This window comes from Pseudomonas chaetocerotis (assembly GCF_015712105.2).
Classification (GTDB): domain Bacteria; phylum Pseudomonadota; class Gammaproteobacteria; order Pseudomonadales; family Pseudomonadaceae; genus Aquipseudomonas; species Aquipseudomonas chaetocerotis.
Window position 1 is genome coordinate 1 of the sequence record NZ_JACFYX020000013.1, and the last position, 57,671, is coordinate 57,671.

The 57,671-nt window shown below is 63.2% G+C and carries 47 protein-coding genes and 2 pseudogenes (1 of these 49 running past the window's edge); 9 read left to right on the forward strand and 40 right to left on the reverse strand.

All coding sequences use genetic code 11. The annotated features are described in order from the left end of the window. From H3221_RS20580 to tam, 10 genes and pseudogenes are all read right to left on the reverse strand, one after another. A pseudogene (locus H3221_RS20580) lies at positions 1–956 on the reverse strand (ImcF-related family protein); the annotation flags it as partial. A gap of 139 nt (positions 957–1,095) precedes the next feature. Continuing rightward, the gene (locus tag H3221_RS20585) at positions 1,096–2,238 is read right to left on the reverse strand and encodes a hypothetical protein (protein WP_224490711.1); all 1,143 of its coding nucleotides are present in this window, start codon (positions 2,236–2,238) and stop codon (positions 1,096–1,098) included. Next, entirely contained in the window at positions 2,235–2,498 is a 264-nt protein-coding gene (locus H3221_RS20590; protein WP_192985342.1) for a PAAR domain-containing protein, read from the reverse strand. Before H3221_RS20590 ends, H3221_RS20585 begins: the two co-directional genes overlap by 4 nt. Then, positions 2,495–4,873, reverse strand: coding sequence for a T6SS phospholipase effector Tle1-like catalytic domain-containing protein (locus H3221_RS20595; RefSeq protein WP_196477204.1), 2,379 nt, complete (start codon positions 4,871–4,873; stop codon positions 2,495–2,497). The genes H3221_RS20590 and H3221_RS20595 overlap by 4 nt, the downstream gene beginning before the upstream one ends. Continuing rightward, on the reverse strand, positions 4,861–5,358 hold the full coding sequence (locus H3221_RS20600) for a DUF3304 domain-containing protein (protein WP_196477203.1): 498 nt from the start codon (positions 5,356–5,358) through the stop codon (positions 4,861–4,863). Before H3221_RS20600 ends, H3221_RS20595 begins: the two co-directional genes overlap by 13 nt. An 82-nt stretch (positions 5,359–5,440) precedes the next feature. After that, complete coding sequence (locus H3221_RS20605) at positions 5,441–5,752, reverse strand: hypothetical protein (RefSeq protein ID WP_196477202.1); 312 nt, start codon at positions 5,750–5,752, stop codon at positions 5,441–5,443. Beyond that, positions 5,740–6,264, reverse strand: a complete 525-nt coding sequence (locus tag H3221_RS20610) for a DUF3304 domain-containing protein (RefSeq protein WP_196477201.1) — start codon at positions 6,262–6,264, stop codon at positions 5,740–5,742. The genes H3221_RS20605 and H3221_RS20610 overlap by 13 nt, the downstream gene beginning before the upstream one ends. Beyond that, a complete protein-coding gene (locus H3221_RS20615; protein WP_196477200.1) occupies positions 6,245–7,093 on the reverse strand; it encodes a DUF4123 domain-containing protein in 849 nt (282 codons plus the stop codon). Before H3221_RS20615 ends, H3221_RS20610 begins: the two co-directional genes overlap by 20 nt. Then, positions 7,083–9,473, reverse strand: coding sequence for a type VI secretion system Vgr family protein (locus H3221_RS20620; protein ID WP_224490713.1), 2,391 nt, complete (start codon positions 9,471–9,473; stop codon positions 7,083–7,085). Before H3221_RS20620 ends, H3221_RS20615 begins: the two co-directional genes overlap by 11 nt. A 539-nt stretch (positions 9,474–10,012) precedes the next feature. After that, positions 10,013–10,774, reverse strand: a complete 762-nt coding sequence (gene tam / locus H3221_RS20625; protein WP_196475997.1) for a trans-aconitate 2-methyltransferase — start codon at positions 10,772–10,774, stop codon at positions 10,013–10,015. A gap of 323 nt (positions 10,775–11,097) precedes the next feature. On the opposite strand from tam, the gene H3221_RS20630 reads away from it, so the two are divergent. Continuing rightward, entirely contained in the window at positions 11,098–12,105 is a 1,008-nt protein-coding gene (locus tag H3221_RS20630; protein ID WP_196475998.1) for a TRAP transporter substrate-binding protein, read from the forward strand. A gap of 52 nt (positions 12,106–12,157) precedes the next feature. Here H3221_RS20630 and H3221_RS20635 read toward each other — a convergent pair whose 3' ends face one another. The 8 genes from H3221_RS20635 to H3221_RS20670 form a co-directional block, all read right to left on the reverse strand. Beyond that, on the reverse strand, positions 12,158–13,627 hold the full coding sequence (locus tag H3221_RS20635) for an efflux transporter outer membrane subunit (RefSeq protein ID WP_196475999.1): 1,470 nt from the start codon (positions 13,625–13,627) through the stop codon (positions 12,158–12,160). Then, positions 13,624–16,728, reverse strand: a complete 3,105-nt coding sequence (locus tag H3221_RS20640) for an efflux RND transporter permease subunit (RefSeq protein WP_196476000.1) — start codon at positions 16,726–16,728, stop codon at positions 13,624–13,626. The genes H3221_RS20635 and H3221_RS20640 overlap by 4 nt, the downstream gene beginning before the upstream one ends. A gap of 145 nt (positions 16,729–16,873) precedes the next feature. Next, on the reverse strand, positions 16,874–19,966 hold the full coding sequence (locus H3221_RS20645; RefSeq protein ID WP_196476001.1) for an MdtB/MuxB family multidrug efflux RND transporter permease subunit: 3,093 nt from the start codon (positions 19,964–19,966) through the stop codon (positions 16,874–16,876). Beyond that, positions 19,963–21,192: an MdtA/MuxA family multidrug efflux RND transporter periplasmic adaptor subunit gene (locus tag H3221_RS20650; RefSeq protein ID WP_196476002.1), complete on the reverse strand. Its 1,230-nt coding sequence runs from the start codon at positions 21,190–21,192 to the stop codon at positions 19,963–19,965. The genes H3221_RS20645 and H3221_RS20650 overlap by 4 nt, the downstream gene beginning before the upstream one ends. 223 nt (positions 21,193–21,415) lie before the next feature. Then, entirely contained in the window at positions 21,416–21,916 is a 501-nt protein-coding gene (tpx, locus tag H3221_RS20655) for a thiol peroxidase (RefSeq protein ID WP_196476003.1), read from the reverse strand. Positions 21,917–22,090: 174 nt separating this feature from the next. Continuing rightward, positions 22,091–25,774 (reverse strand): translocation/assembly module TamB domain-containing protein, encoded by a 3,684-nt coding sequence (locus H3221_RS20660; protein ID WP_196476004.1) that lies wholly within the window; start codon positions 25,772–25,774, stop codon positions 22,091–22,093. Further along, complete coding sequence (locus H3221_RS20665; RefSeq protein WP_196476005.1) at positions 25,771–27,498, reverse strand: autotransporter assembly complex protein TamA; 1,728 nt, start codon at positions 27,496–27,498, stop codon at positions 25,771–25,773. Before H3221_RS20665 ends, H3221_RS20660 begins: the two co-directional genes overlap by 4 nt. A gap of 67 nt (positions 27,499–27,565) precedes the next feature. After that, positions 27,566–28,210 carry a GNAT family N-acetyltransferase gene (locus tag H3221_RS20670; RefSeq protein ID WP_196476006.1) on the reverse strand — a complete coding sequence of 215 codons (645 nt, stop codon included), beginning with the start codon at positions 28,208–28,210 and terminating at the stop codon, positions 27,566–27,568. A gap of 272 nt (positions 28,211–28,482) precedes the next feature. On the opposite strand from H3221_RS20670, the gene xthA reads away from it, so the two are divergent. The 3 genes from xthA to H3221_RS20685 all read left to right on the forward strand — a co-directional run bounded on the left by xthA (position 28,483) and on the right by H3221_RS20685 (position 31,981). Beyond that, on the forward strand, positions 28,483–29,295 hold the full coding sequence (gene xthA / locus H3221_RS20675) for an exodeoxyribonuclease III (protein WP_196476007.1): 813 nt from the start codon (positions 28,483–28,485) through the stop codon (positions 29,293–29,295). 82 nt (positions 29,296–29,377) lie between these two features. Beyond that, positions 29,378–30,760 (forward strand): substrate-binding domain-containing protein, encoded by a 1,383-nt coding sequence (locus H3221_RS20680; protein ID WP_196476008.1) that lies wholly within the window; start codon positions 29,378–29,380, stop codon positions 30,758–30,760. 228 nt (positions 30,761–30,988) lie between these two features. Then, entirely contained in the window at positions 30,989–31,981 is a 993-nt protein-coding gene (locus tag H3221_RS20685) for a TerC family protein (RefSeq protein ID WP_196476009.1), read from the forward strand. A 103-nt stretch (positions 31,982–32,084) separates the two neighbouring features. Here H3221_RS20685 and H3221_RS20690 read toward each other — a convergent pair whose 3' ends face one another. Then, the gene (locus H3221_RS20690; protein WP_196476010.1) at positions 32,085–33,296 is read right to left on the reverse strand and encodes an acyl-CoA dehydrogenase; all 1,212 of its coding nucleotides are present in this window, start codon (positions 33,294–33,296) and stop codon (positions 32,085–32,087) included. Between the two features lie 150 nt (positions 33,297–33,446). On the opposite strand from H3221_RS20690, the gene H3221_RS20695 reads away from it, so the two are divergent. After that, a complete protein-coding gene (locus H3221_RS20695; protein WP_192985184.1) occupies positions 33,447–34,382 on the forward strand; it encodes a LysR family transcriptional regulator in 936 nt (311 codons plus the stop codon). Positions 34,383–34,445: 63 nt separating this feature from the next. Here the strand turns inward: H3221_RS20695 and H3221_RS20700 are convergent, their stop codons facing one another. Beyond that, complete coding sequence (locus H3221_RS20700) at positions 34,446–34,880, reverse strand: DoxX family protein (RefSeq protein ID WP_196476011.1); 435 nt, start codon at positions 34,878–34,880, stop codon at positions 34,446–34,448. A gap of 105 nt (positions 34,881–34,985) precedes the next feature. Further along, on the reverse strand, positions 34,986–36,401 hold the full coding sequence (locus H3221_RS20705) for an MltF family protein (RefSeq protein ID WP_196476012.1): 1,416 nt from the start codon (positions 36,399–36,401) through the stop codon (positions 34,986–34,988). Positions 36,402–36,675: 274 nt separating this feature from the next. Between H3221_RS20705 and H3221_RS20710 the strand changes: the two genes are divergently transcribed. The 3 genes from H3221_RS20710 to H3221_RS20720 all read left to right on the forward strand — a co-directional run bounded on the left by H3221_RS20710 (position 36,676) and on the right by H3221_RS20720 (position 39,517). Further along, positions 36,676–37,503: a TatD family hydrolase gene (locus tag H3221_RS20710; RefSeq protein ID WP_196476013.1), complete on the forward strand. Its 828-nt coding sequence runs from the start codon at positions 36,676–36,678 to the stop codon at positions 37,501–37,503. A gap of 441 nt (positions 37,504–37,944) precedes the next feature. Further along, a complete protein-coding gene (locus H3221_RS20715) occupies positions 37,945–39,051 on the forward strand; it encodes a methyl-accepting chemotaxis protein (protein ID WP_450091414.1) in 1,107 nt (368 codons plus the stop codon). 103 nt (positions 39,052–39,154) lie between these two features. Then, on the forward strand, positions 39,155–39,517 hold the full coding sequence (locus H3221_RS20720) for an Mpo1-like protein (protein ID WP_196476015.1): 363 nt from the start codon (positions 39,155–39,157) through the stop codon (positions 39,515–39,517). A 1-nt stretch (position 39,518) separates the two neighbouring features. Here H3221_RS20720 and H3221_RS20725 read toward each other — a convergent pair whose 3' ends face one another. From H3221_RS20725 to selD, 11 genes and pseudogenes are all read right to left on the reverse strand, one after another. Then, positions 39,519–40,316: an acyl-CoA thioesterase gene (locus H3221_RS20725; RefSeq protein ID WP_196476016.1), complete on the reverse strand. Its 798-nt coding sequence runs from the start codon at positions 40,314–40,316 to the stop codon at positions 39,519–39,521. 106 nt (positions 40,317–40,422) lie between these two features. Continuing rightward, on the reverse strand, positions 40,423–41,193 hold the full coding sequence (locus H3221_RS20730) for a CHAD domain-containing protein (protein ID WP_196476017.1): 771 nt from the start codon (positions 41,191–41,193) through the stop codon (positions 40,423–40,425). Between the two features lie 100 nt (positions 41,194–41,293). Further along, positions 41,294–43,279, reverse strand: coding sequence for a transglutaminase TgpA family protein (locus tag H3221_RS20735; RefSeq protein ID WP_196476018.1), 1,986 nt, complete (start codon positions 43,277–43,279; stop codon positions 41,294–41,296). Further along, a complete protein-coding gene (locus tag H3221_RS20740; protein WP_196476019.1) occupies positions 43,276–44,229 on the reverse strand; it encodes a DUF58 domain-containing protein in 954 nt (317 codons plus the stop codon). Before H3221_RS20740 ends, H3221_RS20735 begins: the two co-directional genes overlap by 4 nt. Next, entirely contained in the window at positions 44,229–45,146 is a 918-nt protein-coding gene (locus H3221_RS20745) for an AAA family ATPase (RefSeq protein WP_160018171.1), read from the reverse strand. The genes H3221_RS20740 and H3221_RS20745 overlap by 1 nt, the downstream gene beginning before the upstream one ends. Positions 45,147–45,241: 95 nt before the next feature. Further along, positions 45,242–46,117, reverse strand: a complete 876-nt coding sequence (locus tag H3221_RS25935) for a methyl-accepting chemotaxis protein (RefSeq protein WP_397428108.1) — start codon at positions 46,115–46,117, stop codon at positions 45,242–45,244. Further along, a pseudogene (locus H3221_RS25940) lies at positions 46,100–47,458 on the reverse strand (HAMP domain-containing protein); the annotation flags it as partial. The pseudogene H3221_RS25940 and the gene H3221_RS25935, both read right to left, overlap by 18 nt. Before the next feature lie 82 nt (positions 47,459–47,540). Next, on the reverse strand, positions 47,541–48,146 hold the full coding sequence (locus H3221_RS20755) for a flavin reductase family protein (protein ID WP_196476021.1): 606 nt from the start codon (positions 48,144–48,146) through the stop codon (positions 47,541–47,543). Continuing rightward, positions 48,146–48,424: a hypothetical protein gene (locus H3221_RS20760; protein ID WP_037052024.1), complete on the reverse strand. Its 279-nt coding sequence runs from the start codon at positions 48,422–48,424 to the stop codon at positions 48,146–48,148. Before H3221_RS20760 ends, H3221_RS20755 begins: the two co-directional genes overlap by 1 nt. Before the next feature lie 76 nt (positions 48,425–48,500). Further along, the gene (gene mnmH / locus H3221_RS20765; protein ID WP_196476022.1) at positions 48,501–49,601 is read right to left on the reverse strand and encodes a tRNA 2-selenouridine(34) synthase MnmH; all 1,101 of its coding nucleotides are present in this window, start codon (positions 49,599–49,601) and stop codon (positions 48,501–48,503) included. After that, positions 49,601–50,635 (reverse strand): selenide, water dikinase SelD, encoded by a 1,035-nt coding sequence (selD, locus tag H3221_RS20770; protein WP_196476023.1) that lies wholly within the window; start codon positions 50,633–50,635, stop codon positions 49,601–49,603. Before selD ends, mnmH begins: the two co-directional genes overlap by 1 nt. Before the next feature lie 104 nt (positions 50,636–50,739). On the opposite strand from selD, the gene H3221_RS20775 reads away from it, so the two are divergent. Beyond that, on the forward strand, positions 50,740–51,750 hold the full coding sequence (locus H3221_RS20775) for a patatin-like phospholipase family protein (RefSeq protein ID WP_196476024.1): 1,011 nt from the start codon (positions 50,740–50,742) through the stop codon (positions 51,748–51,750). Here the strand turns inward: H3221_RS20775 and H3221_RS20780 are convergent, their stop codons facing one another. The 8 genes from H3221_RS20780 to H3221_RS20815 all read right to left on the reverse strand — a co-directional run. Beyond that, positions 51,751–52,836, reverse strand: a complete 1,086-nt coding sequence (locus tag H3221_RS20780) for an AI-2E family transporter (RefSeq protein WP_196476025.1) — start codon at positions 52,834–52,836, stop codon at positions 51,751–51,753. Between the two features lie 75 nt (positions 52,837–52,911). Then, positions 52,912–53,727 (reverse strand): DUF4892 domain-containing protein, encoded by an 816-nt coding sequence (locus H3221_RS20785; protein WP_196476026.1) that lies wholly within the window; start codon positions 53,725–53,727, stop codon positions 52,912–52,914. Between the two features lie 127 nt (positions 53,728–53,854). Beyond that, positions 53,855–54,718: an alpha/beta hydrolase gene (locus H3221_RS20790; protein ID WP_196476027.1), complete on the reverse strand. Its 864-nt coding sequence runs from the start codon at positions 54,716–54,718 to the stop codon at positions 53,855–53,857. Then, positions 54,715–55,518, reverse strand: coding sequence for an alpha/beta fold hydrolase (locus H3221_RS20795; protein WP_196476028.1), 804 nt, complete (start codon positions 55,516–55,518; stop codon positions 54,715–54,717). Before H3221_RS20795 ends, H3221_RS20790 begins: the two co-directional genes overlap by 4 nt. 99 nt (positions 55,519–55,617) lie before the next feature. Then, positions 55,618–56,250 carry a LysE family translocator gene (locus H3221_RS20800; protein WP_196476029.1) on the reverse strand — a complete coding sequence of 211 codons (633 nt, stop codon included), beginning with the start codon at positions 56,248–56,250 and terminating at the stop codon, positions 55,618–55,620. Positions 56,251–56,292: 42 nt separating this feature from the next. Then, entirely contained in the window at positions 56,293–57,096 is an 804-nt protein-coding gene (locus H3221_RS20805) for an AraC family transcriptional regulator (RefSeq protein WP_196476030.1), read from the reverse strand. 58 nt (positions 57,097–57,154) lie between these two features. Continuing rightward, entirely contained in the window at positions 57,155–57,598 is a 444-nt protein-coding gene (locus tag H3221_RS20810; protein WP_196476031.1) for a hotdog fold thioesterase, read from the reverse strand. 54 nt (positions 57,599–57,652) lie between these two features. Then, positions 57,653–57,671: the 3' portion of an AMP-binding protein gene (locus H3221_RS20815; RefSeq protein WP_196476032.1), read on the reverse strand. It continues 1,649 nt past the right edge of the window; 19 of the gene's 1,668 nt are visible here — the last part of the coding sequence; the start codon falls outside the window, past its right edge — the gene reads right to left on this strand; it ends in the stop codon at positions 57,653–57,655.

The window sequence follows — 57,671 nt, forward strand, 5'->3', positions numbered from 1 at the left end:
GCGAGACAGAGCGCGCCGACATAGGCGCCATGCGTCCAGGACCAGGCGAAGCGCCGGCCACGGGTCTGTCGGTCATTCAGGACTGCACCCCAGCTCGCCTCCGGCCACCAAGCATTCGGTGTACCGGTGGCGATGCCGGAAAGTGTCGGGCTAAACAGCAGGCCGCGCAGCGGCAACGACCGCTTGAACTGAGCCAGAAAAGGGGCTAGCGCCTGACGCCACTGGCTAATGCCGCTGTGCTCAAGATCACGAGACAGGCGCAGCAGGAAGTCATGGTGAGCGTGCTCGGTGAGTTGGCCTATCCCGCGTCCGCGCAGCGGCACCACCAGTTCGCGCAACGACGCCTCGATCTGCTCGGCGGTAACTTTCGTCGGCAACAGGCAACCCACCGGCTGCGCCTCACGACTGGCTTGATCCCATTGGCTGGAGCAGACCTGCCACAGGTACAACGGCGCCTGCCAGCGCAGCGCCTGGCCCAAGTCGCGCAACTGACGCACGCCAGTACTGAGGACGGCCACGTCATTGCGCTGCGACTCGCTCAGTGCCCAGACGATGCCATCCAGCGGCCGCGAGCGGCGCAGCGTCTTCAGCAATTCAGCCACATCGCTTTGCCACTGCCCGCTCAACGAGCCGCCGCACAGCAGCACGGTGTCCTGTCCTTCCAGCCACTGCTGCCTGGACAGCCCCGGCGCTACCGCCTCGATCTGCTCGGGTTCGCCGACGACCAGCAGCAGGCGGACCTTGCGCTTCCAGAAGTAACCATACTGGTTCGGCAAATGGTCAAGCAGTTGCGCGGCGATATTCACTTTGTGCCGTGGGGGAGTGTCCTGCTCCCCGGCATCCGCATCCGCAGCCCCCGTCACACTCAATGCCTTGTCTACCGAGAGGCGGTTCCATGCCCAGAGGAAGAACGGGCAAAACATCAGCAGGCCCGCCCAGCTCACCAAGCCTCGCATAGCCAAATCCGACGGCGGCAATACAGGCCAACCCTGGTGTTCAGCGAGTAATCCGTACAGCAGGCAACCTACGGCCACCAGCAAGAAGGTAAACGCGGCGTAGCCCACTACCCTGGGTAAATGCGACGCCTTCTGTGGGTTATTTTCCTTTGCCATGCGGCACGGCCACTCCCATCGCCAAGCGATTCTCACCATCACGGCTCAGCCAGCCGCAGGCCTGCCCGGCGCCCGCGCTATGCAGCAGTGCCACGGACATACCAATAAAAGGCGCCACGTTATCCAGCACACCCCAATATGCAGCGAGCAGGTGCTCATTGGCCCGCCAGCCGCCTTCGCCGAATGCCCCCAGGCTCTCTGCATCCATCGCCAGGCAAGCCGCCGGCGCGGCATCCAGATTGGCGTAGCGCTGCATCTGCGCGCAAAGCTCGGCGGCGCGTTCTCCCTGGTCGGCCTGTAGATACTCACCCCGCTTCAGCTGGCTCACAGGGGCATGGCTGACCAGCCAGGCAAACCCGGCCTCACCCGCCAGGCGCTTAGCCGCAGCCTGTTCCACGCTGGCAACCCCGGCGCACAGTAACCAGTGCTCCTCCTCGGGACACAATCGAGGGAAGCCATCGATCAACCGGTCCAGAGTCGGTAGATCGACCAGCGGTAACGCCTGCTCTGGCAGGCTCACCCCGGCAGCGCGGAGTACCGAGGCAAAGACCTGGTAACTCTCCGCCGTGCCATGCCAGGCCAGGCCGCGCAGATGCGGCCAACGCGCCCTCATGCCGCTCTGCGCCAGCAGCATATGCGCCAAGTGTTGAGCGATCAGGGGAGCACGCTGGCTCGTCAGGTTTGTCGATAGCGGGCAACGCAACACCGTCGGCGCCCCGGGGCTGGGCACCTGCGGCGACGGCAGGGGCGCCGTCCCTGTCATCAAGCGGGTGTAATACGACTGCTGCTCGCCCTCCGGGCCGAACAGCAGCACCTGCTCGACCGGCAACCCACGGCTGCGCGCGCGCCACCAGCGTTGCAACGCGGTGTCGATGACGCCACGGTAAGCCTCGCGATTTCCCAGACCGATCTGCCAAACCAGATAGCGCAAGGCCAACGCCAGGGCCCACAGCAGTGGCAGGACCGCGCTCCACAGCCACAGCTCTAACCTTGGCCGGTGCTCTGGCCACAGCGCCATCAGCAGCGCCGACTGCCCGCCCCACAACAGCAGCAAGGCCAACCACCAGCGGCGCCAGTGCGGCTTGCCCGGTTCCACGTAGTCCGGATACTGCGGCGGATAAATCACGGCGCCACCACCATATCCGTGCCGGCCAGCGTGCTGACGACCGTGCAACCGCACTCGCAACGATAGCCATCCAACGCCACTGGCCGGCCGTCCATCGTGGTCTCGGGTACGCCCTGGGCAATACGTGTCAGCCCGTGCTTGTTGCAGCGCGCCGCATCGCCCATACAGGCCACCGGCTTGCCGAAAGCCAGGTAATGCCCCTCCAGCACCTCGCCGCCGAACGGCCGTAGCGGATCGCCTGCACGCACCAAGGGGATCATGCGACCACCGCCTTGACCTGTTCGATCAGGCTGCCACTCTGACGCAGGAAGTCGATGCTCCGCTGCATGCGCTCGGCATAGTCCTCCAGCGCCATCTCACGCTTCTGCTGCGCCACCACGGTGCCGATGTCGTAGGTCGGCTTGAGCAACTCGTCCGCGCCGGGCAGGAAGGGCACCACCGCGCCGGTGGCCAGGTCGATCACCTCATAGGCCACGCCAGCCGCCGCCAGGCCGCCCAGCACCCCACCGATCGCCCCCAACGCACCCAGCCCCGCGCCCAGTGCCCCACGGTGCTTGCCGCGCAGCAGGCGCACGCCATACACGGTCGTGCCCGCCACGATGGCCACGCCAATCAGCTTGCCGGCAATCATCATCGGCGTCAGGCGGCGGCTGCTCTCATTGCCGAAGTAGATCATCCGGTAGAAGAAGTACCCGGCCCACAGCTCTCGGCTACCGAGAGCGTCATGCATGAACCAGGCGCGCGAGTCGTGTATCTGGTCATCGAACAGCGCCACCAGCAAAGCCATCTGCGGATCGTCGCTGGGCGTGCCGACGGCGTCGCGGAACAACAGCTCGCTGTATGCCACGCCCTGCTGCCGAATCTCGCCGTAGTCCCGGCGCTCGTCGTCATCGTTCATCAGGTAGGCGCCGCCACGCAGCACCACGTCCACCACCACACCGAGATAGCTGGTTTGCTCGCGGACGATATCCAGGTAGTCGGTGCGGAACTCGGTTGCGGCCTGCTCGATCTGGGTCTTGTCGATCCACGGCTCATAAATCGGCGGCCCGGGAAAATTCTCGGCACTCTCGGGGTTGTCTTCGCGACCCTTCCTGGCTCTCGCCTTCTCCGCAGCGTTCTTGCCCCGCGCGATCTCTTCTATTTGGCCCTTGTGCTCGGTGGCTTCCTTGTAGAAAGGTTGATTCGCGTAACTGCCATTGGCATAGCGGCCGATGCGCCAGCCGGTGATCCAGTACAATTGGTCGGCCAGTACCTCCTCCAGCGTCTTGTTCACCTCGACCGCCTTGTACAGCCAGGGTGATTCGGTGTTGGGTTCGTTGGGCAGGCCGAGAGTCTTCAGGCGCCAGGCGTTGAAGCGTTCGATGGTTTGGGGGCTGGTGTCGAACTCGCGCTTCGTCTTCAGCTCCATCACTCGCCAAGCTGCCTCATCCTTCAGCAAATCGGGCAGCACCTCTTCCGGCACCTGCAAGGGCGCGCCAGCGGCAAAGGCCTCGGCGTACAGGTCATGCAGGGTGATCTGCGACAGCAGCTCATGGGTGCCATTGCGCGCCTTGCCCTGATCGTTCTGCTGGTAGCCGCCGCCCACGTCCGAATGCACGCCGGGGTACACCACCTCCTGGGCGATGGTCGGGTAAAGCCCCTCCTCGTTGCGGATCGAATCCAGCGGGAAGCACGAACGCTGCTCGTGGGCCGCCACGAAGTGTCGGCAGCACTTGACCAGATCGGGGTACTTTTCCGCGCTGGGCAGCAATTGGCTATCGTCCGCCCAGTCCATATGGCCAGCGAAGAATGGCGCAGCATGGGCAATGCCCACCGAAGCCACGGTATCCAGCAGGCCGAGAAACTCCACGCTGACCTCCAGCCCGGCCAGTTGCGGCAGTGGCTTGTCCGCGCCCTCGGGCGTCTCGAACAGCTCCGCCAGCCAGTTGACGAAGGTGCGCGCCTCCGCCGCCCCGCGAGAAAAGCCGTATACGTACAGCTTGACCTTGAGTGGCCTCGGCGTGGGCGGTGCCGTCTTCATCTTGAGTTCCAGCGGCTTCAGCAAGCGGCCCATCACCCGCCGGCGCTTGCCGGCACCCAGGCCGATCATCAGGGGGAGCCGCCAGGTGCCCATCTCCTCGACATAGCCCTTGGAAGCGCGGATATCGATACTTTCCTTGGCCACGGCAAAACTCAGCGCACTGGCCACCTGCACCAGCGCCCAATTGATACGGTCTTCTCCCCCCGAAGCATAACGCAGACCCTGCCCGCTATAGTCCATCTCGCCCACTTCCGGGAAAGGCGTGCCGACCCCGGGCATGTAATAGGAAAAATAACCAAAGTCTCTCGCCGTATCCCCCTGAATCGAAGCATGGAATAAGCGCGCAATATTACTGGGGTGAAGTTTTATTGTATCGTTGTGTTCGTTATTGTTGGTGCCATCAAAAAACAGGCTGATATGTATCGCCTGGCAGCATTTGCCATGCTGGCTCCGGCCATTTTTGTCCTTTGCCCGCTTGTACCTGTTGGACTCGCGTGTCTGCAAAGCATAGTTCTCTCCCACCGCACGAAGTGTACCCGGCAGGCGACCCTCTTTTGGAAACGCTGGTGGCGCCAGTACCTTGGCCTTGCTTTCCTTATCGGCTACTTCGTACATACGGCCGGCTCCTTCATATGGCGCGGGTCCTTGATCGGATACTGCGGAGAAGAGGTTCCATAACAAGAAGTTGAAATTTTTACCTGCTGGCAGGCCAGAAAATGTACGGTCAAACCACAGACCTTTTCCTGATATTCCGGAATCTCTACCTGAGTGCTGTAGCGTCGATAATTTAGCTCATGCTTATCCATAAACGTCCGAAATTCATCCGTCCCTAAAGGAGGAGACTTCGCAAATGGATCAGGATCAACTTCCCATTCAATATTCACGACCAAGCCTGGGCGCCACTTGAACGGCAGACCGATACAGCATTGATCCCCGCCGCCCCCATGCGCACGATAACCGTTCACCTTGAACCAGTTAATGGCTGTGCCATCCACATGGTTAACCGCACGAACACTGCCCGCTGCCATTTCGTTGTCCGCCGTGGAGCAACCCGCCAGTAGCAAACCCAACAACCCGAAGCACCAATGCCAAACGAACATCCGCCTTATTCCTGCACTCATCTTCATATCCCTCTTGTGATTACTTACAAGTGACTGATGAAAACCAACCGACTTTCATCAGTCACCTGACTCGAAACGAGGCGTGATACAGCCGAGCGATATTGGTGGGGTGGGGATTGTCCGGCTTCGTATCATTGGGCTCGTTATTGTTGGTGCCATCGAAGAACAGGCTGATATGCACCGCCTGGCAACACTTGCCATGCTGGCTCAGGCCATTTTTGTCCTTTGCCCGCTTGTACCTGTCGGACTCGCGTGTCTGTAAGCTGTAGTTTTCCCCCACTACCCGAGGTGTCCCCGGTAACCGTCCTTCCTTCGGAAACGCTGGTGGAACCAGTACCTTGGCCTTGTTTTCCTTATCGGCTACTTCGTACATACGGCCGGCTCCTTCATATGGCGCGAGTCCTTAATCGGATACTCCGGGGCATTACCCATCCAGCAAGAAGTCGTCACTTTTACCTGCTGGCAGGTCAGAAAATGCACGGTCAAACCACAGACCTTTTCCTGATATTCCGGAATTTCTACCGTAGTTTTATAGTGCTGATAGTTGGCTTTATGCTTGACCTGTGCTGCCCTATACCCATCAGTCCCCAATGGCGGCCACTTAGAATAAGCATATGGATCAGGATCAACTTCCCATTCAATATTCGCGATCAAGCCTGGACGCCACTTGACCGGCATAACGATGCAACAGGCACGACCACCGCCACCGGCCGTTCGATAGCCATTGACCGACAACCAATTGATGGCCGTTCCGTCTACATGATTGACGGAAGTCAAATTGCCTGCCGCCATTTCGTTGTCCGCCGTGGAACAGCCCGCCAAGGCCACACAAAGGATTCCAAATAACCAGTGCGCTGCGATGAGCTTACTGATATGTCGCTTCATCAAGTCGCCCTCTCACAGCTGTCGTGTTGTTATTGGGCCCACCTGAGTTTTGGATAATGTTTTGTGTCACGTACGGAATAAGTTCTCCGCAATAGCCTTCCGCGCTCGCCTGACAGGCATAGGCGTACAACTGGTTGAATTGCTGTTCGTTGCTCAGGCCGTGGGCAAGTAGGCCCGGCTGTGCCAGCAACTTTTGCGCATTGCTGATGCAGCCAAAGAGCTCGTACTGCGCATCGGTCAGCGCCAGCGGTGCCGGCACGTTGGGCGGCGGCGCATCGGCGATGCAGGTGCCCGGCAGCCATTGCGGCTGCGCGTCGCGGTCCAGCCAGCTCCAGAAGCTGGTCACTTGCAGGAAGGCGTCACGCTGCTGATCGTCGAGGATGTCGCGAAGCATCAAGGGAAATATGCGAGGGTCGAAATAGCGCAGTAATCCAGGCTGCCCGCCTACCTGCATCCGCGACAGGCCTTGCAGGGCGAGGCTCAGGTCTTCAAAGGGCTGCGGGGAGACCAGCAGCAGTAGACGCGAATCCTTGCCCGTATTCTTGATCAGGTCTTCCAGCCAGGCCTTGTGCTGCCACTGCTGCAAGTCCAGGCGCATCAGCAGCGGCCCCTGTTCCATCAACGGTTCTTCCGGAGTGCCGCTGAACAGGCAGAACCAGGGCATCGCGGGATGGATACGCTGCAGCGTGGGGATGGCCGACGCAGGCCAGCCGGTCTGGTCCAGCAGCAGGTCCACATGGTGCAAGCCGACTTCAGAGGTGGTGTGTTCGATCTGCTCCAGCCATGACGTAGGCTGCGTTGGGGCAACGTGTGGGTTCTCACTGTCCACTGAGTACGACTCCTTCCGCTTCTTTGCGCGCCGCTTGCAGGCATTCCTTGCAGACGGACTGAGGCAACTCGGGCAGCGGGAATTGCTGGCTGGCGGGTTTCTCCCAGACGTGCTGGCCTTTCAGGTTGAGCCTGCCGGGCGTGTGTATGTCGATGGCGCCGCTGGGGGTGATGCGGATGTAGCCGCCGCCACAGGCCAGGGTGATGCCGTTCTTGGCAGTCAATTGCAGGTGGCCCTGCACGGACTGCACGGTAATGTCCTGCTGGGCGATGACATTGAGGATGTCGCCGTGGGACTCGATCTCCAGCGGCCCCTTGCCGGACACCAGGCGCATGCCTTCGCGCTGGGCGAGCAAGGACATGGCCTGGTTGGACTGCAGGGCCAGGCGCTGGGCGGCGGTGAGGTTGAGTTCGTCCTGGCTGTGCAGGTACATGGATTGGTTGCTGCCCAGCAACAGGCTGGCCGGGGTGACGGCAGCGACACCCTTGGGGGCGCTGAGCACTACGGCAGGGCCTTGCAGGTTCTTGCTCTGCTGTAGCAGGTCGTGCAGCCCTTCGCTGTTGGACTCCCGGCTATGGTGGGCCTGGGCAATGTCTTGCCACTGTTTGAGCTGGTCGGCAGCGTTTTCCATCAGTGTGACGGCGGGCTTCATGTCCAGCACCTGGCCCTGGGCCTTGGCTTGCTGGTCGGCACTGATGAACACCCCTTTGCCAGCACGCAATGAACCCCAATCATCGGTGCGCAGCTCGAAGCCTTCGCCGCGCTTGTGCTTCTTGGCATCCACCAGATGCCCCAGGTTGAGCTGGCTCTTGCCGGAATACTCGGTGCTGACCTTGATGTGTTCCTGGCCGCGAGTGTCGTCCAGGCGAATTTTGTTGTTGGTGGGCGTTCTCAGTACGTTGCGCTTGTGGTTGTGGATGGTGACGTGGTCAGGTTCGAGGTTGGTGTGCAGGGCGTGGGCGATGAACGGGCGGTCGGGGTCGCCCTGCTCGAAGGCCACCGCCACTTCGGTGCCGGCCAGCAAGGGCATGTGCAAGCCGTAGGTGTCGCCGGCATAGGGCCGCGCCAGGCGCAACCACATGCTTTCGCGGCCGGCTGGCCAGGTATCCCGGTCGAACAGGAAGTTGACGCGGTAGCGCCCTTCGCCATCGATATGGCTGTAGGGGTCGTTGCGCTGCGGGCTGGTGATGCGCGCGGGCACGGTGCCGGCGATGCGAGGCTTGCTCGGCACTGGCGGGCGGAAGGCGATGTTGCCGTCGGGGATGGCTTCGAAGCGGACGTCGAAGCTGCGATCGCGGGCAGCCGTGCAGTGGGTGCGGACGATCAGCGCGCCTTGCCTGAACGCTGCCGGTGCGCCGCCTGTCACCTTGAGCACCCAGCCGGGGGCCAGGGCGGCGTCGCTGCTGGCGCCGCTCAGGCGGAGCTGGTCATTCAGGTAGCGTTCGTGGGCCAGTTGCGCGTAGAAGACGCCGCTTTCGGCGTGGTCTTCTTCATCGCCACGGGCATGGGGATCGCCGAGGCGCTGGTAGTGCTCGTCGGCGTAATGGTAGGCCTCGCCGTAGGTGGTGGCGGCGCCACGCGTCAGGTCGGCCTGGCCGTCAAGGTTGGCGCCGGCATCGCGCGAGTAGTAGGCGCGGGTGCTGACCACTTGCTGGATGACCTGGTGACTGGCTTGCAGGTCCCAGACGGCATCCTGGCCGGTAGCCTCCAGCCCGCTCAGGGGCCGCAGCGGCAGGCTGATATCGCGTTGGTAGTGCATGGGCGAGTCCTTGAACTCGACCACGTCGATTTTCAAGCGCGCGTCCATGCTGAAGCTGAACCAGATGCCGCGCTCCGCACAGAGCCTCTTGATGTAGGCCAGGTCCGACTCGCCGTACTGCAGCAGTTGGTCATGCTGTTTGTAGGTTCTGCCGAGGTCGATGAGAAAATCCTGCCCGCGCCAGCCATGTCGCCGCAGGATGGTTTCCACCACCTCGGGCACGCTCTGGTTCTGGTAGATGCGGTACTGGCAGGTCTTGTCCAGCAGCGACAGGCGCGGCTCCAGCCTGAGCTCGTAACGGGCTTCATCCCTGGAGGCTGAGAGACGCCGGAATCCTGTGATGACCCCGTGCAAGGTGCGCAGCGGCGCGAGCGGTGGCGGTGTGTAGCCGCGAATGGTCAGCGCTGGCGGCGCTGCGTGCAAACTGAAGCTGGCATCCTTGCCGAGCAGGGTGTCGGCGGCGATGTCGAGACTCGGGCTGGTCACCTCGATGGCATAGCAGAAGGTCTCGCTGAGCGCCTCGGTGCCGGAAAACGCGAGCACGTCCAACGGGGCATTCTGGTCAGCCACCGTGAGCCTATGCCGGCTGTGGTCGAAGAAGGGGCGTATCTCGCTGAGCATGGGTCAGACCTCCGCGCGTTCGAGAGCCAGGGGCTCTTCGCTGAATGCCAGGGCGATGCCGTCGTCCGCGCTGCGATGGGTGATAGTCGATGCGCGCAATGACCTGAACGCCGGCCCAGCGACGCTTTTTAGGTGATAAAAACCCGGCGATCTATAAGACTTTTCTTAAAGCTCGATCTTGCCGCGGTATCGCCAGAAGCGACTCGGAACCAGGCATGGCCTGACAGACCGGGTGAGCGGTGTGCGGCGTGACGGGTATCGCCGGCAGGTGGCACGCCCCCGCTTGAATAGCCCGTGTATTTCATCGCTACACCGGCACGCCAGAGGACGTCCTCAGAGGCAAGCTCCGCGCAGCGCGTGGCTTTGCCAAATGTCAGGACGGAAATAAACAGAGAAATACAGGCCGCGCATGTCAACGAAAAGCCCCGCTGACTGCGGGGCTTGTGTTCTCAAGGGTCGCGGCCAACGCCCTCCCATGCGTGATCATGAATGCCGTGGGAGGCTTCGGCCGCGACAGAGCCGCCCTTATGGCATCCGGGCTAGCGCCGGGCCACCAGAAACAGACGCGGAAACGGCAACAACACCCGGCCATCGGCCTGCGCCGGATAGGCGTCGCTGATCGCTGCCTGATAGCGCTCGAGGAAAGCGGCCTGCTGCTCGGCATCCAGCGGCTGCAGGAACGGCAGCAACGCCGTTGACTTGAACCACTCCACCACTGCCGCCGCATTGTCCAGCACATGGAAGTAGGTGGTGCGCCAGATATCCAGTTCGCTGGCCTGAGCACCAAGGATGTCGTAATAGGCCTGCGCGCTGTGCCGCTCGGCATGGCGCACCTGGCCGATTTGCGCAGCCCAGTGCCCATCGGCGGCCACCTCGCGGGCCAGGCGGTGTGCCGGTTCCTGCAGGTTGTCTGGCGTCTGGATCGCCAGCCAGCCACCGGGGGCGAGCTGCGCCAGCAACCTCGGATAGAGTTGCGCGTGATCAGGTAACCATTGCAGCGAGGCATTGGCCAGGATCAGCTGCGGTGCGCTGTCGGCCCGCCAGTGCCGGATATCCGCCAACTGGAAGGTCAGCTGCGGCAGCCGCTCACGCGCTGCGCGCAGCATGTCTTCACTGCTGTCGATACCGATCACCCGCGCTTGTGGCGCATGAGCCTGCAACACGGCAGTTGAATTACCGGGGCCGCAGCCCAGGTCGATGGCCAGCTCGACGCCATCACGCGGCACCGCCGCCAGCAGATCATGCACAGGGCGGGTACGCTGGCGTTCGAACAGGGAATACTGCTGGGCGGACCAACTCATCGCATCGCTCCTCGATATCAATCGCAGCGGCCAGGATAACAAGCAGGCCGAATCAATGAGGACTTCGCTCAAACCGGCAAGTTTCCGCTTTTCCCAGACCCGCACATGGCGGATATCCGCCACCCAATGTGCGACACGTCACAGCCTTTTTCACACGCCAGGCAGGTTGGCGGAATTTCGCCACACTGGCATAAGCCTTGCCATGCTAAGCCGCCAACTTCGCTCGAGCCACGATAGCTAGCAGCGCCTGAGCGACCGCCAAAGTGACCAACACGACGTGGCCGAAAAGGCTTCGCAATTCGATAAGAAGAAAAGGAAGCAGTATGTTCAATACCGTTCGTGCCGTGGCCGTCTGCGCCATGGCGTTCGCCTCTCTCAGCTGTACTGCCGCGCTGGCCGATGAACCTATCCTGATCAAGTTCTCCCACGTCGTGGCCGATGCCACTCCCAAGGGCCAGGGCGCACTGCTGTTCAAGCAACTGGTCGAGGAACGCCTGGCCGGCAAGGTGAGGGTCGAGGTCTACCCGAACTCCAGCCTCTACGGCGACGCCAATGAGCTGGAAGCGCTGCGCAACAACGATGTTCAGTTGCTGGCACCATCTCTGGCGAAGTTCGAGCAGTACACCAAGCAACTGCAGGTGTTCGACCTGCCGTTCCTGTTCGATGACCTGGATGCAGTCAACCGCTTCCAGAAACGCGCCAAGGGCCGCCAGTTGCTGCGCTCGATGGAAAACCACAACATCGTTGGCCTGGCCTACTGGCACAACGGCATGAAGCAGCTTTCCGCCACTCGCGCGCTGAACATGCCCGGAGATGCCAATGGTCTGAGCTTCCGCATTCAGCCGTCGGCGGTCCTGGAGGCACAATTCGCCCAGGTCGGCGCAAAAAGTCAGAAACTGCCCTTCTCTGAAGTGTTCAAAGCACTGCAGAGCGGCCAGGTGCAGGGCGCGGAAAACCCCTGGTCGAACATCTACAGCCAGAAGCTGCATGAAGTGCAGCCCTTCATCAGCGAAACCAACCATGGCGTGCTGGACTACATGCTGGTGAGCAACTCGCGCTTCTGGTACGGCATCCCGCATCAGATCCGGATGGAACTGGAAGCCATCATCGATGATGTCACCTACGCGGTGAACAAACAGGCCGAAGCCGCCAACCAGGCCGATCGCCAGCGCATCGTGGATTCTGGCCGCAGCGAGGTCATCAACCTGACGGCTGAGCAGCGCCAGGCCTGGCGCGATGCGATGCGTCCGGTATGGCAACAGTTCGAAGGGCAGATTGGCAGTGACGTGATCAAGGCCGCGCAGACGGTCAATCGCAAGCATCGCGAATGACCCTCAGCCGGCATGGCGGAGAACCGCCATGCCGGCTGATTGCTTGCGTTACTTACTGTTCAGCCTGCTGGTGTAGCCGTTCCACCTGCCAGCCGCCCCCCAGAGCAGCGATCAACTGCACACTGGCCGTCAGTCGACTACCCAATAGCGTGAGATTGGTACGTTCGTTGTTCAGCGCGGTGGCCTGTACGGTAACCACGCTGTTGTAGTCGACGGTACCGGCACGGTACTGGTTCTCGATCAGTCGCAGCGACTCGCGCGCCGCATCCAGCGCCTCCTGCTGCACCCCGCTCTCCTGCTCCAGCACGCGCAACTGCACCAGGTAATCCTCCACTTCACGGAAGCTGTCCAGCACGGCCTGGCGGTATTGCGCCACGGTCTGGTCATAGACGGCTTCGCTGCGCTCGAGCTCCGCTCGCCGCGCGCCGCCGTCGAACAGCGTCAGTGCCAGTTGCGGGCCGAGCGACCAGAAGCGGTTTGGCACCTCGATCCAGTCGGCAAAACTGCTGCCACGATAGCCACCGCTGGCCGAGATGCTCAGGTCCGGGAACCAGGCCGCCTCCGCCACGCCGATCTGCGCGTTGGCCGCCATCACCCGGCGTTCGGCGGCGGCAACGTCAGGGCGGCGCTCGAGCAACTGCGACGGCAGCGCCACGGGCACCTCGGGCAGTGCAGGCAGGCTTTGGCGCGGTGCGATGGACAGCTCGGCCGGGCTCACGCCGACCAGCACGGCAATGGCATGTTCGAGCTGCGCGCGCTGCCAATCGAGATCGATGGCTTGGGCCTGTGTGCTCTTGAGCTGGGTGGTGGCCTGAGTCACGTCGGACTTGGGCACGATACCGGCCCGATACTGGTTCTCGGTCAGGCGCAGCGAGCGCGCGTAGGCGGCCACTGTCGCATCGAGCAAACGCTTCTGCTCATCGAGAATGCGCAGTTGCAGGTAGTTCTGCACCAACTCGCTCTGCAAACTCAGCCGCGCAGCGGCAAGGTCGGCGGCGCTGGCCTCGAATTCGGCGCGGCTGGCCTCCAGGCCGCGTCGCAGCTTGCCCCAGATATCCAGCTCCCAGGCTGCATTGAGGCCGAGGTCATAGCTCTTGGAAATGCTCGATGCTCCAGAACCGCTGACGGTGACGCCATCGGCGGTACGGAGGGTGCTGTCACCGCCGCCCTGCCCGGCTCGGGTCACCCCGGCGCTACCGGACAGCGTTGGGTAGAAGCTGGCCCGCGCACCGCGCACCAGTGCGCGCGCCTGGCGATACTGGGCCTCGGCTGCCGCCAGGTTCTGGTTGGACAGTTGCAGGCGCTCGACGAGCGCATCGAGCTCGGCATCGCCATACAGAGCCCACCAGTTGCCACGTTCCAGGGCGTCTGCCGGGGCCGCCGCCTTCCAGCCTTCTACCTGCTTGAACTGCGCAGGCGCCGCCAGTTCGGGGCGCTGGTAATCAGGGCCCAGGGCGCAGCCACCCAGCACGCCGGCCAGCAGCAAGGAGACGAGGGTTCGGGCGAAAGGAACTCGGTTCATAGCGGATTTTCCAACGAAGCATCGGTGCGCACGCCGCGCCAGCGGTTGACGCGATGGCGCAGGCGGTCGAAGTAGAGGTAGACCACCGGAGTGGTATAGAGGGTCAGCATCTGGCTCAACACCAGGCCACCGACGATGGTGATACCCAGCGGCTGGCGCATTTCAGAACCCTCGGCACTGCCCAGCACCAGCGGCAAGGCGCCAAGAATCGCAGCCAGGGTGGTCATCATGATCGGCCGGAAACGCAGCAGACAGGCCTGACGAATGGACGCCTGCGGACTGAGGCGTTCGCCCCGCTCCAGTTGCAGGGCCAGATCGACCATCAGAATGGCGTTCTTCTTGACGATACCGATCAGCAGGAACAGCCCCAGCAGCGAAATCAGACTGAACTCCATGCCGACCAGTTGCAGCGCGAGCAAGGCGCCAACCCCGGCAGATGGCAGGGTCGAGAGGATGGTCAGCGGATGCACGTAACTCTCGTAGAGCACGCCCAGCACGATGTACACCACCACCAGCGCCAGCAGGATCATCAACGGTTGATTGCCCTGAGTCTGCTGGAACGCCGCGCCAGTGCCCCCCAGCATGCCCTGCACTTCGGTGGGCAGGCCGACCCGCGCCACGGCGGCTTCGATGGCGCGGCTGGCCTGATCGAGGCTAACGCCCTCGGCCAGGGAGAAGCCGATGTTCTCGGCGGCGAACTGGCCCTGGTGGTTGACTCGGTCCTCTTCGAGGCTGCGCTCCCAGCGGGCGAAGGTGGACAGTGGCACCCGTGCGCCATCAGCGGTGATCAGCTGAATCTGGTCCAGCGCCTCGGGATGCTGGGCGTAGCGCGGGTTGATCTCCATCACCACGCTGTACTGGTTCAGCGCCTGGTAGATGGTGGAAACCTGGCGCTGACTGAAGGCGTTGTTGAGCACGGCGGTGATCATGCTCATATCCACGCCCAGACGCTGCGCGGCCTCGCGGTCGACGACCAGACGAATCTGCTGGGCGCCCTCGTTCTCGTTGGCGTCGATATCGGTCAGCTCGGGCAACGCGCGCAGCGCATCACGCACCTTCGGCAGCCACGTCCGCAGGAGGTCGAGATCACCTGACAGCAGCATGTATTCGTTCTCCGAGCTGCGCCCCTCGCGCCCACCGATCTGCAGATCCTGATCCGGCATCAGGAACATGCGCCCACCGGGCACCTTCGGCACAGTGGCGCGCAGGCGATTGATGACCTGCTGCGATGACACGCCACGCGCCTCCACCGGCTTTAACCGCACGATCATGAAGGCGTTGTTGATCCCCCCCGAGCCACCGATAAAGCCCGCGACGCTTTCCACCGCCGGGTCGGCCAGAACGGCATTGCGGAAGATCTCCATCTTCGGCTGCATCACCTGGAACGACAGACCGTCATCGCCACGGATAAAACCGATCAGTTGGCCGGTGTCCTGCTGCGGCATGAAGGTCTTGGGGATGCTGACGAACAGGTAGACGTTCAGGGCGATGGTGGCCAGCAGGCTGATCACCATCAGCAACGAATGGCGCAGCGCCCAGTCCAGCGAACGCCCGTAGACGGCCAGAACCCGTGCCTGCAGGCGGTCGCCCCATTGCTGCAGACGTCCGCGTGGCTGTTCATCCTCGGCCCTGAGCCAGCGCGCGCACAGCATCGGCGTCAGGGTCAACGACACCAGCAGGGAAATCACCACCGCCACTGCCAGGGTGATGGAGAACTCGCGAAACAGCCGTTCGACGATACCGCCCATGAACAGGATGGAAATGAACACCGCCACCAGCGACAGGTTCATCGACAGCAGGGTGAACCCCACCTCGCGCGTGCCTTTGAAGGCCGCTGCCATCGGCTTCTCGCCGTTGTGGATGTGCCGGGCGATGTTCTCCAGCACGACGATGGCATCGTCCACCACCAGCCCGGTGGCGATGATGAGCGCCATCAGCGACAGGTTGTTCAGCGAGAAACCCAGCAGGTACATGGCGGCGAAACTGCCGATCAGCGAAACCGGCACTGCCAGCGCCGGAATCAGCGCTGCGCGCCAGCGCCCGAGAAACGCCAACACCACCAGGATCACCAGGCCCACGGCGATCAGCAGGGTCTGTTCGGCCTCGTGCAGGGTGGCGCGGATCACCGGCGAGCGATCCATCGCCACCTCCAGCTCGACGCTGGCGGGAATCACCTCGCGCAGCGCCGGCAGCTCGGCACGGATATCGCTGATGGTCTGCAGGATATTCGCCCCGCTCTGCCGGTTGATCACCAGCAGCACCGCTTCCTTGTCATTGTAGAAGCCGCTGTTATAGCGGTCCTCGACGCCATCGGTCACCGTGGCCACGTCGCCCAGGCGTACAGCGGCGCCGTCCTGGTAGCGGATGATCATCGGCAGGTAATCGGCGGCCCTGGCCAACTGATCGTTGGCCTGCACCTGCCAGCGGCGCTGTGCATCCTCGACCGCGCCCTTGGGGCGCAGGACGTTGCTGGTCGCGATGGTCTGGCGCACTTCGTCCAGCGCGATGCCATAGTGATCGAGCAGACGCGGCTCCAGGGAAACCCGGACCGCCGGCAGCGAACTGCCACCGACCTGCACCTCGCCCACACCGCCAACCTGGGACAGTTTCTGCGCCAGGATGGTCGAGGCCACGTCGTACAGTTGGCCCTTGTTCAGCGTGGCACTGGTCAACGCCAGCACCATGATCGGTGCCTGCGACGGATTGATCTTGCGGTAGCTGGGCATGGTGCGCATGCCACTGGGCAGCAGTTCGCGCGCCGCATTGATCGCCGCCTGGACCTCGCGTGCGGCGGTGTTGATGTCCTTGTCCAGATCGAACTGGATCATGATCCGCGTATTGCCCTGGCTGCTGCGGCTGTTCATCTGGCTGACCCCGGCAATCGAGCCGAGCGAGCGCTCCAGCGGCGTGGCCACGGTCGAGGCCATGATCTGCGGACTGGCTCCCGGCAGGCTGGCCTGTACGGTGATGGTTGGGAAATCCATCTGTGGCAGCGGCGCCACCGGCAGCAGGCCGAAGCTGACGCCGCCGAGCAGCATGATCGCCAGGCTCAGCAGCAGGGTCGCCACCGGGCGACGAATAAAGGGGGCGGAGAGGTTCACCGTCCTTCTCCCTCAGGGAGAAGGTGGCGCGCAGCGCCGGATGAGGGCCGCGACGGCGCCCCGATTGAAGTCAGGGCGACCTTGATACCCTCACCCCCAGCCCCTCTCCCGCATGCGGGAGAGGGGCGGAAAAGCCAAGCACCAGTCATACCGCCACCCCCGCCGCGCTGCGCCCCGTGGCCCGCCGCGACAGGCGATCGAAGTACAGGTAGATCACCGGCGTGGTGAACAGCGTCAGCACCTGGCTGACCAGCAGACCGCCGACCATCACCAGGCCCAGCGGCTGGCGCAGCTCGGCGCCGGAGCCCGAGGCGAGCATCAGCGGAATGGCGCCGAACAGCGCCGCCAGGGTGGTCATCAGAATCGGTCGGAAACGCAGCAGCGCCGCCTGGTAGATCGCCGCCTCCGGTGCCATGCCCTGGTTGCGCTCGGCCTCGAGGGCGAAGTCGATCATCATGATCGCGTTCTTCTTGACGATACCGATCAACAGGATGATGCCGATGATGGCGATCAATCCCAGGTCGTTACCCGTCAGCAGCAGCGCCAGCAATGCCCCGACACCCGCCGAAGGCAAGGTGGACAGGATGGTGATCGGGTGGATGTAGCTCTCGTAAAGCACGCCGAGCACGATGTACATGGTGACGATGGCCGCCAGGATCAGCAGCAAGGTCGACGACAGCGATGCGCGGAACGCTTCGGCAGCCCCCTGGAACTGGGTGTCGATGCCACCGGGCAGGCCGATTTCCTGCTCGACCCGCTCGATCACCGCCACTGCCTCGCCCAGCGAGACGCCCGGCGCCAGGTTGAACGACAGGGTCACTGCCGGGAACTGCCCGATATGGTTGATCAGCAGACTGGCCGGGCGCTCCTCGATGTGCGCCAGGGACGACAACGGCACCTGCTGGCCGTCACCGGTGGCCACATGGATCTGGCGCAGCGCGGCCAGGCCAATGCGCCCGCCATCGCGACTTTCCAGCACCACGCGGTACTGGCTGGCCTGGGTATAGATGGTGCTGATCTGGCGCTGGCCAAATGCGTCGTACAGGGCATTGTCGATGGTGCCAACGTTGATGCCCAGGCGCGCGGCGGCGTCGCGGTCGATGTCCAGGTACACCTGCAAGCCACGGTTCTGCAGGTCGCTGGCCACGTCGGTCAGCTCCGGCTGCTCGCGCAGCGCTTCGACCAGACGCGGCGTCCAGGTTTCCAGCAGCGAGTTGTCAGGCGATTCCAGGGTGAACTGGAACTGGGTACGGCTGATGCGATCTTCGATGGTCAGGTCCTGCACCGGCTGCATGTACAGCTCGATCCCGGGAATCTTCGCCAACTCCGGACGCAGACGCTCGATCACCTCACTGGCGGTGACATCGCGCTCGGCGTGACTCTTCAGGTTGATCAGCAGGCGGCCGCTGTTGAGCGTCGGGTTGTCGCCGTCCACGCCAATCGACGAGGACAGGCTGGCCACTGCCGGGTCACGCAGGATCACATCCGCCAGGCGCTGCTGGCGCTCGCTCATGGCAGCAAAGGAGATCGACTGTGGCGCCTCGGAAATGCCCTGAATCACGCCAGTGTCCTGCACCGGGAAGAAGCCCTTGGGCACCGCCACATATAGCAGCACGGTCAGTCCCAGGGTCGCCACGGCCACCAGCAGGGTCAGCGGCTGATGCTTGAGCACCCACTGCAACCACACGCCATAGCGCTCGATCATCGCATCGATGGCGCCACCGGCTGCGCGATAGAAGCGCCCTTCCTGCTCGGGTTTCTCGGCCTTGAGCAGGCGCGCGCACATCATCGGCGTGAGCGTCAGCGACACCACCAGGGAAATCATGATGGCCACCGCCAGGGTGATGGCGAACTCACGGAACAGGCGGCCTACTACATCGGCCATGAACAGCAACGGAATCAGTACGGCAATCAGCGACAGGGTCAGCGAGACCAGGGTGAAGCCGATCTGTCGGGCGCCCTTGAGCGCGGCGTTCAGCGGCGTCTCACCCTCCTCCAGATGACGGGCGATGTTCTCCAGCATGACGATGGCATCGTCGACCACGAAACCGGTGGCGATGGTCAGTGCCATCAGCGTCAGGTTGTTGATGGTGAAGCCTGCCAGGTACATCACGCCAAAGGTGCCGATCAGCGACAGCGGCACGACGATGGACGGGATGATGGTCGCCGACAGCTTGCGCAGGAACAGGAAGGTCACCATCACCACCAGGGCGATGGCCAGCAGCAACTCGTGCTGCACATCACGCACGGCTGCACGGATGGTCTGCGTGCGGTCGGTCAGCACCTTGACCTCGACGCTGGCCGGCAAGCCTTCGGTCAGATGCGGCAACAGGGTCTGGATACGGTCGACCACGTCGATCACGTTGGCGCCAGGCTGGCGCTGTACGTTGACCAGTACTGCCTGGTTGCGGTTGGCCCAGGCGGCCAGACGCTCGTTCTCGGCGCCATCGATGATCTCGGCGACATCCTTCAGACGCAGCGCCGAGCCGTTCTCATAGTGGAGGATCAGCTCGCGATATTCGTCGACGGATTTCAGCTGGTCGTTGGCATCGAGCTGGGAAACCCGCGTCGGCCCATCGAAATTGCCCTTGGGCTGATTGACGTTGCTGGCGGTGATCAGGCTGCGCACGTCGGCCAGACTCAGGCCGTAAGACGCCAGTGCCTCGGGATTGACGCGAATGCGCACCGCCGGACGCTGCCCGCCGGCCAGGGTCACCAGGCCGACACCGCTGGTCTGCGCCAGTTTCTGCGCCAGGCGGGTATCGACCAGGTCGTTGACCTGCGGCAGCGGCATCGTCGCCGAACTGACCGCCAGGGTCAGCACCGGCGTGTCGGCCGGGTTGACCTTGTTGTACACCGGCGGTGCCGGCAGATCGCCGGGCAGCAGGTTGCTCGCCGCATTGATCGCCGCCTGCACTTCCTGCTCGGCCACCGCCAGGGTGACGTCCAGGTTGAAGCGCAGGGTGATCACCGACGCGCCGCCCGAGCTGGTCGAGGACATCTGCTTGAGCCCGGCCATCTGCCCGAACTGGCGCTCCAGCGGCGCCGTCACGGCGCTGGTCATCACATCCGGGCTGGCGCCTGGATACAGGGTCAGCACGCGGATGGTCGGATAATCCACCTCCGGCAGCGCCGACACTGGCAGCAGGCGATAGGCAATCAGGCCGCTGAGGAAGATCGCCACCATCAACAGCGTGGTGGCGACCGGCCGCAGGATGAAGGGGCGGGAGATGTTCATGCGTCGTTCCGCGCGGCGGCCTGGTCAGGCTCACCCTGCCCGTCGCTCCCGGGTTCTTTCGAGGCAGTCGGGTCGACCACCTCCACCTCACTGCCATCACGCAGGCGGTCGGTGCCCTCGATGACCACCCGCTCGCCCTGCTGCACGCCCTCGTTGACCATGCTGCGTTCAGCATCGCTGGCCACGATGGTGACCGGACGGATGCTCACCTTGTTGTCGTCACCCACGACATAGACGAAGGTGCCCTGGGTGCCGAACTGCACCGCAGCGGACGGAATGATGGTAGCGGCCTCGCGGGTTTCAACACGCAGACGCACGTTGACAAATTGATTGGGGAAGAGCATCTGCTCGGCGTTGTCGAAACGCGCCTTGAGCTTGACCGTACCGGTGGTGGTGTCGATCTGGTTATCCAGGCTTTCCAGCACGCCTTCGGCCAGTTTCATGCGCTCACCACGGTCCCAGGCCTCGACGGCCAGGGTCGCGCCGTCGCGGCGGCGTTGCAGTACCGCCGGCAGGTCACCCTCGGGAATGGTGAATATCACCGAGATAGGATCAGCCTGGGTAATCACCACCAACGGCGTGGTATCACCACTGCTGACCAGATTGCCAACATCCAGCTGCCGCAGCCCCAGACGACCGTCGATGGGCGCGCGAATCTGGGTGAAGTCGAGGTTGAGTCTGGCCGTGGCGACGTCGGCCTGGTTGCGTTGCAGGCTGCCACGGTACTGATTGACCAACGCCTGCTGCGTATCCAGGGTCTGCCTGGCGATGCTGTCTTCTTCGTACAGGCCCTTGTAGCGCTGCAGATCCAGCTCGGCGTTCTTCAATTGCGCCTGGTTTTCCTGCAACGCCCCCTGCGCCTGCTGCAAGGCCACCTTGTAGGGACGTGGGTCGATGACCGCCAGCAGGTCGCCGGCCTTGACCTGCTGGCCCTCGTCGAACAGCACCTTGACCAGTTCCCCGTCGACCCGCGAGCGCACATTGACCGTGTTGTAGGACGTCACCGTACCAAGCGCCTTGAGTTCGATGGCGAATTCATCCTGCCTGACTTCAGCCAGGCGTACCGGCACCGGGCCCATGTCGCCGAAGCGACCACGGCCCATCTGCTGGCTTTCTGGCGTGCTCGGCCAGAACCACCACAGCAGCAGAAGCAATACGGCGAGCAGCGTCAGGCCGACCAGCCATTGACGGGAGGTATTCGAGGGGGACGGGGAAGCATTCGACATGGCAGGCGCAATATCACTTTTGATGGGAGTCGGCACGATAAGCACTGGCCCGCGTCAAGCAAAGCCCATTTACCCGCTTTTTACCCTCCCCTTACGTTACTAACTGTTTGTGTCCGCAATAAATTCTTGGGCTGGCAAGAGACTGTCGAGGTGCCCGGGCGTTCGTTTGGGCACACAAATAAAAACGGCCTGCGAGGCAGGCCGTCTGTTTTTTGCGTGCCGCTTACTTGAGCGCGGCCAGGGCAGCTGCATAGTCCGGCTCGTCGGCGATTTCGCCGACCAGCTCGCTGTGCAGTACTTTGTCGTTTTCATCCAGCACGACTACCGCACGAGCAGCCAGACCGGTCAGCGGACCGCTGGCAATGGCCACGCCGTAGTTCTTGAGGAAGTCGGCGCCACGCAGACTGGACAGGTTGACCACGCTGTCCAGACCTTCTGCACCGCAGAAGCGCGCCTGGGCGAATGGCAGGTCAGCGGAAATGCACAGCACCACGGTGTTGTTCAGTTGGCCGGCTTCGGCGTTGAACTTGCGCACGGAGGTGGCGCAGGTTGGGGTGTCGACGCTGGGGAAGATGTTCAGCACCTTGCGCTTGCCGGCCAGGCTGGCCAGGGTGACGTCGCTCAGATCACCAGCGACCAGGCTGAAGGCCGGCGCCTGTTGGCCGGCCTGCGGCAGTTGACCATCGACCTGCACCGGGTTGCCTTTGAGAGTGACTTGCGCCATGGGAGTTTCCTTATCGTTCAGGGAGTTGAAGGGCAAATGTGTGACATGGGATTCGCCGAGGCGAAGGGTCCATCGAATGGCAGGTCACGGCCCGACCATGCGTCCAGACTAGCGCAGAAGCACCGGCGATACACCCGCGGCCAAGTAGGGATTTAGCAAAAGGTCGCGCGATCATCAGAAATCCCGTCGATAGAACAGGTCGAGCGAACTGGCCAGGCCGCTGGCCGCTTCCAGATAAATACGTCGGCTCAACTCGTAACGCAAGGCGATGGTGTTGGCCGGCTCGAACACACCTACGCCGTAACGAAGACTGAGACGCTCGGTGATATTGCCGCTGGCCACCACGCTGGTAGTCAGGCCACTGCCCTCGGTGTCGAGCTGGAAATCCTTGATACCCAGGCTGCTTGCCAGGCGGGTGGTAAGTGAACTGCTACCCGCCAGGCCGAGCGCCAGCGCAGCCTGAGCGAGCATGCTGTTGTCACCCGCGCCTTGCCCCAAAGGCCGGCCCAGCACCAGATAGGACAACGCCTGCTCCTGGCTCATGGCCGGTTCGGCGAAGACCGTGGTGCTGGGCTGCTCGGCACTGCCGGACAGGCGAATACCCGCGACGACCGTGTCGACCCGACGAATCGCTTCCACATCGAGGAACGGCTGATCGATAGGCCCGGTGAACAACAGTCGCGCGCGCCGAATGGTCAGGCGCTGGCCGTAGGCGCGATAGCGCCCCTTGACCAGGTCCAGCTCACCGCGAGTATCGAGGTTATCGCCGATGTGCACACGCCCGCGCAGGTCGGCAGTCAGGCCGAAACCGCTGAACGCCAGCTTGTCCTGCCCCACTTCGACATCGACATCCATGGCGATCCCCAGGCCCTGCTCGGGCTCGGACACTTCACTCCCGACCACGCGCGCATCGCCGGAGACCTTCACGGTAGAAGGCGGCAGTTCGCGTATGCTGATCAGCCCACGCGGCACGCCCACCTTGCCGCTGACGGCCAGGCGCTGAGCGCGCAACTGCAACCGCAGATCAGGCTCGACTTCCAACTCGGCATAGGGCTCGACCTTCACCGGCAAGCGCTGCCCCTGCAGCGCCAGATCGCCGCTCAGCCCCTCACGCCAGGTCAATTCGCCCCGCAGGTTGCCACGTCCCTGCTCACCGCTAAGCCAGTCACCGGAGAGCTGCACCTGCTCGCCCGCGATCATCGCCTGCAATTGCAGGTTTTCCAGACTGATCGGTAGCTCGCTCCCGGACAGCTCGCCGCCGTCCAGACGCAGTTGGCCATTGATCTGGGGTGCCAACAGATGGCCGTCAATGTTGCCGTTGCCCTGCAGTTTGCCTTCAAGCTTTTCCGCCATCGGCACGAAAGGACGCAGTACGGCGAGATCGAAACCGTCAAGACGAAACTCACCGCTGACCGGTTTGCTCGCCGGGCGCGGATCGATCTGCGCTTGCAACACCAACTCACCCAGCCGGGCACTGACGAAACGCAGTTGGCTTTCTACCCGCTGCGGGCGCAGCGTGCTGTCCAGACGCAGGCTGTCGTAAGGAAAGTCCAGCCACTGTTCCTCATCCGCCTGACGAACACGCAACGTGCCAGCGCCGGCATCGAGCACGACCTGACCATTGGGACCGCTTGCGGGTAGATCGACCTTGAATTGACCGTTTAGCTGCCCTTGCCAGGCGAAATCCTCGGGTAGCCAGGGCTGCAGGCTGGCCAGGGGGAAATTCTGCAGGCGCCAGTCCAGGCTGGGCTGCGGCATCAGCCTTTGCTGCCCGCCGCACAGGCTGGCATCGCCGGCTTGCCAGCAATGTGCGCCGAGCGTCAGGCGTCCGCTGGCCAGGCGCTCCAGTGTCGCAGCCTGCTGCAGTTGCCAGTCCTGGCCACCACTCTGCACACGACCACTGGCGATGCGCCCGCGCCAATCGCCCTGCTCGCTGAGGTTGCCATTCAGGGCCAGCGTCAGTTGCAGCAGTGGGCCTTGCAACTCCACCTCCAGCGCCTGGCGACGCTGATCGCCACGGCCATCGGCCTGCAAGCGCCCAAGGTAGGTGTCGCCGATGCGGATACCGCGCAGATTCAAGCCGATGCGCGCCTGCTGGCGGGCGTCCAGCGTCGCGTCCAGTTGCAGGCGCCGCAGGCTGGGGTCACCCAAGACCAGGCGCTCACCACTCAAGGCCAACTGACCCTGCGGTGCCTGCAAGGTGCCCGCCACGGACAGCTGGCCTTGCATCTGCCCTTGCAGACCAGGCCAGAGCTGCCCCAGACGTGGCAGGGCCAGTTCCAACTGACCCCGCAAGCGTTGATCCAGCGCACCCTGGCCGCTGATCCGGTTGTCGCCCATGCGCGCCAGCAGCCGCTCGAGCTGCCACTGCTCGCCAGCGCCGGCACCCTTTACCTGCAATTGCGCCGGCTGGCCACGCAGACGGCCATTGAGGTCGATATCAGCCGTGGCCTGCAGCGCACCGGCATTGAAACGGCCCGAGGTGTTCAGCGGCCCGGCCAGGTTACCCGGCATCTGCGCCAGCCAGTAACCCGGGTCGAGAGCGCGAAGCTGCAGCATGGCCTGCCAGTCGAAACCTTCGGCAAAACCCACCCTGACCACACCCTCGGCGCGGCCCTGACCGGCCACCAACTGCACTTGCGGCAGACTGACCTGGTCAAGATCGCCACTGACCGGACTGCTCAGGCTGAAGTCCCCCGCCGGCCCCTGCAATTGCGCGGCGAAATTCCCCAGGTAATTGCCTTCGCTGTAGCTGACTTCGGCCTGAAGCTGCTGCAATGCCACGGGTGGTGGCTGGTCCAGCGGGTACAGGCGCTGCCAGGGAAAATTCAACCAATCGAGTGTGGCGTCGGTCTGAAACGCCTCGCTCCAGGCCAGCACTCCGGTGAGCTGCAGGTGCTGCTGATCCTCGGCCTCGATGCGCAGCAATTCGATGTCCGCGCCCTTGGCATCGACCCGTCCGCGCAATGTCAGCGGCATCGGCGCCTCCTCGGCGGGCAGATTGGCGCTACCGTCGATTCGGTAGCCGCCGCTCAGGTCACCTTTTGCCGACAACGTCAGCGCCTGCAGGTGCAGCGTCTGCGGCAAAGCACTGCTGGCCTGGAAACTCCGACTGGTCAGGCGCAGTTCGGCAGGCAGGTGTTCGGCCAGCGCCTGCACCTGCCCTTCGAGGCGGGCGTCGAGATAGCCGCTGCTATCGGCCTCGACCTTCAGGCTGCGTTGCAACTCGCCGCCCACCTGCAGCGCTACCTGCCAGGCCTTGCCATCGACTTCCGGTAACTGCAGACGGCCACTCAGGGCCATCGGCCAATTGCCCTGCGGTGTCAGTTGACCGCTGACGTCCAGGCTCAGGTCATCGCGCTGCACGGCCAGGCGCTGCAGCTCCATGCCTTGCTCGTTCCAACTGGCGATCAGTTGGAGATCGCTCAGTTGCGCCTGGCCGTCCAGGCGCAGTTCGCCCAGCTGAACATCGCCCATCTGCAAGCGCAGTGGCAGTTTGAGGTTCGGCAGGCTCAACGGTTCGCTGCTCGGTTCACCGTTTGGCGGCAGGTTTAGCGCCGCCTGCTGCAGATGCAGACGCTCGACGCATAGCGTCAGACGCAACAGACAGGACGGCGACCAGGCCATATCCAGTTGCTGCAACTCCACACGCATCTCGCCCTGCTGCCAGATCAGCGCATCCGCCTGCCAGGCACCGCCCAGGCGCCCGATGAAGCTGTCGACCTGCAGACCCGGCACCTGCGCCAGCAACCAGCGACTGCCTGCCTGGGTGCCGAGCAGGGCCCAGAACACGGCGACCACCACCAGCACCAGACAAAGCAGGCCGGCAACCAGGCCTTTCAGCAGGCGCCGGGTCATAGCTCAGGCCCCATGGAGAAATGCAGGCGCACACCGCCGTCGTCATCCAGCGCATGGGCGAGGTCCAGGCGCAGCGGGCCAACCGGAGAAACCCAACGTACACCGAAGCCGACCCCGGTCTTCAAGGTGGGAAAGTCCAGCGAGTTGAAGGAATTGCCCTGGTCGATGAAGGTCGCCAGGCGCCACTTGTCGGTGAGGCTGTACTGGTACTCGGCACTGGCGGCGAACAGGTAGCGGCCACCGATCTTGTCGCCCTGGTTATTCTCCGGCGACAGGCTCTGGTAGTCGTAGCCGCGCACACTCTGATCGCCACCGGCGAAAAAACGCAGCGACGGCGGTACGGCGGAGAACCCATTGGTTTCGGTACCGCCGAACTGCACCCGACCCAACAGGCGATGATTGTCGAATACGGTGGTCAGGCCCTTGAGCATGACATTGCCGTGCAGCACATTGGCATCGGACAGTACGCCATCGACAGCGCCGCTCAGGTCGAACTGCACACGATAGCCCTGCTTAGGATCGAGGCGGTTGTCGGTGCGCAATAGCGAATAGCTGACGCCTGGCATGAGCAAGGTGCTGAGCCCGGAATCGTCGCCCAGGCGATACTCCTCACGCTGCCATTTCACCGACAGCACGCGTTGCCAACCACCGGGACGCTGGCTGTGCCACTCCGGACCAAGGGTAAGCAGGCGGCTCAAGCTGTCCTTGCTGGCCAATTCTTCGTATTGATAGCCGCCGGCCAGGCGCAGCTTGTCGGTCAGCGGCGGATCACCGGGAATGTCGTACCACAGACCGACGTTCTGCCGCGGTGCGGACAATTCGGTTTCCACCCCGTAGCTGTGTCCCTGCCGATTGCGCCAGTGGCGCGTCCAGTTGCCGCGCAGGCGTGGCCCGACGTCAGTGGAAAAACCCAGCCCCAGCCCCATGCTGCGAGGCTTGCGCACTTGCAGTGCCACCGCCACGGGAATGCGCAACTGGTCGGCCTGGGTCGGGATGGCATCGACCCGTATCGATTCGAAATAGCCACTGGACTGCAGCGCCTGATACGACTCGGCGATCAACTCGGAGTCGTAAGGTGTGTCTGGATCGAACGGCACCATGCGCCGCAGCAACTCTTCATCGAACGGGAAGTCACCACTGAAGGCGATATCGCCCAGGCTATAGCGCGGCCCGCTGACGAATACCAGCTCGATATCGGCAACCCCGGCTGCCGGATCGATTTCCAGGCGCTGGCGGGAAAATCGACCGTCGAAGAAGCCATAGCGCGAGGCCTGATTCTGGATCAGCCGTTTGGCGTCTTCGTAACGTCCATGGTTGAGCGCCGAACCGGCTTTCAAGCGGCTGGCACTGGGTACGCGAAAGGCTGGCAGTTCGCTGGCCGGACCTTCAATGCGGATATCGACGTTGCGCAGGCGAATGCGTTCGCCGGGCTCCACCTCGAGTACCAGGCGCGGCTTTTCGCCCTCCTCGATACGGCTACGAATGCGCGCCTGGTAATAGCCCAAGGCCTGAGCCGCCTTGTCGGCCTCACTCTCGGCGATGCGACGCAAACGCCGCAACGACTGTGCGTCGCGTCCATCGAAACTGCCGACATAGCCTTCAATATTGGCCTTGAGAGCCGAATTGCTCGGGGTGATTCGTACGTCCAGTTCGCTCGCTGCGAAAGCGCCCGTACTGATCAGCAGCAACGCCAGGCTGCGCTGAAAATGTCCATATACACTCATGGCGGAGGATGCTATCACGGAGCAGAGCCCTTGCCAGAGCCATTGCATGTGCGCCAACCAACCGGATTCAGGCGCTGGCTCTGACCACAGGTTGCGGATTGGGGTGAAAGAACACGTGTTCGATCACAGGGCCAATGGCCAGCTCGCCGATTTCCTCGTACCCCTGGCGCCGGTAGAACTCCAGATAGCGAGCATTGCCGGTGTCCAGCACCACGCCTTGCGAGCCGCTGTCCTGCGCGCACCAGTCATGCAGCGCTTCGAGCAACTGCTCGCCGCGATGTTGCCCCTGAAACTCGGGGTGAATACCCAGTAGCGGTAGCACGTGGTAAGGCCCGGGCGGCAGACTGGTAAGCACCGCATCGTGGTATTCGAGATAGCGCTTGGTGCAGCTGAAGCCGGTGCTCAGCAGCATGCGCAGACGCCACCCCCAGCTTTCGGTGATATCCAGGCGGCGCTGCGGTGGAGCGATAAGTGCCGCGCCGATCAGACGATCATCGATCAGCAGGCCGATGGCCGGCAGATCTTCGGCGAAGTGCCGCTGCACCAGTTCGCGAATCGTCGCGCGTACGCGCTGATCGAAACCTGGCCGCTGCGCTTCGAACAGATAAGCGAAGGTCGGCTCATGACGATAGGCATGGTAGAGCAGCGAACGGACCTCGCGGGCGTAGCCGCTATCGAGCATGCGCACTTCTGCTGGAGCGTTGTTGGGCATGGCGGACCTCTGTTGTTATGCGTTGTGGGTCAAGCGCGTCCCAGCCAACTTAGCACCACCACATGACACCCGCCAGGCGCTGGCCGCGAGCGCCGAGGATCGGCTAGCATCGCCATCTAATCTGAAAGTCGCGCAGCGACGTCCCCCCTTGCACCCTTTGCCCTCCGGCAGAAGGTAGCGCGAAGCGCCGGATGAGGGAGGGCACGCGGCGCAGGCTTTCGTCATCCGGGGTGTCTCTCGTGGCATACCCGTCAGCCCAGGACCCGCTGCCCATGAAAATCGTCTCCTTCAATATCAATGGCCTGCGTGCGCGCCCTCATCAATTGCAAGCCTTGATCGAAAAACACCAGCCGGACGTGATCGGCCTGCAGGAAACCAAGGTAGCCGATGAGCAGTTCCCCGAAGCCGAAATCCGCCAGCTCGGCTACCACGTGCATTACCACGGCCAGAAAGGCCACTACGGCGTCGCCCTGCTCTCGCGCCAAGAGCCGCTGAGCCTACAAAAGGGTTTTCCCGGCGATGCAGAAGACGCTCAGCGCCGCTTCATATACGGCACCTTCGCCGATGCCAGTGGCAATCCGGTCACCGTCATGAACGGCTATTTTCCGCAGGGCGAAAGCCGTGATCACCCGGTGAAATTCCCGGCCAAGCAGCGCTTCTACGCCGACCTGCAGCAATTGCTGGTGGAGCGCTTCGATCCACAGCAGGCGCTGGTGGTGATGGGCGATATCAATATCAGCCCGGAAGATTGCGACATCGGCATCGGCGAGCCCAATCGCCTGCGCTGGCTGAAAACCGGCAAGTGCAGCTTCCTGCCGGAAGAACGCGAGTGGCTGGCAACCCTCAAGAGCTGGGGCCTGGTGGACAGCTTCCGCCATCTCAACCCCGCCGTGAATGACCGCTTCAGTTGGTTCGACTACCGCAGCCGCGGTTTCGAGGACGAGCCCAAACGCGGCCTGCGCATCGACGTGATCCTCGCCAGCCAGCCGCTACAGGCGCGCTTCAAGGATGCCGGCATCGATTACGATCTGCGCGGTATGGACAAACCATCGGACCATGCGCCGATCTGGCTGGAACTGGCCTGAGACCGCGCTCGTAACATGACTGAAATCTGACTGACTTAATCTGCGTGGCACTTTCTCTCACCCACTAGAAGGTGCCTGCCGCATGCCGCGCGCCCTGCCTGCCATCGATCGTGACCTCTGGGGTCGCACCCTGTCCCTGCTGCTGATCGGCTTCATCTGCTACGCCCTGCCCCTTTCCGTGTTCGCCGCCCTGCCCGCTTCCCAGGGCAACCAACCGGTGCTGCGCATCCAGGGCTCCAACACCATTGGTGCCAAGCTCGGCCCGGAGCTGGTCAAAGGGCTGTTCGAAGCTCAAGGCCTGCGTGATATCCGCATTGAAGACGGCGCCCAGGACAATGAGCAGCGCATCGTGGCCCGCCAGGCCGATGGTCGCAGCGTGATCGTCGAAGTGGCCGCCCATGGTTCCAGCACCGGCTTCGCCTCGCTGCAAACTGGCAGCACCGATCTGGCCGCCTCGTCCCGCCCGATCAAGAGCAGCGAGGCCGCCAACCTGGCGAACCTGGGCGATCTGCACAGCCCGCAGAGCGAACAGATCATCGCCATCGACGGCCTGGCGATCATCGTCCACCCCGGCAACCCGATCAGCGCCCTCAGCGTCGATCAGATCGCCCAGCTGTTCTCCGGCGAGATCAGCGACTGGGCCGCCCTGGGCGGCAAGCCAGGCAAGGTGCAGCCGTACGCACGCGATGACAACTCCGGCACCTACGACACCTTCAAGGAACTGGTCCTGGCGCCTGGCGGACGGGCACTGGCTGCAAACGCCCGGCGCTTCGAGTCCAGCAACCAGCTCTCCGACCTGGTCAGCGGCGACCCCAACGGCATCGGTTTCATCGGCCTGCCCTACATTCGCCAGGCCAAGGCCGTCGCCGTGGCGGCAGGCGAGTCGCATCCGATGCTGCCGACTACCACGCTGATCGCCACCGAGGATTACCCGCTGGCTCGCCGCCTGTTCATCTACAACGACCCGCAACTGGAGAACCCCTGGGCCCGCGCTCTGGTCGATTTCGCCCACAGCCCCCGCGGCCAGGCGATCGTAGACAGCACGGGTTTCATCGCCCAGACCGTCCAGGCGGTAAAGGTCACCCCGCAAGCGCAGATGCCGGCCGACTATCGCCAGCTCGCCGAGCAGGCGCAGCGCCTGTCGGTGAACTTTCGCTTCCAGGAAGGCAGCGCGACCCTGGACAACAAGGCCTATCGTGACCTGCAACGCGTAATGGACTACCTCAAGCAGCACGACAAGCTGAGGAACAAGGTGGCGCTGGTCGGCTTCGGCGACCCCAAGAGCGACCCCGAGCGCGCCGAACTGCTGTCGAAACTGCGCGCCATGGCCGTGCGCCGCGAGCTGGCCAAACAAGGCGTACTGTTTCGTGAAATCACCGGTATGGGCAGCGAGCTGCCGGTGGCGGCCAACGACCAGGACAGCGGTCGCATCCGCAATCGCCGCGTCGAGGTCTGGGTCTATTAGAAACGCACGGTGCCTGCAGCAGCAGATGTAGGGTGCGCCAGCGTTTCCCGGTGCGCGCGGCGCCCCCTGCGTCTCGCCGCAACAGCTAACCCACGCTTGAGGCTTTCAGGATTAAACGTTAGTCTTCGCACCGCGTGACGCCGGGCCCCTCTGGCGGTGAGTTTCTCACCGTGATGTCGGAGTCACTGAGTGAATTTTTTCAACTCAGGCAGACATAAGGGAGGGCTCATGGACGCTCTACTTGCCTTTTTGACATCCCCCATCTTCGGTACACCCGGCTGGTTCTGGCTGGCCTTTCTGGTACTGATCATCGTATTGCTGGTGCTCGACCTCGGCGTACTGCATCGCGATCAGCATGAAATCGAAATGCGCGAGAGCCTGCTGCTGTATTCAGGCTACTTCAGTGTCGGTGTCGCCTTTGGCGGCTGGATCTGGTGGCAGCTCGGCGGCACCAAGGCGATGGAGTACTACACCGGGTTCCTGGTGGAGCAATCGCTGTCGATGGACAACGTCTTCGTCATGGCGATGATCCTCGGCTACTTCAATATCCCGCGTAAATATCAGCATCGCGTGCTGTTCTGGGGCATTCTCGGCGTGATCGTGCTGCGCGCGATCATGATCGGCCTGGGCACGGCCCTGGTGCAGCAGTTCGACTGGATTCTCTACCTCTTCGGCGCTTTCCTGCTGTTCAGCGGCATCAAGATGCTGCGCAGTGGTGGTGACGAGGAGTCGCACCCGGACCTGGCACAGAACCCGTTGATCCGCTTCGTGCGCAAGCACATTCGCGTCACCGACGAGCTGCACGAGGGCAAGTTTCTGGTGCGCCTGAAGGATCAGGTCAGTGGCAAGCCGCTGCTGTACGCCACCCCGCTGCTGCTGGCGCTGGTGCTGATCGAGCTGGCCGACCTGGTATTCGCGGTGGACAGCGTGCCGGCGGTACTGGCCATCTCGCAGGACCCGTTCATCGTCTACACCTCGAACATCTTCGCCATTCTCGGCCTGCGCGCGCTGTATTTCGCCCTGGCCGCACTGATGCACCGCTTCATCTACCTGAAGTACGCCCTGGCGCTGGTGCTGATGTACATCGGCGGCAAGATCTTCCTGCATGACCTGATCAAGGTTCCTGCCCTGCTCTCGCTTGGCGTCACCCTGGGGCTGCTGGCAGGCGGGGTAATCCTGTCGCTGCTCAATACCCGAGACCAGAAAGCCCCGGAACACTGAGAAACAGCGTTTCCGGAGTTCACACAGAGACCGAGCAGCAGAGTCGACAGCTCATGAACAACGAGGCCCGCAGATGCGGGCCTCTTTGCTTTGGGTTGCGGGATCAGCGACTGGGCACGTACTTGCCGATCTCGAACTTGCCGATGGCTGCACGGTGCACCTCGTCCGGGCCGTCGGCCAGGCGCAGGGTACGCTGCATGGCGTACCAGTAGGCCAGCGGGAAGTCGTTGGACACACCCGCGCCGCCGTGCATCTGAATCGCACGGTCGATCACCTTGAGCGCCACATTGGGCGCCACCACCTTGATCTGGGCAATTTCGCTAGCGGCGATCTTGTTGCCCACGGTATCCATCATATAAGCCGCGTTCAGGGTCAACAGGCGTGCCTGGTTGATCTCCATGCGTGAATCGGCGATGTGATCGATGTTGCCACCCAGGCGCGCCAGGGGCTTGCCAAAGGCGGTGCGCGAAACGGCACGTTTGCACATCAGTTCCAGGGCACGCTCGGCCATGCCGATCGAGCGCATGCAGTGGTGGATACGGCCCGGGCCCAGGCGGCCCTGGGCAAGCTCGAAGCCACGCCCTTCGCCCAGCAGCACGCTCTCGTAGGGCACCCGCACGTTCTCGAACAGCACTTCGGCGTGGCCATGCGGCGCATCGTCGTAACCGAACACCGGCAGCGGACGCAACACAGTGACGCCTGGCGCATCCATCGGCACCAGAATCATCGAATGCTGCTGGTGGCGCGGCGCGTCCGGGTTGGTCAGGCCCATGAAGATCATCACCTTGCAGCGCGGGTCGCAGGCACCGGAGGTCCACCACTTGCGGCCGTTGATCACCCACTCATCGCCCTCGCGGCGAGCATTGGCCTGCATGTTGGTGGCGTCGCTCGATGCCACGCCCGGCTCGGTCATGGCGAACGCAGAGCGAATCTCGCCGGACAGCAGCGGCTCCAGCCATTGCTGCTTCTGCGCCTCGTTGCCGTAGCGCACCAGCACTTCCATGTTGCCGGTATCCGGCGCGGCGCAGTTGAACGGCTCCGGGCCGATCAGCGAGCGGCCCATGATCTCCGCCAGCGGCGCGTATTCGGTGTTGGTCAGGCCGGCGCCGTAGTCGGACTCGGGCAGAAACAGGTTCCACAGGCCCTCGGCTTTGGCCTTGTTCTTCAGCTCTTCCATGATTGCGGTCGGCTGCCAGCGATCACCTTCAGCCACCTGCTGCTCGAATACCGCTTCGGCCGGATAGACGTGCGCTTCCATGAATGCGCTGACACGTTCACGCAGCTCTTGAACCTTCGGGGAATAGGCGAAATCCATGGAATTACCTGTGTGTGATAAAGGGTGAGAGGTTGTGGAAATGATGCTAGAACAGCGCTTAAGATTTATCTAACCTATTTTCAGCGTGTATGAACATTCATAACCGATATATGATCGATTGATATCGACGCCCCCTGGAGCACTGCCGGCATGAACCTGACCAAGGTGGATCTGAACCTCTTCATCGTCTTCGACGCCATCTACACCGAGGCCAACCTGACCCGTGCCGGGCAGATCGTCGGCATCACCCAACCCGCGGTTTCCAACGCCCTCGCCCGTCTGCGCGAAACCTTCAACGATCCACTGTTCGTGCGTACCGCCCAGGGCATGGTGCCGACGCCGATGGCGCAGAACATCATCGGCCCGGTGCGCAACGCCCTGCAGTTGCTGCGCGTTTCAGTGCAGGAAAGCCGAACCTTCAACCCGCAGCAGGCCGGCAAGACCTATCGCATCAGCATGACCGACCTGTCGGAGCAAATCCTCCTGCCACCGCTGTTCCAGCGCCTGCGTCGCCTGGCGCCGAGCGTATGCATCGAGAGCTTCCTGGCCAAGCGCCGCGAAACCACCAAGGAACTGGCCGCCGGCCGTCTCGATTTTGCCGTCGACGCGCCACTCAATACCGACCCGCAGGTTCGTCACGTCAAGTTGCTGGATGATCGTTACGTCTGCGCCATGCGTCAGGGGCATCCACTGGCCAAGGAAAAGATAAGCCTCGACGAATACCTGTCGCTGAGCCATATCCATATCTCCAGCCGCCGCAGTGGCCTCGGCTATGTGGATCTGGCCCTGGGCAAGATGGGCATCCAGCGCAAGATTGCCCTGCGCTCGCAGCACTACCTGATGGCCGGTAGCGTGTTGCAGCAGACCGACATGGTGATGACCGTGCCGGAGCGCTTCGCCCGCCGCCACAACCTGCATCATGTGGCCCTGCCGGTTGGTGATGTGCCGGCCCTGGAAACTCACCTGTACTGGCACGAAAGCACCGATCAGGACCCGGCCAACCGCTGGATGCGCGAGCAGATGATCGAGCTGGCACAGCAAGTCGCCGCGCAGGAGAAAAAAGCCGAGCAAGCTGCTACGGCCTGATAGTTCGCAACAGAACGCAAAAAGGCCCGTGTGTGCGGGCCTTATCGTTGTTACCGGATTGAATCAGCGGGCGAGTTTGCTATCGATCGACAGCTTGCCGGCGCCTTCGAACACCAGCGCCACGCTGATGGCCAGCAGAGCCAGGGCGAACTCGTAACCGTTGTTGCTCATGAAGAAACCGTTGGCGAAATGCACGGTGAAGATAGCCACCAGCATGGTCACCGCCAGCACCGCCGCGGCCGGACGCACCAGCAGACCGATGATCAACGCCACGCCGCCAAAAAACTCGGCGCTACCGGCAGCCAGTGCCATCAGGTAGCCCGGGGCCAGGCCGATGCTCTCCATCCACTGCGCCACGCCAGCCAGGCCATACCCACCGAACCAGCCGAACAGCTTCTGCGCGCCATGGGCGGCGAAGGTGATGCCGGCGACGATACGCAAAATGGTGATGCCGAAGCTGGCTTGGGTGGCGGTGATGTTCTTGATCAGGTTGTTCATTGCAACGCTTCCTTGGTGTGTGGGAGTTGATGGCGCACAGAATATCCAATTTATTCGATAAAAAAACAGCAAAATACCGTTAATCAGTATCGATAAAATAAATACTTAATTAGCCGTCAGACGCCGTTCCTGCGGTTCGAGCAGATAACGCTCACGGTCATAAGCAAGGTAGTACTTATTCACCGCATTCACATAACTCACCACACCCATGCCCATTTGCTCCATGGCCACACGTTCGACCTGGAAGAACCACTGATTGGGATTGAGGCCACGTCTGCGTGCCTCGGCGCGCAGGCTCTGAACCCGTTGCGGGCCCAGGTTGTAGCCCGCCAGGATGAACGCCATGCGTTCGCGTTCGTTGAGTTGCGGGCTGTTGAAGAAATTGCGGCGAATCATCGCCAGGTACTTGCTGCTGGCCCGGACGTTACCGTCAAGATTCTGGATGTTGCTCACCCCGACGCTACGCGCCGCCGCCGGGGTGATCTGCATCAGCCCGGTCGCGCCGCTGGCGCCGCGCGCCGATGGGTTCAACGTCGATTCCTTGAATGCCAGCGCAGCCAGCATCAGCCAATCGAATCCCTGCTGCTCGGCATGCTCCTGCAGCACCGGGCGTACCTTCTCCAGGCGCTGTCGTTCAGTGCGCCCCAGTGGTGAATGCACCTTATATAGACGGCGATAGACACGCTGGAACGCCACATCCTGGTCGGCCGGGCTCTCATAGCTGCTGAAGAAACGGTCGATGCTGGCACGCAGCATCGGCGCATTGGGGCGCACGAACCATTTCATATCGCCATCGCGCGCCAGAATAAGATGCCTGTCGACGCGCAGCTTGGGCATCACCTTGGCCCAGCGCTCGGCGATTGGCAGCTCTACCGCAGTACGCTCGAAGATGCCGGCCTGGACCATTTCCAGTACATCTTCGACCGCCAGGCTGGGGTCTACCCACTCGACCACGATGGGCGGCAGTTTGCGATCGGCCAGCTGCTGGTTGATCAATCGCAGTGCCTCTCCCACCGCACTGCCCGCGGGCAATGAAAGACTGCGGCCGGCCAGCTGTTCAAGGCTGCGGTAATGTCGGTTGCCCTGTTTCGACACCAATACCAGCGGCACTTCACGGCGAATCGCCGTGCTGGCACTGACATCGTGCCCAGTGCGTACATTGAGTAGCTCGCCGGGCGCGACCAGATCGCCCTCGCCGCGCTGCAATGCGCCAAGCAGCTGGTCCTTGGCTTTGGGGATGATTTTCAGCCTGAGGCTGCGACCATCCCGGGAGTTGCGGTTGAGGTACTGCTCGAACGCGCGTAAGCGGTGGTACTCGACGCCGATGCTCTGCCCCTTGACCGAACCCGAACTGTTTCGGCTCTGATTGACCAGCACCCGCAGTTCGCCGCTGCTGCGAATCGCCGGCAGATCACGAGCGCTGCGGGCCTGGCTACCGACCTCAGACGGGCCGGCCACGCGCGCACTGACCGACATCGGCAGCGCAGCCAGCAGACACAGGATCAGCAGCAATCGCGACATCGACTCTCCAGGGAAGGCGGTAGGCCGCCGAAGCCTCATCCTTTTGGTGGCTGCTGTGCGCCGATGCGCGACAGACGGTTACCGACCGTAAACCCGCCAGACAAGTTCGCGAGGTCGGCGGGTCGCGGAGATTGGCACAGCCGAATGCTGCCGCGCCACCCCATAACCTTGCATCAACCTTAAAAACAGCGAACAACTTATTGTTTTAAATCGGCTTCCTGACGAACGGAGACCATCTGCTATTCTGCCCCACTCGCGTCAAACAGGTGGCACCATGCAACTCATTGATATTGCCGTCAATCTCACCCATCCCAGCCTCGCTGTGCAGGCCGAGGCGCTGCTCGAGCGCGCCTATGCAGCCGGCGTGTGTCAGCTGGTGCTGACCGGCACCAGTCTGAATGAAAGCGAGGCGAGCCTCGAACTCTGCCGACAGCTGGATAGCAGCGGCCAGCGCCTGTTCAGCACCGCCGGGGTCCATCCGCACGATGCCAGTTCGTGGAGCGGCGCCAGCAGCGATGCCCTCAAGTCGCTACTGGCGCAACCGCAAGTGCGCGCCGTGGGTGAATGCGGGCTGGACTTCGATCGTGATTTCTCGCCACGCCCGGCACAGGAAAAAGCACTGGAAGAACAACTGGCACTTGCCGTCGAGTTGCAGATGCCGGTGTTTCTTCATGAACGCGAAGCCAGCCAGCGCCTGCTGGAGATCCTGCGCAACTATCGCGATCAGTTGCCCGCAGCAGTGGTGCACTGCTTTACCGGCGAGCGCTCTGCACTCTATGCCTACCTCGATCTCGACCTGCATATCGGCATCACCGGATGGGTCTGCGACGAACGTCGCGGTACGCATCTGCATCCGCTGCTCAAGGACATCCCCGGCGAGCGCCTGATGCTGGAGACCGATGCGCCCTTTCTGCTGCCGCGCAGTCTGCGCCCCAAGCCCAGGAGCGGGCGGAACGAGCCCGCCTTTCTCGGTGAGGTCCTGCGCGAGGTGGCGCGACATCGCGGGCAGAGCGCAGAAGCCCTGGCGGCACAAACAACAGCCTGTGCCAGGAGGTTCTTCCAGATGCCGGCCATACTGGATGAAGCCTCACCAGAGTATTGATTGACGTCAAGACTCTGGCTGCTTTCCCCGGCATACTGATGGCACTTAGCCAATAGTGAACGCAACGAGACGGACAATCACAGCATGAGCGCCTGGATCAGCGATCTTTCTCTCAAGTACAAATTCTGGGCGGTCAATGCCGTGGCCTTCGTCATCAGCCTGATGCTGGTGCTGTTCGCCCTGCAGACCGAGCAGCAGGCACGCAGTGCCGATGCCAGGCAGGCTGCAATCGCGCAGGCGCGCCTGCTCCAGCAGTGGCCACAGCAGGCGGCACTGCCCAGTTCGAGCAACATTCAGGTGGGCAACGGCAGCCTGCCAGGCGCTCAAGGTGGCCCCGACGCCAGTGGCTGGCAGGTAATGGAGCATGACGCGCGCCTTGGCGACTCCCCCGTGATCGGTGCGCAGCACGTCACCCTCAGCGATGGGCGCACCCTGGCGATCATGGCGCGCGCGCCCAGCCTGCTCGATCTGTTCGCTCAGCATGCGCTGACCTATGCCGCCGCAGTCGCGGTGTTGATGCTGTTGCTGCTGGCTGCCTCGCAGTTGCTGATCCGCTTTCTCTTGAGCCACCTCAACACCCTCAAGGATGTGATGCTGCAGGCCGAGCGCAGCGGTGACCTGTCCCTGCGCGTGCCGCTGGACAGCCGCGACGAGGTCGGCCAGATGGCTGCCGCCTTCAATGCCATGCAGGCCGGCTATCAGCGTGTAGTCGGCACCGTCGGCCAGGTGGCCAGCGAACTGGACAGCAGCACCCGCGACATGGCCCAACGCATGGGCTCCGTACGCCAGGGCATGCTCAGCCAGCAGAGCGAAACCGATCAGGCCGCCACTGCGATCAACGAGATGTCGGCGACCGTTCAGCATATTGCCGATCACGCCGGCACCACCCGCGACCAGTCGCTCACTGCCGACCAGCTGGCCCGTGCCGGTCAGCAGGTGGTGGAACGGGTCGAGCAATCCATCGCAGCCCTGTCGCAAGGCGTGCGCCAAAGCGCCGCCAGCATCGAGCGCCTGGCTGAAGACAGCCAACACATCAGCCGCGTGGTCGGCGTGATTCATGGCATTGCCGAGCAGACCAACCTGCTCGCCCTCAACGCCGCTATCGAGGCTGCCCGCGCCGGCGAAATGGGTCGCGGCTTCGCCGTGGTCGCCGACGAGGTACGCAACCTGGCCAAACGCGTGCAGGACTCCACCGACGAAATCACCCAGATGATCGGCAACCTGCAGGGTGGCACCCGCGACGCGGTGGAGTTCATGCGCGAAAGCTCGGAGAACGCCAACCATTGCGTACAACTGGCGCAAGAAGCCGGCGAGTCACTGGCGGCGATCACCGCCGCCGTGGCGCTGATGCGTGACAGCAATACGCAGATCGCCGTGGCCGCCACGCAGCAGAGCCAGGTGGCCGAAGAGATGAGCCGCTCGGTGGTGGGCATCCGTGACGTCACCGAACAGACCGTCGGGCAGACGCTAGAGTCGGCCGCCACTAGCCAGCAACTCGCCCAACTGGCAGGCGAGCTGAACAAGGCCATCCGCCAGTTGCGCCTGTAGAGGGTGCCGTTTGGGCAGAAGCCTATCTGCGCCATAGCCAGGAGCAATTCGCTCTGCATGGGCGGCACTCCTAGACTCGTTTCATCGAGTCGAGGATCGCCCCATGAGCAAACGTCACCCCAACCTGCTGGCCTGGCAATGGCGCCATTACGCCAGCCAGCATCGGCATCCCGCCAATCTGCTGCTGCACCTGATCGCCGTGCCGCTCTTTCTGCTGTCGCTGATACTGCTGCTGATCGGTCTGTGTAATCTGCGGTTCGTGCCTTTGGCACTGGGCTGCATCGGTCTGATCGCCGCCCTGATGCTGCAAGCTCACGGCCACAGACTGGAACAACAACCCGTTGAGCCCTTCGCCAGCAAGGGCGATGCGGTGAAGCGCCTACTGCTGGAGCAGTGCGTGACGTTCCCGCGCTTTCTTTTCAGCGGCGCGTGGTGGCGCGCCTGGCGCCAACACCGGCGCCACTGAATCAGGCAAAGACGGTCACGGTCTGCCGGCTCAAGGCGATCAGCTCACCTGCAGCGGTCCACATTGCTGCCGCCACGTGCCCGTAGCCGTCGCGAGCATGTTCGATATCCGCGCGATACAGGCACCAGTCTTCACTGTTGAGGGTGTGTAGCGGCTGGACGAACTCGATGGTCCAGGTCAACGAGCTGCCCGGCGCAGGGCTTTTCAAATACGGCAATACCGCTGGCGGCCAGGCATCGACCAGTGCCAGCACATGCGCCTCGCTGAGGGCCTGTGGCTCGAGCTCACCGCGCAAGCGCACCCAGCCGCCCATCTGCCGCGACGGCGTGTTGCTGAAAGGCATGCCGCCAATCCCCCAACGCATGGCCAGAAAGCGGGTGAACTCCGGCGTGACATTGCGCACGTAGGGCAACTCCTGGCACTGCTCGACCGGCGTGATCTGAGGTGCGGCAAGCGCCTCCACGGCAATCGCCGAAGAACGCGATGCACCAAAACTGCCCTGAACCACGGTCACCACCTGGCCATCCTGAACTGCACGCAGGGACATCTGGCTGACCGCCTTGCCCTCGCGCAGCACCTCGGCCTGGAAACTTACGGGAACATCCGGCGCTACTGGCCCGACGAAGGTGATGGCCAGCGAGCGCACCGGCCGTCCCTGCGGCACCTTGGCGCGCATGGCCTCGAACGCCAGTGCCGCCACCAGGCCGCCGAAACTCGCGCGGCCCTGCCCCCATTCAGCCGGAATCACCACGGCATCGGGATCGCGGCGCACCGCTTCGAGCATTTCGGAAAAGATCATATGTACCTCGGCATTCATCGATGGCGACGATCTTAGGGGATGGTGGCAACTGAACGATAGCCTACAAGGGCGCCTATTCGGTCATATTTGCGGCGAAAATGTCGCCTTATTCCACGTTGGGAAAATCGCCATACAGTGCCAGCAAGGCTCCATCAGCGCGTTGCTCAGCGTCCAGCTGAGCCTGCAGCCAGATTGCCCGGCAAGGGCTCAGCGACGCCTGTGCATCGGCCTGCGCCAGCCATTGCAGATGATCGTGCCAGTCGCCCAGGGCGCTTTGCGCACGTTTGAGCCTGAGTTGCGCCGCCTTGCTCAAACGACTTTGTGCCGGGTAGGTTTCAGCCGCGTAGCGCACACGTTTGATCAGCAGGCGCAGGCGATGGCGGTCATGCGCCGGATCGCGCAACGCGCGGGCCAGTTGCCTTTGCTGGCGTCGCAAACGACGCCGGATGCGCTTGTCCACGTCATTCAATTGGCCTTGCCTGGCCGCTTCACGCCAGTTCGCTGGCCAGCCGTCGAGCAACAGCATCAGGTCCGCCAACTCACGGCTGCTGGCAATGGCAGCGTAACCTGAGGCGCGCTGGGTCTCATCGGCAGGCGCCAGATGGACCAGGCCCAGGCGCGCCACCTCGGCCACCAATACCTCACGGTCACGTAGCGGTCCGCTGAGGCGGCCCAGCACCGCGGCTCCCTGCTCCAGCGCATCCACCGCCGGCAAACCGCGCAACGGACGCAACAGGCTGCGCAATTGCCGCAAGGCAATGCGCAGGTCGTGCAACGCCTCGGTGTCGGTGCAGTCGGCCAAACGTGCCTGGCAGGCATACAGTCGCACCTGCAGAGCCAGGACGCGTCCCAGGCAAGGTTCGATGAAATCGCTCATGCTCGCTCCTCTCAAACGACGATGTGCCCAGGCTAACAGCCCGACCACTCACTCACACAAGTGACCAACAGGGCGTTGATGAACGACCTGCCAATGAGCGCTATCGCGACAGACGCCAGGGTAATGCGCTGCGCAAATCACTCAACGCCTTTCGCAGAGCGTCACGCGAAACTGGCCCGCCAGCATAGCGCTGCTGCTCGAAGCAACGGGCAAATGTCTCGATCTGCGCCGCCTGCTCAGGCAACTGCTGCGCCGCGCGCAACGCGAAGGAGCGCGCACCCTCACCCGCTTCTCGGCGCACGTCATGGCGCGCCAGCAGTCGCTCGAACTTGCGAAAAGCCTGGCGTTGCGGATCAGGCCGTTGTTGCCAGGGCTTGAGCAAACACAACGCCAGCAGGCCAATCAGAAGGGCTCCAGTGCCCACCAACACGAGCGCCAGACGCTGCCAATCGAAGCTGCCGAACCAGTTCTGCAGCAGTTTCAGCTGCTGCTCGCCCTGATAACCCAGCACCCAGCGCTGCCAGCCGTAATTGAGGTTCTCCCAGCTCATGCGCAGTTGATTGAGCCAGGCCAGCTCGCGGTAGCGCAACGGCGAGAAGGGCTGGTCCTCGAGAAAGCCATCCTCCTCGGTCAAGGCCTCTTCCAACCCTTGTTCGATACGCTCCGGCGCTACCTGAAAGGTCGGATCGACGCTGCGCCAGCCTTGCCCCGGCTGCCAGTACTCGACCCAGGCATGAGCGTCGAACTGGCGTACCTGGATGTAGTTGCCATTGGGATTGAGCTCGCCGCCCTGATAACCGGCGACCACCCGCGCGGGAATACCTGCGGCCCGCAGCACGAAGGTCATGGCACCGGCATAGTGTGCGCAGAAACCGCGCTGGGTGTTGAACAGGAAATCGTCGATGCTGTCGCTGCCCAGAGGCTGCGGGCGCAACGTGTAGACGTACGGTTCACGGTTGAAATGCTGCAGCACTGCCGCCACCAGCGCGTCGCTCTGTGGATACTTCGCCTTCAGTTCAGCCGCCCAGGCACGACTGCGCGGGTCGCCCTGCTGGGGCAATTGCAGCGCCTGACGGATACCCCGCGGTTCGGCCTGCGCCTCCCGCACGGCCTCGGGCCAGGAGCGCACCTGGTACAACAACGGCCGATCCACCGGACGCAGTCTCTGCCAACGGAAGTCGTTCATCATCCGCCCGCTGTCCTGCGCCATCTCGCCGACATCCAGAGCGTACAGCCAGCGCTTGCCGCTGGGCTGCATGATGATGCTGTAATCGAGCGGCGCGCCGGCCTTGCTCCACTGCGGCGCTATGGGCACATCAGCGTAGCCGGACTGCGACCAGCGCCTGCCATCGAAGCGCTCCAACGTCAGAGCACGCCAGTACAGCTGCCCTCTTGGCGGCACCTCACGCTCGAAACTGGCGCGAAAGGCCAGCGCCGAGGAACGACTGAGCTCGGCGATATCAGCCGGCTCCATGCTGTCCGACAGCCCCGTGACGCCCTTGTCGTTAGGCAGTGGCAGCGACCACAACGGCCCCATGCGCGGAAAGAACACGAACAGCAGAAGCATCAGCGGCAGCGCTTGCAGGACCAAGCCACCCGCCAGGCGCAGGGGCGGCCAGGGGCGTTCGGCAAAACCACTGTGCTGCAGGCCGACCAGCGCGGTCAGCAACGCCGTGACCGGCAGCAGGCTGTAGAGCGCGGCCAGAATGCCGTCCTCGAACAGATAGGCGGTCACCACGCAAAAGAAACCCAGGAAGATCAGCACCAGCGCATCGCGCCGCGTACGCATCTCCAGCAGCTTGAGGGTGAAGGTGGCAATCAGCAGCACCGACGCCGCATCCAGCCCCACCAGGGTGCCGCGCGAAAGCAGGATGCCAGCCAGCACCAGCAGTACCAGGCCGCCTTTGGCCCAGCCATTGGGATAGCGCGCACGCATGCGAAAGATCTGCACGCGCCAACCGGCGGCGCCCAGCCATAGTGCGATCATCCACAGCGGCAGATGCACCAGGTGCGGCACGATCACCAGCACCTGGGCGACCAGCAACCAGGTCAGGGCAATTCTCGGGATACCCGGCAGGCTGCTCATGCACGCGCTCCGAACAACGCCAACGCGCGCAGGCAGGCATCGCGATGGCCTTCACCATGATCCGGGGCAATCACCTGCCCGGGCAGTTGCAGGCCGAAAGCCTGTTGCCGCTCGGTGAACTGCAGCACCCAGTAGCAAAGCAGTGACAAACGCATTTCGCTGTCGCCAGCCAGGCTGTCGAAGTCCAGCCATAGATCACGACCGCTGAGCATGGCGAAATCCTTGACCAGCAGGCCCTGGCCGCGTGAATAGGCCTTCCAGTCCAGACGCCGTTTCGAGTCGCCTGGCTGATACTCGCGCAGGCCCTGGAAATCATCGGCGCCCTGGCCGCGGGCACGCATGCCCTCTTCCTCCTCGTCGCCCAGGCCCGCTGACAACGGCAATTCCCCCTCCAGCGGCCGCGGGTAGACCAGCACCGCCTGATCCAGATCGACCCAGCTCCAGGCCACCAGCAAGCCCAGAGGGAAACGACTCTCCACCCGCAGACGCTCGGGCCGCAGCCAGCCACGCCGTACGGCTGGCTGACTCAGATCCACTTCGGTCTGTCCCTGGCGCGGCACGTCGCGCACCACCAGGTCAGATGGTGGCCAGCCCAGCGCCACGGCCTGGCGCTCACGCTCGGGGCTCTCCAGGCGCACGCGAAAACGCGCATGCTCGCCGACGAACACCGCACCACCGCCACCGGCCTTGAGCACCAACCCGGACAGGTTGCGGTAGGTATGCAGGATGGTGACGACGAACACCGACACCAGCAGGAAGGTCAGCCCGTAGGCCAGGCTGTTCTGGTAATTGATGCCCACCAGCAACATCAACAGCAGGGCCACGGCAAAGACTGCACCTACCCGGCTGGGCAGAATAAAAATGCGCCGTTGATTCAGGCGCACGCTGGCCGCTGGCGGAATGCGCCTGGCCAACCAGCGCCGCCAGAGCGGCTTCAGCGCTGCACGCATCAGAGCGCCGGCACTTCGCGCAGCAGCCATTGCACCAGACTGCCGCCACCGTGGCCGGTGGGGTCGGCGCGCTCGCGCAGGCGATGCCCCACCACCGACGGCAGCACCGCTTGCACGTCCTCGGGAATGACGTAATCACGCTCGGCCAGCAAGGCCCAGGCCCGAGCAGCAGCCAGCAACGCCAGACTGGCGCGCGGCGACAAGCCCCAGGCGAACTGCGGCTGGCTGCGCGTCGCCTCGACCAGGCGCAGCACATAGTCGATCAGCGCATCGCTGGCACGCACCTTCGGCACTTGCGCCTGCAGACGGGCCAGTTCGGCATGGTCGAGAATGGATTCCATGCGCGGCAACAGATCGCGCCGAGCATCGCCCAGCAACAATGCCCGTTCCGCAGCTTGCGCCGGATAGCCCAGCGACAGGCGCATGAGAAAACGATCAAGCTGGGATTCGGGCAAGGCGAAGGTGCCGCCACTGCTGACCGGGTTCTGCGTGGCGATGACGAAGAATGGCTCAGGCAGCGGCCGGGTCGCGCCCTCGATGGTCACCTGGCCCTCCTCCATGGCCTCGAGCAGCGCGCTCTGACTTTTCGGCGTGGCACGGTTGATTTCATCGGCCAACACCAGCTCGGCGAAAATCGGCCCCGGATGAAAGACGAACTGCCCGCTGTCCTTGTCGAACACCGAGGTGCCAAGAATGTCGCCCGGCAGCAGGTCGGAGGTGAACTGGATGCGCTGGAAGCTCAGCCCCAGCACCCGCGCCAGGGCATGACTGAGGGTCGTCTTGCCCATGCCCGGCAGGTCTTCGATCAACAGGTGCCCACGCGCCAGCAGGCAGGTCAGCGCCAGACGCACCTGCGCCTCTTTGCCCAGCAATACCTGATTGACCGAGTCGAGACAGGTGTCCAGTTTGGTTCGCATCGTTCGCTCCTTATGCAGAACGCCGATGCTACTGGGGCGCCGGGGCGCGGCATAGCGCTATGCAAAGTTTGCTCACGAAACTGTGAGGCCAGACGCTATGTCAGGCGGAAGTGCCCTGCCATACCCTGCAGGTCACGCCCCAACTCAGCCAGCTGGATGCTCGAGGCAGCGGTTTCGTCCATGGCCGTGGCTGACTGATCGGCGATATCGCGGATCGAGGTGACACTGCGGTTGATCTCCTCGGCCACGGCGCTCTGCTGCTCGGCCGCCGCAGCGATCTGCTGGTTCATCTCCGAGATAAGGCTCACTGCCTCGGCAATGGCCGCCAAGGCACCTTCGGTCTGGTTGGCGTCGCCAACCGTCAGGTTCACCAGACTGGCGCTCTGCTCCATGTCGGTCACGGCGCGGCGACTGCCTTCACGCAAGGCTGCGATCAGCGACTCGATTTCCGCCGTGGATTGCTGAGTGCGTTTTGCCAGTGCCCGTACCTCATCGGCGACCACCGCAAAACCGCGTCCCTGTTCTCCCGCGCGCGCCGCTTCGATGGCCGCGTTGAGTGCCAGAAGGTTGGTTTGCTCGGCAACGCTCTTGATCACGTCGAGTACGGCATCGATGCGCTGAGTGTCCTGGCTCAGGCGCTGAATGCTCTCGGTAGTGGCGTCCATGGCGCGCGCCAGTTGCTCGATACGCTGCAGGGTCTGGCGCACCACCTGGCTACCGGCACCGACACGTTGGTCAGCCTGTTCGGTGGAAGCTGCCGCGGCCTCGGCATTGCGCGCCACCTCGTGCACCGTGGCCGTCATCTGACTCATGGCGGTGGCGACCTGATCGGTCTCCAGTTTCTGACCATTGACGCCCTGCCGCGTCTGCTCGGCAGTTGTCGAAAGGCTCTGGGCGGAGCTGGATATCTGCGCCACACCGCCCTGCAGGCGGCCAACCATATCCCTAAGGTTGGCGGACATGCCTTGCATGGCAGCCAGCAGTTGACCGATTTCATCGCGCCGATCCTGTTCGATGTGCACGCTGAGGTCACCACTGGCGATGGATTCGGCGAGGCCGATCACCCGCTTGAGCGGACGCACGATGGCCAGACTGATCATGATCGCCGCGCCAAGTCCGAACAGCAGCGCCAGGGCCGCTGCCACGATGATCAGACCGCTGCTGGCCTGGCGCTCGGCGCGCATGACCTGGCGTTGCGTGTCCAGCGCCAGCTCGACCTGCTGCAGCAGTTGCTCGACCTGGGCGACCAGTTGGCCGTAAACCTGTTTCTGTTGCTGCAACTGGGTGGCGTATTCCTTCAGGCGCTCGTTGAAGGAGTCGACGTTGACCACCACCTCGCCGAGCACCGCAGCATAACCGGGGTCGTCCAGCGCATCGCGCAACTCGGCAGCCATGGCTTGCGCCTCACCGGCCTGGGCAATTTCCGCCTGCTCGCTGCTATCGTTGCGCCGGCTGGCCTCCAGGCGCTGGCGAGCCTGATCCAGCGCCTGCAGCAGCAACTGATGAATCTTGCCGACCTTGCCAGCCTGCGCCACCGAATCACCGCCCCGCTCACCCTGGGTACTCTTGAGCAAGTCGACGCCGTCTTCCGCCAGCCCTTCCTGCAGCAGATCGAGACTGTTGGCCGCACTGACCACCAGCCAGTCGGCGGCCTGCAAGGACAGTTGCATGTTGTCGGTGAGTTCAACGTAGCGGGCAAAGGCGCTGCGGTAGTCGGCCAGTGCAGGCTCGACCTGCGCCAGAATCGCGGCCGTGTCGCTATCGAGCTCACCTTGCAGTGCCTGCCCGGTCTGCAAAATGCTCTCAGCCTGTTCGGCCAGGCGCTCGGCATGCTGACTGTCGCCACTCAGCGCGAACGTCTGCTCGCTCTGACGCATGCGCAGCACCTGCTCGCCAAGCGCGCTCATGCGCTGCTGCAACTCGGCACCGGCACTGACTTCACGCAACGCCAGCAAACCGGTAACAGCCACCAGAGCGGTCAGCATCAATACCAGAGCAAAACCCGCCATCAACTTGCTGGTCGTGCTCAAACTGGCCAGCCGCTTGCTCAATGAGCCACCCATGACATCCCCCTGCCTACTGCAGCCAGCCCTAACAGGCTGTTGAAAAACCACCTCGGCTTTGGCTTCCTGCGTCGCTCTACCTCCTGCATCCATGCAGTCGTGCGTTGGCAATACGGCGTCAGAAACGGCCTCAAAATGCTCATTTACAACTCGTAAAGTCGATCGCGACTCCGAGCGTTTTTCGGCCGTTTTTTCCTTGTCTTGCCTGCCTCGCCTGCGTTTTTCAACAGCCTGACAATTCTGGAACATAGGAGCGCAACGCTACTGGCGACAAGCCAGCAGGCAGCAAGATGGCCGGGAGAGTTAACTGGACGTCGTTTTCAGAACGGGTTCAGGGCCGCTGCATCTGAAAAAGGTCCTGTGTGCGGCAGTAGGCGCTGCCACCGAGTCGACCGACCAGATCGAGTTTGAGTGGGTCGATACGCCCCTGCTCGTTGAGCACTGCGTCATCGATATGCGCCAGCAACACTTCGGCGAAGATCAGATGGCAGTTGGGTCGTTGCGCAGGATAGGGCTGGATTTGTGCCACACGGCATTCGAAGGTCACCGGTGCGCCGACGACACGCGGCACGTCGATGCGCTCGCACGGCTGGCTGGCGATGCCACAGTGGGCGAACTCGCTGACTTCATGGGGCAGGATCGCGGCGCTGGCGTTCATCGCCTCGGCCTGGGCGAAACTGACCAGTTGGATCGCCAGTTCGCCGCTGGCCTGGGCATTGCGCAGGCTGTCCTTGAGGCTGCCATCGTCGCGGGTGTTGACGTTGACCAGCAAGGTCGGCGGGTTGTCACTGATCACCTGAAAAAAGCTGAACGGCGCCAGGTTGGCCACACCGTCGGCCGAACGGGTGGAGACCCAGGCGATGGGCCGTGGGGTGACACTGGAAGCCAGCCAGCGATAAGCCTCGAGCGGGCTCAGATCGGAAAAATCGAGCTGCATCAGCGCCCCGCTCGCGATTCGCGGATGTAGAAGCGCGCACGTTCAGCCTTGCTGGTGCAGCCTTCGTAGGCTTCGAACTGCTGCTGGGTCTTGGCAGCGGTAAGCAGCGAAAGTGCCTTGGAATAGCTCACGGTGCCGGCGAAGCCTTCGGCCTCGGCGATACTCAGTTCTTTCCAGGCGGCATCCAGTTGATTGGCACAGGTATCACGGTAGACGGTCTTGCCGGCGCAGCCGGTGAGCGCCACCGCAAGCAGCGGCAAACAGATCCAGTGTTTCATCGACCACACTCCTCGAACGGATATGACTACGGGTTGGCCCAGTGTATGACGCTACGGCAGAGGGAAAGTGCCCGCCTCACCCGCCGTTTCGCTTACGCAGGTATTCCACCACAGCCTGCTGCTCCCCGGCGAACTCAATCCGCCCGGATTTGCTCTCGCGCTGGAACACGTACATGGGATCGTAGTACTCGACCAGCAAGGCTTCGATCCAGCCGCGGTGCGTATCCACCTGGCCGTTGGCTTGCTGCTCCTGCAACGCCTGCTCCATGATCGCGGCCAGACGCTGGTAGCGCTCGCCCCCCAGGCGACGGGTGATGTTGGCAAGACTTTCGCGCAAGCGTGCAGCGAAGGCGATGAAGCCGGCCTCGCCCCCCTGGGCCGCGACGAATTCGGCACACAGCTCGACCACGTAGGCTTGCAGGATCCGCTCCACGCGATTGGCGACGCTGTCCTCCAGCCACACCAGAGGATGATGCTGCATCGCCTGATACAGCGGTAAGGGCAATGAACAGCGTCCGATCAGACGCGACTCGTCTTCCAGCACGAACTGCTGCTGCCCCACGGCACGGCGCTTGAGCAGATCGATAGCCAGGGCATTCTCGAAATCGATCTGCTCGGGCTGGCCGGTGGCACGTTTGCCGAAGCTGGAGCCTCGGTGATTGGCGTGCGCCTCCAGGTCCAGGCTGTTGCTCAGTTGGCTGATCACCTCGGTCTTGCCGGTGCCGGTCATCCCACCCACCAGCACGAAATCGCACGCGTGCACGGCCTCTTCGGTGGTCTGCAGCAGGAAGGTGCGCATGGCCTTGTAGCCACCAACCACGCGCGGATAGTCGATGCCCGCCTCGCTTTTCAGCCATTGCTGGACGATCTGCGAACGCAGGCCACCGCGAAAGCAGTACAGATAACCATCAGGGTTGGCCTTGGCAAAGGCGGCCCAGGCCTCGATACGCTCGGCCTTGGTATGGCCGCTGACCAGTTGATGGCCCAGTTCGATGGCCGCCTGCTGGCCTTGCTGCTTGTAGCAAGTGCCGACCTTCTGCCGCTCAAGGTCGTTCATCAGCGGCAGATTGATCACGCCGGGGAAGGCGCCTTTATGGAACTCGACCGGCGCACGGGTATCCATCATTGCCCGGTCATGCAGGAACAGATCGCGGTAGTCGGTGCAGTTGTCGCGCATCAGAGCACCTCGACCGCGTAACGCTGTCGCTCGACCATCTCACCGATAGGCGTCAGATTCAGCCCCAATTCGGCGGCCACGGCGAGGAATTCGGCCTCGCCCTCCGGTGCCACGGCAATCAGCAGGCCACCGCTGGTCTGTGGATCACACAGCAGCAGCTTGGCCAGCTCGGGCAGCGGCGCGATCTTGTCACCATAACTGTCGAAATTGCGTAATGTGCCACCCGGTATGCAGCCTTGTTCAAGATAGTGCTCGACACTCTCCAGACGCGGCACCCTGGCGAACTCGACGCGAGCACTCAGGCCGCTGCCATCGGCCATTTCCACCAGGTGGCCAAGCAGGCCGAAGCCGGTGACGTCGGTCATCGCGCGCACGCCGGCAAGCTTGCCGAAGCGACTGCCCGGCTTGTTCAGGGTGCACATCCAGTCACGCGCCAGACCGATGTCCGTATCACGCAGCTTGGCCTTCTTCTCTGCCGTGGTGAGGATGCCGATGCCAAGGGGCTTGCTCAGGTACAGCTGGCAACCCGCCGTGGCGGTGTCGTTGCGCTTCATGTTGGCTTTGGCCACCAGACCGGTCACGGCCAGGCCGAAAATCGGCTCCGGCGCATCGATCGAGTGACCTCCCGCCAGCGGGATACCGGCTTCATCGCACACTGCACGTCCGCCGCGAATCACCTCTCGGGCGACTTCCGGCGCCAGTACATTGACCGGCCAGCCAAGGATGGCGATGGCCATCAGCGGATCACCGCCCATGGCGTAAATGTCGCTGATGGCATTGGTCGCGGCGATACGACCGAAATCGTAAGGGTCATCGACGATAGGCATGAAGAAGTCGGTGGTGGAGACCACACCACGCTCTTCATCGATGGCGTATACCGCCGCGTCATCGCGCGAGGCATTGCCCACCCAGAGCCTGGGATCGAGATTCTGCGCGCCGCTGCCGGCGAGAATCACCTCGAGCACCTTCGGCGAAATCTTGCAGCCGCAGCCGGCGCCGTGGCTGTACTGGGTCAAACGGATAGGTTCGCTCATGGTTTTCTCTCACCGCGATAACTGGCGGCGGATTCTAGCAAAGACTGCCTTGGCTCAGCTCTCTAGCGCGAGTAAGGTCGAAGCTTCACTGGGGGAATCCGTTAATGAGCAAGAAAGTGGCGCTTGTGCTGGGCTCGGGAGGTGCGCGCGGCTATGCGCACATCGGTGTGATCGAGGAATTGCAGGAGCGCGGTTACGAAATCGGCTGCATCGCCGGCTGCTCGATGGGCGCGGTGGTCGGCGGCATCTTCGCCGCAGGCAAGCTGCGCGAATACCGAGAATGGACGGAAAGTCTGGATTATCTCGACGTGTTGCGACTGCTCGATGTCAGCTTCCGCCTCGGCGCCATCCGTGGCGAGCGGGTGTTCGGGCGCATTCAGGAAATCGTTGGCGAGGTGGACATCGAAAACCTCGCCATCCCCTTCACCGCCGTCGCCACAGACCTGACCAACCAGCAGGAAATCTGGTTCCAGGAAGGCTGCCTGCACCAGGCGATGCGCGCCTCAGCGGCGATTCCCAGCCTGTTCACACCGGTCATCCAGGGCAAACGCATGCTGGTCGACGGCGGCCTGCTCAATCCGCTGCCGATCGTGCCGGTGGTTTCCAGCCACTGCGACCTGATCATCGCGGTCAACCTCAATGCCACCAACCATAATCACTATCAGTTGCCGGTAATCGAGCGCCCTGCGGCCCTCAAGGGTCGCATCGATCAGGTGATGACGTCGCTCGGCTCGCGCCTACCCAGTTTTCGCCGCAAGAGCGAGGACGAAAGCCTGCTGCTCGCCGAGGAGCAGCGGCTCGCCGATGACATCAGCCCGGCCGCAGCACCCAGCCGCAAAGAAGATGACGAGCCCGCGCCGAAATCCGCCAGCGGCTCACGCGTAGCCGAATTCAGCGGGCCGGCGTCATTACTGGAACTGGTCAACCAGAGTTTCGAGGTGATGCAGACTTCATTGGCGCAGTACAAGATCGCTGGCTACCCGCCGGACATCCTGATCAACGTACCCAAGCGCGTCTGCCGCTTCTTCGAGTTCTACAAGGCGCCGGAGCTGATCATGCTGGGTCGGCAGATCGCTCGCGACACCCTCGACAAGTACGAAAGCGAACGCGGCTGATCAGCCGCGTGGTTCCTCGCCCGGCAATGGTTTGTCCGCTACCGCTTCGGCCGGTGGCGTCTTGTCTGTTACCCAATCACTGAGCAGGCTGTAGGCCACCGCCAGCAGCGTCGGGCCAAGGAACAGACCCATGAAGCCGAACGCCAGGATGCCGCCGAACACGCCAAGCAGCACCACCACCAGAGGCAGGTTGCCGCCGCGGCTGATCAGGTAGGGTTTGAGGATGTTGTCCACGCCGCTGATGATGAAGAAGCCCCAGATACCCAGGAAGATCGCCATGCCGATCTCCCCCTGCCACACCAGCCAGGCCACGGCGGGGCCCCAGATCAGCGGCGGGATCATGATGAAGCTGAAGGCGAAGGTCAGCAGGCCCAGCACCAGCGCCCCCGGCACACCGGCGATGACGAAGCCGATGTAGGCCAGCACGGCCTGCGCTGCGGCGGTGCCGATCACGCCATTGACCACACGCTGCACGGTACCGGCAACCAGCTCCAGATAATGATCGGCGCGCTCGCCGATCAGCCGCTCCAGCAGGCTATGCACGAACACCGCCAGGCGCGGGCCATCACGGTAGAAGAAGAACACCAGCACCAGGCTCAGGGCCAGTTCGACCATACCCGCACCGATCTTCGCGCTACGCGCCACCAGCCAGTTGCCGACCTGGCCCAGGTAGGGCCGCAGCGTGTCGAAGAAGGCCGCGCCCTGCTGGTCGATGGTGCGCCACAGCTCCACCAGGCGATCACCGACCAGCGGAATGCTGGCCAGCCAGCTCGGTGGTGGCGGCAGACCTTCGACCTGCAGGTCCTTGACCAGGGCGTTGGCATCCTTGATGTGGTCAGCCAGGTTGAAGCCCAGCCAGACCAGCGGTACCGCGACCATGACCACCCAGACCCCAGTCAGGATGCCCGCCGCCAGCGACAGGCGCCCATTGAGCAGTTGCGTCAGCAGACGCATCAGCGGCCAACTGGCGAAGGCCAGCACGGCGGCCCAGAACAGCGCCGACCAGAATGGCGCCAGCACCCAGAGGCTGGCAGCCAGCAGGCCGAGCAGAAGAATCTGCACCAGCAGACGATCATTGGTGGCCATCAAGCGAAACTCCCTTCGACGAAACGACAAAACGCCCTTACGGGCGCTCTGCGACAGGCGATTGCGAATGCTAGCTTAACGCAACAAACGGACGCTCAGTGTTTCATCCGCGCTTTCACCCAACTCCAGGCGCGCCTCGCGCACGCGCTGCTCGATCAGCGCCTCGCGCCAGGCCTCGGCCTGGCTGCCGGCAAGGCTGACACGCAAGGTGCTGTCGAGATTCAGACTGCGCGCCAGCACTTCCACCCAGGCGCTGTCGGCCCTGGCTTCGCCGGGCAGCTTCAATTGCCCATCGCTGCGCAACTGACGCAGCAAGGTCGCCGGCGTCGGCAGCAATACGCCCAGAGGAGTTTCGGCATCCAGTTGCTCGGCATGCAGGTAAGCACGGCGATTACCACGGGTGATGCTGTACAGCGCCAGCAGGCTTTCCTCATTCGGCTCGGCCAGGCGCAACAGCGCATAGGCCTGCTGGTCGTCGGAACCATACAGCGTGGCATTGCCGAATACCGAGTTGGCCCACAGGCTGCTCGCACCACACTCACGGCCCTGGCACCAATAGAGCAGTTCGGCGCCCTGCTCCAGTAATGTCTCCCGCGCCGCCGTGAATACCTGATCGGCACTGTGGGTGCGCGGCAGTTCATAGGTCACCGCGCTGTGCTGGCCCTGCACCAGAATCTCCCGCTCATAACGCAACCGCCCACTGATGCGGCGAATGGAGCCTTGAGGGTAGATACGCTCGACATCGGGCGCTTCCTCGAACGCGACGATGTGACTGGCAGGAAAACGCGGCAATACCTCGAGGTCGCGACTGCCAGGTAGATCAGCCGCCAGGGCGACACCGCTGCAGACCGTGGCAAGCACCGCAGAAAGAAACTGAACAACCCCCTTCATGAGGTGGCAGTCCACTGAAGAAATACGACGGGTGAGCTAGCTATACAGCGAGCGGCGACTTCTAACGGGTCGATCATGCGATCCTCCATGGCAGACCGCCACACCTTTCCCCAGGGCCGCAGGCAAGTCAAGGCAAGCGCAGGAATGGATTGAAACAATCCGCTACGAGCTGAGCGCCGGTTTCATCATCCAGATGCAGGTGATGCCCACCGGGAAGACGGTGTACCTCGAACGGCAGTTCCTGCAGCAAGTTCCGTACGGCAGACTGTGCCCCCATCATGCCCTGCTCCGCCAACACCAGACTGACCGGGCATTGCAGCGCACGAACGAACGCCTGGGCATGCGCCCAGCTCAGGCGCAGCGGCGACGGCAAGGTCAGGCGACTGTCGGTGCGCCAGGTGTAGCCGCCCGGTACCGGCATCAGACCACGCTGCGCCAGCAACTCGGCCGCCTCACGACTGACCGCGCCGACGCCCTTCATACGCGCCTCGACAGCGCGCGCCATTTCGGCGTACACCGGCTTGCGCTTGTCATTCAGTACCTGCCTGGCGCGCAATGCTTCGCCCAGCTTCTGCGGTGCCTGCTCGGCCTCACCGGTAAAAGGCACCAGGCCGTCGATCAGGGCCAGGCGCGCGATCCGCTCCGGCATCGCCCCCGCCAGCAACACCGCAGTGATCGCCCCCATGGAATGACCGAGGATGGAAAACCGCTCCCAGCCAAACTGCTCGGCGACCTGCAGCACGTCATAGGCATAATCCCAGAGCGCGTAACCGGCGCCAGCCGAGCGATGCTCGGAATGACCATGACCGGCAAAGTCCAGAGCGACGATACGCAACCCCTCGAGTTTCGGCGCCAGCCGCGCGAAGCTCGCCGCGTTATCCAGCCAGCCGTGCAGCGCCAGAACCGGCAAGCCATCCTCAGGGCCATAGAGATGAGCAGCCAACTCGATATGCGGCAGGCTCAGACGAACCTCCTCGAAATCCATGTTCATGCATGTTGCTCCTGGCTACCGGTCCAGCGGGTGAACAACTGCCGCAGCAGGTCGGCGGTAGCCTGTGGGCGCTCCAAAGGGAACATATGGCCGCCTGGCAGATTGTGATACTCCGCGCGCGGCATGCGCCGCAGCAGGCGCGCATGATGCGGCAACACCACCCGACTGTGGCGGCCGCGCACCATTGCCAGCGGTACCGCCAACTGCTGTGGTAGCCCTGGTGACGTGTGTGGCACGCTGCGGTAGATGCTGATCTCGGTGGCCGGATCGAATTTCAGGCGCAGCCCCTGCTCGCCCAGTTGCAGGCCATGACTGACATAGGCGTCCAGGCACTCGGGGTCGAAACGGCGAAACAGGCTCTTGCCGGCGAAGTAGTCTCGCGCCTCGACCAGATCGGCAAAGGCTTCACGGCGCCCAAGCGTGCGGCCGGCTGGCGTGATGCGGTCGATGAAGCCAAAACGCTTGGCGGCGCGAATCACCATTCGATCAGCCAGGGTCAACACCGGCGAGTCGAGCATCACCACGCCGCGGTACAGCTCAGGGCGAAGCAAGGCGGCGTGATAGTGCAGCACGCCGCCGAGCGAATGGCCGACGCCCCAGACCGGCTCATCGCCGCCCTCGAGGTGATGAATCAGCTCATCGACCAGATTCGACCAGTTGTCGTTGACCGGAAAACGCGGGTCGTGGCCATGCTGTTCCAGGTGCTGCACCTGAAACTCCGGTGCCAGCGCGGCAAACAGCTTGCCGTAGGTGGCCGACGGAAAACCGTTGGCATGGGCGAAGAATATCGACTGCGGCATGCATCAAACTCAAGAAAGCAAATATGTCCGGATTCTCCGGCAGCCGCCGACGCGCGGCAATGACCGTAACGGCCATTGATGGCGGCGCAATGGTCACCGCTATAGCAACAGGCGCCCGACGATACTGGCCGCTACCAGCAAAAATACCAGGCCGCAGACGAAGTCGATGGTCGGCGCCACCTGCAGCAGCCGCTGACGCATCAGTGGGCGGCTCAGGGTCAAACCGAGCAGACTGAACCAGAACAAGCTGAGGCCGAACAGCAATGCGGCACATGCCACCTTGCCGGGCAACGACATGTCAGTCGGCACCAGACTACTGAGCAATGCCAGGAAGAACACCAACGCCTTGGGATTGCCCAGATTGGTGAACACGCCGCGCAACCAGGGGCCAAACAGCGAGGGCGTCAGTTCGCCATCCAGGCGCCTCGGGCCAGCACTGCCGCGCCACCAGGCACGCACCGCGCCGATCCCCAACCAGCCCAGATAGAGCGCGCCGCCTATCTGCACCAGATCGAACAACCACTGGGTACGACTGAGCAGCAAGGCCACGCCGCTGAGCACCAGCGTGCCATGCAGAAGAATACCGCAGGCCAGGCCCAGCGCGCTAAGAAGGCCCGCACGCTGGCCCTGATGCAGCGCGGTACGCACCACCAGCGCCACATCGGGGCCGGGGCTGACAAGTGCCACCGCGAACACGGCAGCCAGCGACAGCAAGACGGACGTCTCCTGCATGGTGATCTCCAGGAAATGAAAAAGGTTAGACAGGCGGCTGAATCAGCCCTGACGCAGACGCGCAGGTGGCAGACCGTAAGTACGACGGAACAGCCGCGAGAAATGCGCCTGATCGTAGAAGCCCAGCCGCAGGGCGATCTCGCTCAACGGCTCACCCGCCAGTACCAGGGGCAAAGCCCGCTGCAGTCGCAGTTGAGTCAGCCACTGATGCGGTGGTAAACCGGAGTGCTGACGAAAACGCCGTAGCACCTGCCAGGGGCTCATGCCGCAAAACGCAGCGATTTCCTCCAGCGCGGGCGGATCGTCCAGGCGGCTCTCCAGCCAGTCGCGCAGCCGCTGCCAGGTGCGCTGATCGAAACCGCGATCCGGCTCGCTGACACGCAACGTCGAGCCCAGCTCCAGTAGGTGGGCCAGCGCCTGCCAGAGTGCCTCTTCCTGTGCGAGTTGCGAACCGCCCAGCATCGCGGCATGAAAGCGCTGCAGGTGCTGCGACAGCAGCGGGTGACGCAGACTGCTGGTGATCAGGCGTGGCGCGCCTTGACGGCCTTCACTCAGGGTCCGACTGGCTTCATCCAGCCAGGAGGGATCGTACGCCATCACCCGAATGCGGTAACTCTGGCCGTCCAGGCAGGCGCCGTCATGAATGCCCTCCGGTGCCATCAGCAGCACGTCCCCCGCCCCGACATGCCGGCGCTCACCGCCATAGGCGTAGCGATGCTGCCCCTGAATCAGCAGGCCGACGTGGTACTCCAGATGAAAGTGCCGGGGAAAGGCGAAGCGGCGGTACTCGGCATCGATCAGGCGAACGCCGGGCAAGCTGCTTTGGATATGAGTGATCTGGTCCATGGCGCGTACTGTAGCGCCACGGACCGGGCAAATCTTGGATGAAATTGCAGGCAGAAACTTAAAGTTTCGGGGGCTGATCACCCAGGGCAACGATGGCCATGGTCAGCCGCGAGATGCAGCTGACCTTGCCGTCATCACCGCTGAGGCGAATGTCCCAGACGTGGGTGGTACGGCCCAGATGCACCGGCCGCGCCACTGCATGCACACGCCCGCTGCGCAAACCGCGCAGATGGTTGGCATTGACCTCCAGACCGACGCAGTAGAAACGGCTGCTGTCGATGCACAGGTAGCTGGCGGTGGAACCGAGGGTTTCCGCCAGCACCACCGAGGCGCCACCGTGCAGTAGGCCGTAGGGCTGATGGGTACGCGAATCGATCACCATGCTGGCGCTGAGCGACTCTTCATCGAAGGCTTCGAAACGAATGTCCAGCACCTCACCGATGCTGTTTTTCAGGGTTGCGTTGAGTGAATCGATATCTGGCTTTCGTTGCCACAGCCCCATGGAAGCGTTCCTTGTGGGTTGAAGACAGGGCCGGTCAACCCGGCCCATTCAGGGTCATTCGTGCCAGAGCACG

What these genes read in the sequence shown, in the direction of transcription:
- H3221_RS20780 (WP_196476025.1), bottom strand. Translation starts at nt 52,836, where the DNA reads ATGGCCACCAATGATCGTCTGCTGGTGCAGATTCTTCTGCTCGGCCTG.
- H3221_RS20730 (WP_196476017.1), bottom strand. Translation starts at nt 41,193, where the DNA reads ATGAGCGATTTCATCGAACCTTGCCTGGGACGCGTCCTGGCTCTGCAG.
- H3221_RS20695 (WP_192985184.1), top strand. Translation starts at nt 33,447, where the DNA reads ATGAACCTGACCAAGGTGGATCTGAACCTCTTCATCGTCTTCGACGCC.
- H3221_RS20670 (WP_196476006.1), bottom strand. Translation starts at nt 28,210, where the DNA reads ATGCCCAACAACGCTCCAGCAGAAGTGCGCATGCTCGATAGCGGCTAC.
- selD (WP_196476023.1), bottom strand. Translation starts at nt 50,635, where the DNA reads ATGAGCGAACCTATCCGTTTGACCCAGTACAGCCACGGCGCCGGCTGC.
- H3221_RS20785 (WP_196476026.1), bottom strand. Translation starts at nt 53,727, where the DNA reads ATGAAGGGGGTTGTTCAGTTTCTTTCTGCGGTGCTTGCCACGGTCTGC.
- H3221_RS20685 (WP_196476009.1), top strand. Translation starts at nt 30,989, where the DNA reads ATGGACGCTCTACTTGCCTTTTTGACATCCCCCATCTTCGGTACACCC.
- H3221_RS20680 (WP_196476008.1), top strand. Translation starts at nt 29,378, where the DNA reads ATGCCGCGCGCCCTGCCTGCCATCGATCGTGACCTCTGGGGTCGCACC.
- H3221_RS20755 (WP_196476021.1), bottom strand. Translation starts at nt 48,146, where the DNA reads ATGCAGCTCGATTTTTCCGATCTGAGCCCGCTCGAGGCTTATCGCTGG.
- H3221_RS20590 (WP_192985342.1), bottom strand. Translation starts at nt 2,498, where the DNA reads ATGATCCCCTTGGTGCGTGCAGGCGATCCGCTACGGCCGTTCGGCGGC.
- H3221_RS20715 (WP_450091414.1), top strand. Translation starts at nt 37,945, where the DNA reads ATGGCGCGCGCGCCCAGCCTGCTCGATCTGTTCGCTCAGCATGCGCTG.
- H3221_RS20700 (WP_196476011.1), bottom strand. Translation starts at nt 34,880, where the DNA reads ATGAACAACCTGATCAAGAACATCACCGCCACCCAAGCCAGCTTCGGC.
- mnmH (WP_196476022.1), bottom strand. Translation starts at nt 49,601, where the DNA reads ATGCGCGACAACTGCACCGACTACCGCGATCTGTTCCTGCATGACCGG.
- H3221_RS20790 (WP_196476027.1), bottom strand. Translation starts at nt 54,718, where the DNA reads ATGAACATGGATTTCGAGGAGGTTCGTCTGAGCCTGCCGCATATCGAG.
- H3221_RS25935 (WP_397428108.1), bottom strand. Translation starts at nt 46,117, where the DNA reads ATGCAAGGCATGTCCGCCAACCTTAGGGATATGGTTGGCCGCCTGCAG.
- H3221_RS20710 (WP_196476013.1), top strand. Translation starts at nt 36,676, where the DNA reads ATGCAACTCATTGATATTGCCGTCAATCTCACCCATCCCAGCCTCGCT.
- H3221_RS20740 (WP_196476019.1), bottom strand. Translation starts at nt 44,229, where the DNA reads ATGCGTGCAGCGCTGAAGCCGCTCTGGCGGCGCTGGTTGGCCAGGCGC.
- H3221_RS20775 (WP_196476024.1), top strand. Translation starts at nt 50,740, where the DNA reads ATGAGCAAGAAAGTGGCGCTTGTGCTGGGCTCGGGAGGTGCGCGCGGC.
- H3221_RS20600 (WP_196477203.1), bottom strand. Translation starts at nt 5,358, where the DNA reads ATGTTCGTTTGGCATTGGTGCTTCGGGTTGTTGGGTTTGCTACTGGCG.
- H3221_RS20720 (WP_196476015.1), top strand. Translation starts at nt 39,155, where the DNA reads ATGAGCAAACGTCACCCCAACCTGCTGGCCTGGCAATGGCGCCATTAC.
- H3221_RS20610 (WP_196477201.1), bottom strand. Translation starts at nt 6,264, where the DNA reads ATGAAGCGACATATCAGTAAGCTCATCGCAGCGCACTGGTTATTTGGA.
- H3221_RS20630 (WP_196475998.1), top strand. Translation starts at nt 11,098, where the DNA reads ATGTTCAATACCGTTCGTGCCGTGGCCGTCTGCGCCATGGCGTTCGCC.
- H3221_RS20745 (WP_160018171.1), bottom strand. Translation starts at nt 45,146, where the DNA reads ATGCGAACCAAACTGGACACCTGTCTCGACTCGGTCAATCAGGTATTG.
- H3221_RS20660 (WP_196476004.1), bottom strand. Translation starts at nt 25,774, where the DNA reads ATGACCCGGCGCCTGCTGAAAGGCCTGGTTGCCGGCCTGCTTTGTCTG.
- H3221_RS20800 (WP_196476029.1), bottom strand. Translation starts at nt 56,250, where the DNA reads ATGCAGGAGACGTCCGTCTTGCTGTCGCTGGCTGCCGTGTTCGCGGTG.
- H3221_RS20795 (WP_196476028.1), bottom strand. Translation starts at nt 55,518, where the DNA reads ATGCCGCAGTCGATATTCTTCGCCCATGCCAACGGTTTTCCGTCGGCC.
- H3221_RS20760 (WP_037052024.1), bottom strand. Translation starts at nt 48,424, where the DNA reads ATGAAACACTGGATCTGTTTGCCGCTGCTTGCGGTGGCGCTCACCGGC.
- H3221_RS20810 (WP_196476031.1), bottom strand. Translation starts at nt 57,598, where the DNA reads ATGGGGCTGTGGCAACGAAAGCCAGATATCGATTCACTCAACGCAACC.
- H3221_RS20690 (WP_196476010.1), bottom strand. Translation starts at nt 33,296, where the DNA reads ATGGATTTCGCCTATTCCCCGAAGGTTCAAGAGCTGCGTGAACGTGTC.
- H3221_RS20725 (WP_196476016.1), bottom strand. Translation starts at nt 40,316, where the DNA reads ATGATCTTTTCCGAAATGCTCGAAGCGGTGCGCCGCGATCCCGATGCC.
- H3221_RS20620 (WP_224490713.1), bottom strand. Translation starts at nt 9,473, where the DNA reads ATGCTCAGCGAGATACGCCCCTTCTTCGACCACAGCCGGCATAGGCTC.
- tam (WP_196475997.1), bottom strand. Translation starts at nt 10,774, where the DNA reads ATGAGTTGGTCCGCCCAGCAGTATTCCCTGTTCGAACGCCAGCGTACC.
- H3221_RS20735 (WP_196476018.1), bottom strand. Translation starts at nt 43,279, where the DNA reads ATGAGCAGCCTGCCGGGTATCCCGAGAATTGCCCTGACCTGGTTGCTG.
- H3221_RS20595 (WP_196477204.1), bottom strand. Translation starts at nt 4,873, where the DNA reads ATGTACGAAGTAGCCGATAAGGAAAGCAAGGCCAAGGTACTGGCGCCA.
- H3221_RS20635 (WP_196475999.1), bottom strand. Translation starts at nt 13,627, where the DNA reads ATGAACCGAGTTCCTTTCGCCCGAACCCTCGTCTCCTTGCTGCTGGCC.
- H3221_RS20805 (WP_196476030.1), bottom strand. Translation starts at nt 57,096, where the DNA reads ATGGACCAGATCACTCATATCCAAAGCAGCTTGCCCGGCGTTCGCCTG.
- H3221_RS20665 (WP_196476005.1), bottom strand. Translation starts at nt 27,498, where the DNA reads ATGAGTGTATATGGACATTTTCAGCGCAGCCTGGCGTTGCTGCTGATC.
- H3221_RS20650 (WP_196476002.1), bottom strand. Translation starts at nt 21,192, where the DNA reads ATGTCGAATGCTTCCCCGTCCCCCTCGAATACCTCCCGTCAATGGCTG.
- H3221_RS20605 (WP_196477202.1), bottom strand. Translation starts at nt 5,752, where the DNA reads ATGTACGAAGTAGCCGATAAGGAAAACAAGGCCAAGGTACTGGTTCCA.
- H3221_RS20705 (WP_196476012.1), bottom strand. Translation starts at nt 36,401, where the DNA reads ATGTCGCGATTGCTGCTGATCCTGTGTCTGCTGGCTGCGCTGCCGATG.
- H3221_RS20645 (WP_196476001.1), bottom strand. Translation starts at nt 19,966, where the DNA reads ATGAACATCTCCCGCCCCTTCATCCTGCGGCCGGTCGCCACCACGCTG.
- xthA (WP_196476007.1), top strand. Translation starts at nt 28,483, where the DNA reads ATGAAAATCGTCTCCTTCAATATCAATGGCCTGCGTGCGCGCCCTCAT.
- tpx (WP_196476003.1), bottom strand. Translation starts at nt 21,916, where the DNA reads ATGGCGCAAGTCACTCTCAAAGGCAACCCGGTGCAGGTCGATGGTCAA.